At 43.4% G+C, this 44,444-nt stretch carries 32 protein-coding genes; 19 read left to right on the top strand and 13 right to left on the bottom strand.

Annotated features, from left to right (window positions below):
- Window positions 1-826: 826 nt before the first annotated feature.
- From N7974_RS14030 to N7974_RS14000, 6 genes are all read right to left on the bottom strand, one after another.
- Complete coding sequence (locus N7974_RS14030) at window positions 827-2,773, bottom strand: bifunctional metallophosphatase/5'-nucleotidase (RefSeq protein WP_262966221.1); 1,947 nt, start codon at window positions 2,771-2,773, stop codon at window positions 827-829.
- Between the two features lie 435 nt (window positions 2,774-3,208).
- On the bottom strand, window positions 3,209-3,880 hold the full coding sequence (locus N7974_RS14025; RefSeq protein ID WP_262966220.1) for a thiopurine S-methyltransferase: 672 nt from the start codon (window positions 3,878-3,880) through the stop codon (window positions 3,209-3,211).
- Between the two features lie 126 nt (window positions 3,881-4,006).
- Window positions 4,007-4,441 (bottom strand): phosphate-starvation-inducible protein PsiE, encoded by a 435-nt coding sequence (locus tag N7974_RS14020; RefSeq protein WP_262966219.1) that lies wholly within the window; start codon window positions 4,439-4,441, stop codon window positions 4,007-4,009.
- 63 nt (window positions 4,442-4,504) lie between these two features.
- Window positions 4,505-5,074, bottom strand: coding sequence for a cytochrome bd-I oxidase subunit CydX (gene cydX, locus N7974_RS14015; protein ID WP_394813121.1), 570 nt, complete (start codon window positions 5,072-5,074; stop codon window positions 4,505-4,507).
- 9 nt (window positions 5,075-5,083) lie between these two features.
- Window positions 5,084-6,223, bottom strand: coding sequence for a cytochrome d ubiquinol oxidase subunit II (gene cydB, locus N7974_RS14005; RefSeq protein ID WP_317451612.1), 1,140 nt, complete (start codon window positions 6,221-6,223; stop codon window positions 5,084-5,086).
- Window positions 6,220-7,782, bottom strand: a complete 1,563-nt coding sequence (locus N7974_RS14000; RefSeq protein WP_243217453.1) for a cytochrome ubiquinol oxidase subunit I — start codon at window positions 7,780-7,782, stop codon at window positions 6,220-6,222. The genes cydB and N7974_RS14000 overlap by 4 nt, the downstream gene beginning before the upstream one ends.
- 366 nt (window positions 7,783-8,148) lie before the next feature.
- Between N7974_RS14000 and N7974_RS13995 the strand changes: the two genes are divergently transcribed.
- The 5 genes from N7974_RS13995 (at window position 8,149) to N7974_RS13975 (ending at window position 15,576) form a co-directional block, all read left to right on the top strand.
- Window positions 8,149-9,429 (top strand): NAD(P)/FAD-dependent oxidoreductase, encoded by a 1,281-nt coding sequence (locus N7974_RS13995; protein ID WP_262966218.1) that lies wholly within the window; start codon window positions 8,149-8,151, stop codon window positions 9,427-9,429.
- A 1-nt stretch (window position 9,430) separates the two neighbouring features.
- The gene (locus N7974_RS13990; protein WP_243217455.1) at window positions 9,431-9,631 is read left to right on the top strand and encodes a YgaP family membrane protein; all 201 of its coding nucleotides are present in this window, start codon (window positions 9,431-9,433) and stop codon (window positions 9,629-9,631) included.
- A 161-nt stretch (window positions 9,632-9,792) separates the two neighbouring features.
- A complete protein-coding gene (locus tag N7974_RS13985; protein WP_262966217.1) occupies window positions 9,793-11,193 on the top strand; it encodes a TolC family protein in 1,401 nt (466 codons plus the stop codon).
- A gap of 49 nt (window positions 11,194-11,242) precedes the next feature.
- Entirely contained in the window at window positions 11,243-12,328 is a 1,086-nt protein-coding gene (locus tag N7974_RS13980; protein ID WP_262966216.1) for an efflux RND transporter periplasmic adaptor subunit, read from the top strand.
- The gene (locus N7974_RS13975) at window positions 12,328-15,576 is read left to right on the top strand and encodes an efflux RND transporter permease subunit (RefSeq protein ID WP_262966215.1); all 3,249 of its coding nucleotides are present in this window, start codon (window positions 12,328-12,330) and stop codon (window positions 15,574-15,576) included. Before N7974_RS13980 ends, N7974_RS13975 begins: the two co-directional genes overlap by 1 nt.
- Before the next feature lie 142 nt (window positions 15,577-15,718).
- Here N7974_RS13975 and N7974_RS13970 read toward each other — a convergent pair whose 3' ends face one another.
- The gene (locus tag N7974_RS13970; protein ID WP_262966214.1) at window positions 15,719-16,300 is read right to left on the bottom strand and encodes a hypothetical protein; all 582 of its coding nucleotides are present in this window, start codon (window positions 16,298-16,300) and stop codon (window positions 15,719-15,721) included.
- A 679-nt stretch (window positions 16,301-16,979) separates the two neighbouring features.
- On the opposite strand from N7974_RS13970, the gene N7974_RS13965 reads away from it, so the two are divergent.
- The 4 genes from N7974_RS13965 (at window position 16,980) to N7974_RS13950 (ending at window position 20,467) form a co-directional block, all read left to right on the top strand.
- A complete protein-coding gene (locus tag N7974_RS13965) occupies window positions 16,980-17,765 on the top strand; it encodes a DUF4405 domain-containing protein (protein WP_262966213.1) in 786 nt (261 codons plus the stop codon).
- Between the two features lie 198 nt (window positions 17,766-17,963).
- A complete protein-coding gene (locus N7974_RS13960) occupies window positions 17,964-19,370 on the top strand; it encodes a hypothetical protein (protein ID WP_262966212.1) in 1,407 nt (468 codons plus the stop codon).
- Between the two features lie 122 nt (window positions 19,371-19,492).
- A complete protein-coding gene (locus N7974_RS13955; RefSeq protein WP_262966211.1) occupies window positions 19,493-20,134 on the top strand; it encodes a 50S ribosomal protein L11 methyltransferase in 642 nt (213 codons plus the stop codon).
- 126 nt (window positions 20,135-20,260) lie between these two features.
- Window positions 20,261-20,467, top strand: coding sequence for a DUF1289 domain-containing protein (locus N7974_RS13950; protein WP_262966210.1), 207 nt, complete (start codon window positions 20,261-20,263; stop codon window positions 20,465-20,467).
- Window positions 20,468-20,715: 248 nt separating this feature from the next.
- On the opposite strand, the gene N7974_RS13945 is transcribed toward N7974_RS13950, so the two are convergent.
- On the bottom strand, window positions 20,716-21,645 hold the full coding sequence (locus N7974_RS13945) for a hypothetical protein (RefSeq protein WP_262966209.1): 930 nt from the start codon (window positions 21,643-21,645) through the stop codon (window positions 20,716-20,718).
- 324 nt (window positions 21,646-21,969) lie between these two features.
- Here N7974_RS13945 and N7974_RS13940 point away from each other — a divergent pair, with 324 nt between their 5' ends.
- From N7974_RS13940 to N7974_RS13895, 10 genes are all read left to right on the top strand, one after another.
- Window positions 21,970-25,194 carry a PAS domain S-box protein gene (locus tag N7974_RS13940; protein ID WP_262966208.1) on the top strand — a complete coding sequence of 1,075 codons (3,225 nt, stop codon included), beginning with the start codon at window positions 21,970-21,972 and terminating at the stop codon, window positions 25,192-25,194.
- 260 nt (window positions 25,195-25,454) lie between these two features.
- The gene (locus tag N7974_RS13935; protein WP_262966207.1) at window positions 25,455-26,150 is read left to right on the top strand and encodes an SDR family oxidoreductase; all 696 of its coding nucleotides are present in this window, start codon (window positions 25,455-25,457) and stop codon (window positions 26,148-26,150) included.
- A 273-nt stretch (window positions 26,151-26,423) separates the two neighbouring features.
- On the top strand, window positions 26,424-27,632 hold the full coding sequence (gene zigA, locus N7974_RS13930; protein ID WP_262966206.1) for a zinc metallochaperone GTPase ZigA: 1,209 nt from the start codon (window positions 26,424-26,426) through the stop codon (window positions 27,630-27,632).
- Complete coding sequence (locus N7974_RS13925; RefSeq protein WP_262966205.1) at window positions 27,619-27,858, top strand: hypothetical protein; 240 nt, start codon at window positions 27,619-27,621, stop codon at window positions 27,856-27,858. The genes zigA and N7974_RS13925 overlap by 14 nt, the downstream gene beginning before the upstream one ends.
- Before the next feature lies 1 nt (window position 27,859).
- Window positions 27,860-28,645 carry a ZIP family metal transporter gene (locus N7974_RS13920; protein ID WP_243221054.1) on the top strand — a complete coding sequence of 262 codons (786 nt, stop codon included), beginning with the start codon at window positions 27,860-27,862 and terminating at the stop codon, window positions 28,643-28,645.
- 8 nt (window positions 28,646-28,653) lie between these two features.
- The gene (locus tag N7974_RS13915) at window positions 28,654-29,322 is read left to right on the top strand and encodes a DUF1826 domain-containing protein (protein ID WP_262966204.1); all 669 of its coding nucleotides are present in this window, start codon (window positions 28,654-28,656) and stop codon (window positions 29,320-29,322) included.
- 54 nt (window positions 29,323-29,376) lie between these two features.
- A complete protein-coding gene (locus N7974_RS13910) occupies window positions 29,377-30,366 on the top strand; it encodes a CobW family GTP-binding protein (RefSeq protein ID WP_262966203.1) in 990 nt (329 codons plus the stop codon).
- A gap of 1 nt (window position 30,367) precedes the next feature.
- Window positions 30,368-32,047 (top strand): formylmethanofuran dehydrogenase subunit A, encoded by a 1,680-nt coding sequence (locus N7974_RS13905; protein WP_262966202.1) that lies wholly within the window; start codon window positions 30,368-30,370, stop codon window positions 32,045-32,047.
- A 32-nt stretch (window positions 32,048-32,079) separates the two neighbouring features.
- Window positions 32,080-33,060, top strand: a complete 981-nt coding sequence (locus tag N7974_RS13900; RefSeq protein ID WP_262966201.1) for a CobW family GTP-binding protein — start codon at window positions 32,080-32,082, stop codon at window positions 33,058-33,060.
- A 183-nt stretch (window positions 33,061-33,243) separates the two neighbouring features.
- Window positions 33,244-34,737 carry a nucleotidyltransferase family protein gene (locus tag N7974_RS13895; protein ID WP_243221060.1) on the top strand — a complete coding sequence of 498 codons (1,494 nt, stop codon included), beginning with the start codon at window positions 33,244-33,246 and terminating at the stop codon, window positions 34,735-34,737.
- A 437-nt stretch (window positions 34,738-35,174) separates the two neighbouring features.
- On the opposite strand, the gene N7974_RS13890 is transcribed toward N7974_RS13895, so the two are convergent.
- The 5 genes from N7974_RS13890 to nhaD all read right to left on the bottom strand — a co-directional run bounded on the left by N7974_RS13890 (window position 35,175) and on the right by nhaD (window position 44,164).
- Entirely contained in the window at window positions 35,175-37,835 is a 2,661-nt protein-coding gene (locus tag N7974_RS13890; protein WP_262966200.1) for a nitrate reductase, read from the bottom strand.
- 167 nt (window positions 37,836-38,002) lie between these two features.
- Window positions 38,003-39,226: an NAD(P)/FAD-dependent oxidoreductase gene (locus N7974_RS13885; protein ID WP_262966199.1), complete on the bottom strand. Its 1,224-nt coding sequence runs from the start codon at window positions 39,224-39,226 to the stop codon at window positions 38,003-38,005.
- A 1-nt stretch (window position 39,227) separates the two neighbouring features.
- Complete coding sequence (locus N7974_RS13880) at window positions 39,228-40,133, bottom strand: D-hexose-6-phosphate mutarotase (RefSeq protein ID WP_262966198.1); 906 nt, start codon at window positions 40,131-40,133, stop codon at window positions 39,228-39,230.
- A gap of 263 nt (window positions 40,134-40,396) precedes the next feature.
- Complete coding sequence (gene glgX / locus N7974_RS13875; protein WP_262966197.1) at window positions 40,397-42,484, bottom strand: glycogen debranching protein GlgX; 2,088 nt, start codon at window positions 42,482-42,484, stop codon at window positions 40,397-40,399.
- Between the two features lie 87 nt (window positions 42,485-42,571).
- Window positions 42,572-44,164 carry a sodium:proton antiporter NhaD gene (gene nhaD / locus N7974_RS13870; RefSeq protein WP_262966196.1) on the bottom strand — a complete coding sequence of 531 codons (1,593 nt, stop codon included), beginning with the start codon at window positions 44,162-44,164 and terminating at the stop codon, window positions 42,572-42,574.
- Window positions 44,165-44,444: the final 280 nt, after the last annotated feature.

Genomic DNA, 44,444 nt, shown 5'->3' with positions numbered 1-44,444 from the left:
ATAGGTTTGCACGGATACCATCCCTTAAAGGGATGGTATCTGTCAGCATAGAAATTATTTATCTGAAAATCTATATTTCTTTTTTTATCATCATTTCAGTTTTTGTGCACATGATTTCCACCCTGTTATTTTATGGGTTTTTTTGAACAATTTTAAAAAATGATACCGGTCTTCTTTTCAGCACCTTAAGTAAGCCTTCACTTGTTTTTAATAAGCGTGGGCATTTTTTCAATAAGGCCAAGCTATAGTTAAATAATAGAACAGTTGGTTATTTTTATGAAAGCGTACAGATGATAATATCTTGCCACTTCAACGGCTACTAATTACAAAATGACTGACGATGTGTCTTTTTAAAACAGTGATGCAGGTTTTTGTAACCACTATCGGTCGTGGTAATTCGTTGGTATTAAAAATGTACATTAAGTCGTTCTGATTTGCGCTTTTTGAAAATGCTAACTCAACCCTTTCTCTTTGGAGAAGAAGTCGTAAGGCTATTTATAGGTATTTATGCCCTTCGGGAGAGGAAGAAAAAAGTCGCAATTCTTGTCTACCATACTGAGTATAGTAGATTAAAAGATAATAAACAGGATCTAAAAAATCAGGCAAACTTAACGGCACGACAAAGACCGCTACGTTGAGCATCACGCGGCAGCCGATTATCAGGGTATAAGGAAGTGAATTTGGTATTTTCTGAGCTGGAGAATAAAATTCCGGACAGCCCTGGTCAACGTTGTCCTGAAGACTTCCGGATAAATAATTTCGATGCCGAATAGATACCATCTTTTTAAAGGATGACACCTATTCGGCCTTTGTGTGAGGGATTAATTTAGTTGGGTATTACGCCTTTTAACGGTTGAATCTCTGGATTACCAAAAGCCGGGCTTGCCAGTGGATAGAGTAGATTGATGCGGTGTCCTTGAGGATTCGCTGTCATTCCGGGTTGGGTTTTTAAGTAACGCACGACAATTTCGCTAACATCCAGCGGGTTACCTTTTTCGTCTTTCACAACATCAATAGCACTGCCGGGTGTTGCACAAGCTCCGCAGTTGTTAATCGTTTCGGGATCATCTGCATACCAGTAACCTGCGACGGAATACGGTACTGATGCCGTATGCGGCGCAATATATTTGCCGTCATCTTTTGGATCAATCATTTTCCCGTCGATCTTGATATTCGAGCCACTTGAGCCATAAGCTGCATAGACATCCAAATCAAAAGTCACGTTACTATAGCCAAACATCCAACCGCCTGTCCAAAGGCCGGGTATAGTAGAAAATGAGCCACGGGTAGAATTTTCAATCTGTCTTTTAAGCTGGCCACCATAGATGGGATAAACTTTGGCAATGCGGGCACCTATAGGTAAGTAATGGTAAATATCCGACATGGTTATCGGGCCGGGTGCAACATGAGTGCCGTAACGAAAACCGCGAATGGTCGCAAAATCCGAACCTGCAGCCCAACGCATGGCATCAACAATCAAATCGTGAGAGCTGCCCTCAATGACGCCCGGATTATCGGTTTTGCTATCGGTGAAATTTGAACGGTGTAAAGCGGTAGCGGTATAGCCTACAACTGTATCGACAGGGCGAAGCAGAGTACTGGTGTTGCCACCAATGGTTGCAGTCTGGCCGGTAACAAAAGTATTACTTACAAAAGGTGCTCGTACCTCGGCAACCTTACGTGCGACTGCTGCATCTTCCTTGATTTTGTCGGTAATGATGTGCGGTGTCCATTTCCAGGTTAATTTACCGTCACCTGGAAGTTTATGGCCTTTTTTGACTTTGAGATGAATCTCACCCAGCATGGTGCCGTCCTGACCTTCTTCTACCAATACAGTACCGGTTTTAAGTACAACCGGCTCGATGGTGCGCTCATGCATATCGGCATTTAAAATAAAATCAACGCCAGGATAGCGGGTAGCAAGATCAATGGTTCTGGCTAATTCAAGTTCCGATATCATGACAATGATGTCAACTTGCATAATATTACGCAATTCGTTGATATAGTAAGGCATTTCGTTTTCACCGTCGGTGTATACGAAGCCTTTGGTAACAGCCGGTCCGACTGCGCGAATGGCGCGTGCTGTTGTCATACCCAGAACGCCGACTTTTATGCCATTGATTGTTTTGATAATATAAGGCGGTAGTGGACGCTGGCCTGCCAACTGTGGATAAGGCGTAGTGGCATCAGTCGATGGAAAGTCTATATAGCCGGGTGCACCGAGCGTTTTGTGGTCGACACCCAGTGTCGGGCGATCTGATCTTCCCGGTTCATCAGAAACCTGATCGGGGCAAAGTGGTTTGGATATGCCGGCACAGACATAATAAAGATTGGCAGCGACTGTTTGGGTATTAAATAATGGTGATTTGCCGGACGTGCCAACGAATGTTTGCAGAAATCGTTCCGGCCCGTAAAGATAGTCCCAGTTACCCGGCTCATTAAAATCAGGTTTTAGCAGATTCATAACATCAATCAAGGCCTGGCCACGGGTAAACATGGCTTCGGCAGAGCCTTGCAGGGTATCGCCTGTATTGAAGTAGAGCGTCTGGCCGGGATTGGCTTTGCGGATATGGTTGATAACTGTCGCCATACGCGCAAGACCGCCTTCCATCCTGCCTGTGCTGTCACTACGTACATTGGGTCTGGGCACGAGATGGCCGTGGATATCGCCGGAATGAATGAGAGTGAGCTCCCCTTTTTCTGCAAAAGCCGCTCCGGAAAGTATCAATCCGGTAAGTATGATTAATTTTTTTAACACACCATTTCTACTCATTATGCACTCCTGACTTGTTAACAATAGCCAAGCACTTTGTTTTATCAGTGTAGCGGCAACCCAGGTCAGTGGCATTAAGTTTCTTAAGGTTCAGTATTTCGTTCATAATGGCATTTCCAAGTGTATTTATTATGTGAAAGTCAGGTTGTTGTAACTATCTCACGGCTACACAATACTCTTAGCTAAAACCATGCCAATAAACATTGGATTTTATAACTCATTGTTTTTGTTATTAAAAATATATTAATTCGATCCTGCTGTTTCATGTGTTGTTTCAGTGAAACAGTAATGGAAAATTTGATACGCTAATGAAACAAACGCCAGCCTGTTTCACCGACAATTCGGTCTGGATTTTTGTAATTAAGCGATAAAATTTGGAGAGATCTGTATTACCGTTTTTGTTGACTTAAGAAGTTTTGTGCTTAAGATTTGAATTTATTCAGCGTTTTTTTGGCGTGGTTTTAATAAGTAGATTTTCTCCTGCAAACGTTTCAGTCCTTGGGCTTGAAATTGGGGATATTTATCCAGTACATCTTCTTTGTAGAGTAGTATGATTTCATGGTCGTCCTGATAAAGGTCGCGAATCTCGTTTTCACTGACGGAAAAAGGCGGACCATTCATTTTTTTTTGTTCGTAGTCAAAGGTCACCAGTAAAGTTTTCACGTTATCCGGCAAAATACTTTTTAAATGTTGAACGTATTGTTGACGGAGTTCGACAGGCAAGGCAACCAGTGAAGCACGATCAAAAACACATCCTATGTCCCGAACCTGATCGCGATTAATATTGAAAAAATCACCTTGAAGAATGACCAAACCATCGGCTTCCCAACGGCAAAAGTTATCCTGCTGAACTATTTTTGGATTTAAACTGTTTTCAGTAAAAAAATCGCGTGCAGCGAGCGGGCTTATTTCGACTCCAAGAACTCGGTGTCCTTGTCCGCATAGCCATAACATATCGCGGGTTTTTCCGCATAATGGAACCAATACACGGCAATGTTTGGTAGCGTTTAAATGCTGCCAATACGACTTAAGATGACTATTTATTTCCTGTTGGTGAAAACCAATTTTATTTTTTTCCCAAATTTCAAGCCAGAATTCAGTATTCATAAGTATAGTTTGTTGTAGGTTTGTAAAAGGGCACAATCCAGCTACACGGATAAGGCCAAACCAGTTGAGATTGATCCGGCTTTATCTTTATTGTATTAGCTTGATGTGGCCTGATTTATTTGACGCCTATTTTTTGTCTTTAAGGTCGTTGTCTTCAGGGCAGCCATAATTTTTGGCGGTGTAAGACAAGATTAAAATGGCAATACTGAGCAGGGCAATGGCAACAGTGATGCTCAATAGTAGATAAAGATGAAAACTATCAGCCACTTTTTGTACATCAATAACCAAATGGCGTGATAATGCGGTAATGGCAATATAAATCAGAAACTGTACCGGTAGTCGACGGGTTTTAAAATAGGTACCGACCATCGCACCTAATTCAAGGTAAATAAATAATAACAGTATTTCTTCAAGGCTGGCATGTCCTGATTTCATCATCGCGATATAGTCATAAACAGCAGACCAGACTATCGTGGCACCTATGCCAAATAATGCGAGATAGTGAAAGCTATCGACCAGGATGTCGCCAATTTTATGAATAATAACCGTCTTATTGTGCATGGATTACCTTAGGCTTTAATCTGACTGGTTTTGTAAGATTGTCGGTAGCGGTTATGCCGGTTTTTACAGGCTGCTTTTTGCGGTTGCAATGTTGATTAATTTACTGACTTCATGGGCAGTATTATCTGACGCATTAGATAATGCAGAGAATTCAGCAACGCCGGTAGTTACTTCAACAGCCAGATCTTTGTGTGCTTTGATATGCTCCAGGATTTCATGCTTTACTTGTGTAGCAATTTCCTCAGCTTTTTTCAAGGGCGAACCCGGCATGGCAATAAGAAAATCCTGGTTATCCATTCTCGCGGCAATATCAACACCCAGTCTGATATTTTCTTTAAAGCAGTCGACGACGCTACGTAACAGAGCCTCCATTTCATAAGTCGGTATAGGGTTACCGGATTTAAAATCCTTTAAGCTGATAAAAAGAATGGAAAAAGGAAAGCCGTTGCGTTTGGAGTTATCGACTTTTTCCTGTAGACGGCCTAGCATGGTTTCTTTGGTAATTAATTGTGTTATCGGATCTAAATCAATATGTTCTTTATCCCAGGTTTCTTGGGCTTCCAGTCTAAGTACGTTGATAATGCCTAATGAGCAGGCCAGTAATAATCCAAGTATCCAGGTAAAATACCACATAATAATCTCCTAATAAGCGGTATGGTCGTTCTGATGAATGTGTTCTACCGTTATTTTGCCGCGCAACACACGGAACACCCAGGTGGTGTAAGTAATAACAACAGGCAAAAGAATCACCGTCACCCAGAACATGATTTTTAAGGTACCAAAGCTGGAACTGGCATCCCATATGGTTAAAGAGCTGTTGATGGCAGAACTTGACGGTATCAGAAAAGGAAACATGGACACGCCGGCGGTTAAAATAACGGCAGCCAAGGTTAATGAGCTGGTTATAAATGCCAAACCCGGACGCCCGATTGTTGATAGCGCCATCGTTAATGCTCCAGCACAAAATGCCAAGCCGGGAACCGCCCACAACAGCGGATAATGCGCATAGTTATCCAGCCATAAGCCCGTTTCTTTATTGACTATTTTTGCCAGCGGGTTAGACGGTGCGTTAGGTAAAACGTCACTGCTGATCTGGTAACCATCAATATTGGCAATCCAGATGCCCGCCAGAGCAAAAATGGCGAGTGTTATTATGGCAAAAATAGTGACTACTTTTTTACAACGACGATTAATATCGCCGGTGGTCTTTATTTGTAAAAATACTGCCCCGTGCATAACTATCATGGATAAGCTAACAAGGCCGGCCGCCAAGGCAAACGGGTTTAATAAGGCCCAGAATGAACCGGTGTAAAAAATACGCATATCGTTGTCAAAATAAAACGGTACACCTTTTAATAAATTGCCAAAGGCCACGCCAAAAATTAACGCAGGGACAAAGCCACCGACAAACAAGGCGATATCCCAGTTGTTGCGCCATTTTTGGCTGGGTAATTTACTCCGGTAATCAAAGCCTATCGGCCGCATAAATAACGCAAACAAGGTTAACAGCAAGGCAAAATAAAATCCTGAAAATGCCACGGAATAGGCTACGGGCCAGGCTGCAAATAAGGACGCGCCGGCAGTGACAAACCAAACCTGATTACCTTCCCAGGTAGCGCCGATAGAGTTAATAATCACACGGCGTTCGGTATCATTTTTACCTAAAAAAGGTAGCAAGATGGCGACGCCCAGGTCAAAGCCGCCGGTAATGGCAAAGCCGATCAATAAGGCACCTAAAAATCCCCACCAGATCAAGCGCATGGTTTCATAATCAAACATCATGGTGTGACTCCTGAAGCAATTTCAAAATGGTAACGGCCTTTATGCAGGCTGCTGGGGCCTAACTTGATAAATTTAAGCATCAAGAACATTTCGATGACCAAAAATACCGTATATAAGCCGATATAACCTGCCAGGCTGAGATATAAATCCAGTTCGGTTAAGGAGGATGCACTTAAAAAGGTTGGTAAAATTTCTGCAATCGTCCAGGGTTGTCGGCCAAACTCGGCGACAAACCAACCCATTTCGCAGGCAATCCAGGGTAATGGCATCATCAAAAGACTGGCACGTAATAACCAGGTTTGCCGGCATTTTCGAATGGAACTGGCAATAACGGCCATAACAAATATCACCAGCATAATAAAGCCGCAAACGACCATGATCCGAAAGGTCCAGAATAACGGTACGACTCTGGGCAGCGAATATTGTGCGGCCGACTCTATTTGTGCCTCAGTCGCATCAACGACCTTATCCGTATAACGTTTGAGTAACAAGCCATAGCCCAGGTCTTGTTTATAGCGGTCAAATTCTGCCAGGGTAATTGCATTCCGGTTACCGGCTCTTATTGTTTGCAACGCGGCGTAAGCTTTGATGCCCTCACGTACCCGTAAACGATTTTTTTCCAGAATTTCCGATAATCCGGTGATGGGTTCATCAATAGAGCGCGTACCGATCAGGCCAAGTACCCAGGGAATTTTTACCGCATAACGTGTTTCCATGGTTTCCTGATCAGGAATACCGATTACGGTAAATGCTGCCGGCGGTAGTTCGGTGTGCCATTCGGCTTCAATCGCAGCGAGTTTGGCTTTTTGTACCTCGCCATCGGTATAGCCACTTTCATCACCTAAAATAATGACTGACAATACGGCGGCCAGACCAAAACCTGCCGCAATGGTATAAGAGCGTTGTGCAAAAGCGGCATCACGACCTTTTAACATGTAATAAGCACTGATGCCGAGTACAAAAGCAGAGGCAGTTGTGTAACCTGCAGCAACGGTATGAACAAATTTAACCTGGGCAGACGGATTAAATAACAGCGAGCCAAAGCTGGAAAGTTCCATGCGCATGGTTTCATAATTAAAGTCGGCGCCGACCGGATTTTGCATCCAGCCATTAGCGACCAGAATCCATAATGCGGATAAATTAGAGCCTAAAGCCACCAGCCAGGTCACTGTCAAATGTTGGCCTTTACCGAGTTTATCCCAGCCAAAGAAAAACAGGCCGACAAAGGTCGATTCCAGAAAAAATGCCATCAAACCTTCAATGGCCAGCGGCGCACCAAAAACATCACCGACATAATGTGAAAAGTAGGACCAGTTCATGCCAAATTGAAATTCCATGGTCAAGCCGGTCGTCACACCCAGCGCAAAATTTATCCCGAATAATTTCCCCCAAAACTGAGTCATATCCTTGTAAATTTCTTTGCCGGTCATGACATAGGTTGATTCCATAATTGCCAGTAAAAACGATAAGCCCAAGGTCAAAGGAACAAATAAAAAATGGTATAAAGAGGTTACTGCAAATTGCCAGCGAGATAAATCAACGACGGCTTCTGAAATCATAAACTTCCCCTGTGAGTTGCCGTTCTGTAAGCCAGAACCTGAGATAAACAACAATAAATACAAAGTAAATCAACACGTTTTATGTGTAAATTAAATGTCTTGTTAAAAGCATACTTTTTGTCCGGGTTTACCCTGACTAATTAGTATTGTATGCTAGGGTTAATTTATGTTATTGTCTAGCAATATTAACAAATACTAATATATATTTTTGCTTTCCCGGTGCCTTTATCTGATCAAGTGCAGGTTAATGATTTTTTCGTTGTTCAGGGTATGTGCCGATTCACTTTAATGGGGATGTCAATTGGCAGCACGTCAATTGAAAAAATGTAACGCACGTAATAATAACTATTAATAAGGAGAATAATCATGGCTCGTATTGTAATTTTAGGTGCCGGTATTGGTGGCGTACCAATGGCTTATGAAATGAAGGAAACCGTAGGAAAAAAACACGATGTTATTGTAATTTCCGACTCACCTACTTTTCATTTTGTACCTTCAAATCCTTGGGTTCCACCACGATGGCGAACACCTGAAGACTTAAAGATTGAGTTGGCGCCGGTGATGAAAAAGAAAGGTATTGAATTTATTCAAAAAGCGGCAGCAAAAGTTGATCCGGTTAATAATCAGGTTCAGTTGGTTGATGGTTCAGCCGTTGCCTACGATTTTTTGATTATAGCGACAGGGCCGCGACTGGCCTTTGATGAAATTCCGGGCTTGGGGCCGGACGGCTTTACTTCATCCGTCTGTCATGTCGATCATGCCGCTGTGGCTGCAGAAGATTGGGACAGATTTATGGAAAATCCCGGACCCATTGTTATCGGTGCAGTGCAGGGCGCTTCCTGCTATGGTCCTGCGTATGAATACTTAATGATTCTTGAAACGGAATTACGTAATAAAAAAGTACGCGATAAAGTACCGATGACTTTTGTTACCTCAGAGCCTTATATCGGCCATTTAGGTTTAGGTGGCGTTGGCGATACCAAAGGTTTGATGGAAAGCGCTTTGCGTGAGAAGTCTATTAAATGGATAACGAATGCCAAGGTCGATAAAGTTGAATCCGGCATGATGTTTGTGACTGAAGTTGATGAAGACGGCAACGACAAGAAAAAACATGAGCTGCCTTTTAAGCATTCAATGATGCTGCCGGCATTTACCGGTGTTGATGCTGTGCGTCATGTCGGTGTTGAAGGACTGATCAATCCGCGCGGCTTTGTGTTGGTGGATGAGCATCAGCGTAACGCAACGTTTAAAAACATTTATTCCGTTGGCGTTTGTATTGCCATTCCGCCAATAGAAAAGACACCCGTGCCGGTCGGTGTGCCAAAAACCGGTTATATGATTGAATCAATGGTGACTACCACCGCACATAATATTGCTGATGAATTGGCCGGTAAAGAACCAACACATGTAGCGACTTGGAATGCTTTGTGTCTGGCTGACTTTGGTGACTCCGGGGTGGCTTTTCTGGCTATGCCCCAAATTCCTCCGCGTAACACAACCTGGTCGGCGGAAGGTAAATGGGTGCATCTGGCTAAAATCGGTTTCGAGAAGTACTTCATGCGTAAAATACGCAAAGGTATTAGTGAGCCTTATTATGAAAAGTTAATGCTCAAATTAATGGGCGTAGTACGCATAAAAGGTGAGTAAGATGAGTATTGATAGAATCGTGTTTGCTGTTGCCGGCAGTTTTATCCTGATCAGTTTGTTGCTGGCGCATTATCATTCTGATTTGTGGCTATGGTTTACGGCTTTTGTTGGCGCTAATTTGTTGCAATCAGCCTTTACGGGGTTTTGTCCGATGGCAATGCTGCTTAAAAAGTTGGGTGTCAAGCCGGGATGTGCTTTTTGATTACAGTGTTGGCAGACAGTCTTAAATAAAGTACTGTAAATTTTCACCACGAAGGCACGAAGAGCACGAAGAAAAATATAACTCTTCGTGGTGAAAAATGTTGGAAGACTTCCGTCTATTTCTTAACAGGTATTGTTAGACGTGACACTTACGTGAAGATTATGCTTAAAATAATAAAAAAGAGCTTGGCATTAAGTCTGTTACCGGTACTGTTGCTATCAGGCTCGTCGTCAGTCGTAGCTGATCCTGTTACTAAAAGTGCTGTCGATAAAGCAGTGCCGGAAAAATTAACCAGCCAATCTTATACGCTGGATCAGGCCATTGATTATGCAATCGCCAATAATCCTGACTTGCAAATCGCCATTGAACGCATCAATCAGGCTCAAGCCCAATTAGGTGTGGCACTGTCTGCATTCTATCCGCAAGTAACGGCCAGAGTGGGTTATGAAACATCCAACAATCCGGCTCAGGTCTTTTCGATGATTGTCTCGCAAAGAGATTTTGAACCCAATAACATCAATAATATTAATAATCCGGGTTACCGACAAAATTTTCGTCCTGAAATCATAGGAAAACTGTCGCTGTTCCGTGGTGGTCAGGATTATCAAAATAGTAAAGCGGCGGAGTTGGGCATAGACGCTGCCGAGTTTGAGCGCTCAACCGTTCATAACGCCTTGATTGAAGCGGTAACGGCTTCTTATTACGCTTATTTGGCCGCTATAGAAGCGCAAAAAGTCGCCCAGGATTCCATTTCCGCAATCACCAGTGAGCTAAATCAAACAAAACGACAGTACGAAGCCGGAACTGTCCTTAAATCAGATGTATTGTCACTGGAAGTAAAATTGGCTGAAGTAGAGGATGCCAAAATCAGGGCTACCAACGGTATTGAAATATCCAAAGCCGGTATCGCCAACTTGCTGGGCCTGTCCAGTTATCAAGCCTTTACGGTCGCACCGTCAGCTTCGCTGTTAACCAAACCCAAATTGACAGGATCGTTTAATGACTTGCTTGAACTTGCCATGACGCAGCGTCCTGAAGTAAAAGCTGCCGCCAAACAGGTAGAAATCAGTTTACGTAAGTTAAAAAGTGAGCAGGGCGCTTATTTACCCAAGGCTGATGCTTATGTCAGTTACGGGCAAAATAGCCAGTCGCCCGGATTTTCTAGTAACAAAGATAATGTTACTGCTGGCGTTACTGTCGAAATGGATTTGTTTTCAGGGTTTAGTACCCAACAACGGGTTAGTGCGGCAGAGCGAAAAGCCGCCGAAGTTAGGGAAATAGAAAGAAAAATCAGGCTGGGTATTGAGCAGGAAGTAAAAATTGCCTATCTGAAATTGGAGGAAGGTTTGGCGCGTTTGCGTGTTACCGAAGTCTCGGTACTCGCCGCCGACGAAGCCTTAAGACTGGTAAATGAAGAAAGACGTGCTGAAGTGGTTACGGTCACCCGTTATATCGAATCGGAAGTTGCCAGAAATAAAGCGCAATCGAATACTATCGCAGCGCATTACGATGCCCTGAGTGCAGAAGCGGCATTAAAAAAAGCGGTCGGCGACTGGAAATAACAGCGATTTTTCGTAGCCCCAATGATTTATCCAAAATACAGGAGTTCTCATGTCACAACCTGAACGCAAAAACCGTAACAAAATTATCGCTATTGCCATCGCCGTTTTAGCCTTGATTTTGTTGCTGCTTTACATGCAAGGGACTTTTGTCAGTAAAGTATCGCCCGGCTTAAGCCCACTGGTCAACGATGCAAATACGCCCAAAAGCGAAACTGCTGTGGTTGAAAAAAAACAGGTTGACGATATTCTTAACTGGCCTGGCACGGTAAGATCAAGAATCGTGGCTAATATTGCTGCCAAAATGACAGCTCGCATTATCGATATTAAGGTTCATGCCAGCGATAAAGTCAAAAAAGGCGAGGTAATTGCCATTCTGGATGAGCGTGAACTCAGAGCTCAGGAAAATATCGCCCTTGCCGCGCTTGCCGGTGCAACTGCGCAAGCCGGTCGTGCCAAAGCAGACGAACAACGTACCAAAAGCTTGTACGTTAAGGAGGCGGCAACCCGCGAAAATTTTGATGCCGTCGTCGCCCGTGCAAAAGAGGCGCAAGCGGCGGTCAGTCAGGCAACCAGTACGGTGAGTGAAATCAGAACCCATTTGGCGGATACGCTATTACTGGCACCATTTGACGGTACTGTCGTCAAGCGCCTTAAAGAACCCGGTGACATGGGCTTGCCCGGTGTGCCGGTGGTCACTTTGCAGATACCACAAGGCTTAAGGCTTGAAGCCGACGTACCCGGCACTTGTGCCGGACGTTATCGCACCGACATGGAGGTTAGGGTGCGCATTGATACCCTGGGCCAAACGGTTACGGCTCAAGTCGATGAGATCAGTCCTGATGTCGACTCGCAAACCCGCACTCAATTGATTAAAATTGCCTTGCCGGCAATGGCAGGTTTGCAAGCCGGATCTTTTGGTTGGCTGGAACAAGCTTGCGGCCAACATGAAGCCTTATTGATTCCTGCCAGTGCAGTGCAGCATATCGGTCAACTGGAAGTGGTTATGGTCTGGTCAGAAGGCCGGCAGCTTATGCGCCATATCAGAACAGCCAAAACTTTTGGCAACAGGATTGAAGTTATTTCCGGTTTACACGCCGGTGAAATCGTCATCGTTAATCCACAGCAGGTACCATAATGGACGAGCTGCAAAATCAAAAAACGAAACGTGGCTTGACGACCAAGATTGTCGAAATTTTTACCACCTCACAGTTATCCATTTTATTTCTGATTATTTCGCTGTTGGCTGGAGCTGCAGCACTGGTTCTTACACCACGTGAAGAAGATCCACAGATTGTCGTGCCGGTTATGGATGTGCTGATTGAATATCCGGGGGCTTCCAGCGAAGAAGTTGAAAAGCTGGTGTCGACACCGCTGGAGGTTTTGCTCAAACAAATTGAAGGTGTGGAATACGTCTATTCCATTTCCAAACCCGGTGCCGCGATGGTGACCGTGCGCTATTTTGTCGGCCAGGATTTTGAAGACAGTCTGGTTAAAACCTGGGATCGGCTTATGTCCAACCAGAACCTTATTCCACCAGGGGTTACGCACTGGAAAGTAAGTCCTGTAGAAATTGATAACGTGCCTATCGTATTACTGACACTTTCTGCACAGAATAATAATTATGATTCTATGGCGTTACGCCGTATTGCCGATGAGCTGATTATTTCTCTGAGAAGTGTGGGCGATGTGGGTAAAAGTTGGGTGGTTGGCGGCGAACAACGGCAAGTATCCATTTATGCCAACCCGGCCAGTCTGGCTGCGCATGGCGTAACGCTGATTGAAGTGACTCAGGCGCTGGCCAATGCCAATGTTAATTTACAAGCGGGTAGCTTTGAAAGTAATAACCGTGAAATTCTACTGGAAGCTGGCCCGCATTTTAGTTCATCACCAGAAGTCGGCGCGACCGTTATAAAAAGTGTTGCCGGACGTCCTGTTTATCTGCGGGATGTGGCGCGTATTGAAGATGGCCCGGCAGATGTCGACCATTACACGCGTATCGGCTTTGGCCCTGCTGTCGATGAAATGCCTACGATTGGCAAAGCTACCGGTAACCAGCCGCAAGTCGGGCAAGAACGGCCAATGGTCACTATTGCCGTTGCCAAACGTAAAGGCAGTAATGCCGTTCATGTTGCCGAAGCCGTTATTGCCAACGCAGAAAAAATGCACGGCACGCTGATTCCCGAAGATGTTTTGTTAACCGTTACCCGTGATTATGGCGAAACCGCTAACGATAAAGTGAACGAACTGGTTAAACATTTAAGCTTTGCCATCGTCATTATCGTGGTGTTACTGGCTTTTTCGTTGGGGCTGAAAGAGTCATTTATTGTGTCCATTGCCGTACCGATGACCTTGGCGCTGACTTTGTTACTGGATTATATTTCCGGTTACACCATTAATCGCGTTACTCTGTTTGCCTTGATTCTATCGTTGGGCTTATTGGTGGATGATCCGATAGTGGATGTTGAAAATATCCACAGGCACTATAAATTACGCAAAGAATCACCGCTGGAAGCGCTATTGACGGCGGTCGATGAAGTCAGGCCGCCGACTATTTTGGCGACTTTTACAGTGATTGTGTCATTTCTGCCGATGTTTTATATCACCGGCATGATGGGCCCCTATATGGCACCCATGGCTTTTAACGTGCCGATCGCCATGATTGTCTCGTTAATTGTGGCTTTTACTGTCACTCCTTGGGCCAGCTTCAAACTACTGCAAAGCGAATATCACAAGCATAGCGACGAAGCACCGGAAGTACTCGAAAAAACCTTTATCTATCGGACCTATCGCACGGCCCTGGGCCCGCTGCTAGCGACTCCGAGGCGTGCCAAATTATTTTTACTCATTGTGCTGATAGCCTTTGTAGGTTCAACCATGCTGGCTATTACTCGCGCCGTGCCGCTTAAATTATTGCCTTTTGATAATAAAAACGAATTGCAAATCATGATCGATATGCCGCGTGGCTCAACCCTGGAAAAAACCGATGAAGTTGCGCGTGCCTTGGGTAGTTATTTGGCGACAGTCAATGAAGTGACTGATTATCAAACCTATACCGGCCTTGCTGCACCGATGGATTTTAACGGCATGGTTCGCCATTATTATCTACGCAGTGGTGGTTATGTGGGTGAAGTCAGAATCAATTTATTAGCTAAAGATAAGCGCGAGCAACAGTCGCATGAAATCGCTTTACGCATTCGCTCTGACATAGAAAAAATCGGTAAGCAATACGGCGCCAACCTTAAAATTGTCGAAATTCCGCCAGGACCACCGGTGCTTTCCGGTCTGGTTGCTGAAATCTATGGCCCGCCTCAAGCGACTATTGACAGTTTGATAGCGGTATCCAAGCGCGTCAGAGCCGATATGGAAAAAACCGAAGGCGTGGTCGATGTGGATGATTTTTCAGAGGCGCCGCATGATAAAGTGCGTTTTCAGTTAAATCGGGAAAAAGCGGCCTTGTCGGGTGTTAGCGTTGCGCAAGTTGCAGAAACGCTGCGTATCGCTTCGGCGGGTCAAGCTGTGGGTATTGTACATGCAGACAGGGAGCGTCAGCCGTTGGAAATTCAGTTGCAATTACCGCGTGCGCTACGTTCGTCTATTGCCGATTTATTGGCATTACGCGTAAAAACAGATCAAGGTGAGCTGATACCCTTAAGTGAGCTAGGTACTGCCACTATGGAAAATGAAGATCAGCCCATTTATCACAAGAATCTGCAACGGGTCAGTTACGTCATTGCCGAAATGGCAGGACGCAGTCCGGTAGAAGCCGTTTTTGATCTCAATGATACGTTTGCAGAACGCCCCTTGCCGCCAGGTTATAGCGCCGAATTAGCAGGGGAGGGTGAATGGAAAATTACCGTTGATGTCTTTCGTGACCTTGGACTTGCTTTTGCCGCCGCGTTAGTGATGATTTATGTTTTATTGGTCGGGCAAACCGGATCATTGACCGTGCCGCTGGTTATGATGATCGCTATTCCCTTAACGGTGATTGGGATCATGCCGGGATTTTGGTTGCTTAACCAGTTTATGGCGACGCCTGTTGCAGGTTACCCCAATCCGATCTATTTTACCGCCACCGCCATGATAGGCATGATTGCCCTGGCGGGTATTGTTGTGCGCAACTCCATTATCCTGATCGACTTTATCGAACGCATCCGCGCCCGTGCCGATGTAACGCTTGCCGATGCCCTGATTGAAGCGGGTGCGATTCGCTTGCGGCCTATCTTTCTGACTGCGGGAGCAGCCATGTTCGGTGCCTTTGTAATTATTCTTGACCCGATATTTTCAGGACTGGCCTGGAGCTTTATTTTCGGTATTTTTGCTTCGACTTTGTTTTCATTGCTGGTAATTCCGGTGGTTTATTTTTTGATTAATAAGGAAAAATGAGCCGATTTGTAGCAACGCAGGCTGGGTTGCTTCTTTTCGCAACCCAACAAAATAGGTGCAGCGTAGATTGGTTTGAAACAGTATCAATCCAAGCTACGCTGCTTTAGTGCTTTAGTGCTTTAGTGCTTTAGTGCTTTAGTGCTTAAGCCTTTTTACGTAAAGCGGCTAAACCCAACAGGCCGGATACAAACAGCCAGATTGCGCCGGGCACTGGTACAGCAGCCACAGGTAAAGAGGTTACAGAAACACGGGCAAAGGTGGCTAGACCAGAGGTGTTATTGGCAAATTGTTCAAGCATTATGTGTGCGGCGGTTACGCCTGAGCCTAAGATTGCGGAATCAAAGGCGATACTGTAAGTGTGAAAGAGACCATCATTGACCAAATTGAATGGTGTTGAATAAGTGCTTGAGGTACCTGCTATCCAAGAAAGACTTCCTGGTAAACCGGTACTGATACCAAAATAACCGCCGCCATCAATACCTGCAGTGCCACGATAATCAAAATTAAAATAACCTTTCCCAAACGTATTGGTGGTAAAAATGTCACCTCCATAATTACCCGAACTAAAGCTCAAGTTGTTATCGCTGACGTAAGCGTAAGAGCTGCCTGGGTTGCGGGTCCACGCACTTAAATTGTCAAAGTTGTCGCTAAAATAAGTAACGTTGGCCATGGCTTGCGAGCAAAAACCAAGCGTAAATAATATAGCTAAAAAGAGTTTTTTCATTTTGTTCAGTCCTAAAGGTGAATATCTATGATGAGTTGTGATGAATCAATTAAGTAATATTTGTATACGATCTACTTAAGATCAGTCACGAAGCTGACCTTCTGTAGTTCAATTTAAGTGTAGTCTAAGACTTACTACATGGTACGAATTTACTGACAATTAAATGTAACAGATCGATGGGAGCAGCTTGGTCGGGCAACAGCTTTATCGTTACTCGACACTACGGCATTAGCTTAAGAACCAATGGCGTAAGTCTGAATCAGGTAAGTTCATTAAGTTAAGCAAAGTGAATATAAAAAAATGAAACGAGCGGCGAAGCCATTGCGAAAAGGTTTTTTAATTTAGCGAGCTATAAAGGGCATGGTTTCTGAAATTTACCCGTCCCGGCAGATACGTTAGATCGGTTAGCAAGATAAACATAAACTTATGCTGCAGTTTTGCTATGCTGGACACTGACTGCCGAATGGGTTTTATAGTTAATCTAGGCTTTTGGTGTGTTGAGCTGTTATCGTCGTTGACTACATCTTCAAATGCTTGAGGAGGTTTTCAGGCTGTTTTTTGATTAAATCAAAACTGTCCGAAATCTTGTTTTAACAAAATAAATAAGTTTTTTCTTGTTTCCGAGCTCTCAATTGGGAACGGTTAATTTACGTAACAAAAGCTAGAATCCATATTAATTATGAATCGTACATTTGCTAACATCATCATTGACATAATTGCGGCATTTCTACTTTTAGGTATGATTGCGACAGGTTACATACTGCGTTTTCCGTTACCACCAAGTAGTAATAAAACCTTGAGCTTGTGGGGTTATACCCGCCATCAATGGGGCGATGGCCATTTCTGGATCAGTCTGGGGCTTTTAATAATCCTTATTATTCATTTGGTTTTGCATTGGAACTGGATAGTTACCGTAATAGGTAAACGCTGTCATTTGTTACAAACTGCGCACCCTTCACTAATTCGCAGTGGAATATTAACAGGCAGTATAGTTATCTGTCTTATGACGATTTTTGCCTGGACTGCTGAAAATAGCGTTAAAGAAATAGCCGGCCCAATGCGAGGAAAACAATGGGGGCATAGGGGGAATACTGATCCAGTTAACGAATCTTTAACCACTTTGCCGATACAGAATAGTGTTGATCAACAAGCTGTGGGGTTATGGAAAGATGTCTACCCAATATTCGAGAACAATTGCCTGTCATGCCATGGTCCACAAAAACAGTTAGCCAATTTTCGTGTTGATCGCCGGGAAGATTTTTTCGGAAGTAATGGGCGATCACCTTTAATTTTACCGGGACAGAGCGCTGCAAGTCCGTTAATTGCTATTGTATCGGGGATAAGAAAGGACATGCCGATGGCGAATGTACATAAGCTTTCTGATCAAGATGTTCTGAAACTGAAAGCCTGGATAGATTCGGGAGCAGAGTGGACTGTAAAATCAGATGTTAATATATGGCATTGATTAATTCTCACTGTTTATAATAGCGTATCCCACCGATAGGATTCCTTTTAGGGATAGTATCTGTGGGAACTTATAGTAATATGAATCAGAAATTTAATGATTGAAAACTATATAGCCATATCCAAGAAATATTGGTTTGCCAAACAGGTGCTAATCTATTATTGTTTATGAGTAATGTCCTCAGGAACCGATATTTTTATGCGCACCAAGCTTCAATCTCACTATCCGGTTGCCTATCAATGGCTGCCAAAAACCGCTTTACTAATCATCCTGACCTTAAGTGCAAATGGTTGTAGTTTACTCAAAAGTACTCTGGAATTACCTGAAAGGGGTATACGCTCGCTATTTTCGCTGCATTACGATAACGCTGCGCCGGATCCCGTTGAACTGCAATCCCTGTTGCTTCGTTTTGCAGACGATTATATTGATGCACTCAGTATCGCTTTTAGCAAATTACAGGAAGCCGATGGACAACCCTCTCAACGGCGCAATATGCTGATGCGGCGCATCGCCACCACCAACGATGTGTTGGGTACCGCCACCGGTGCGAATGCTTACGCGAATCTTCTGGATATGGTTATCCTCGTCACCTTAAACAGGATGAATGTCGAGGACTATTGGATGCCCAAGCGCTTTGGTAACTCGGCGAAACCTTTGCTACTTGCATCGCAGGAAACCGAGAAGGAGATTTGGCGTATTGCCGCATTGACACTAGAACCCCTACAGATTAAGGAACTCCGCGTTGCCATAAAAGCTTGGCACGAGCAATATCCTGATGGGCGATCACCCAGTGATGTCGGTTCACTCGGTTTTGCGGCCGAAGTGGGGCAGATGAACCGCAGCGCTCAGCAAGGGATGACCAGTAGTGTTTTTAATCTGCTAGATATTGATCCATTAGCGGGGCTTGATCCCGCTACTCTGGAGCTGGCCAATACCCGTTTGTTTGCTGAACGCGGCTTATTTCTGGGGCGACACATGCCGACCCTGATTCGCTGGGAAACTGAATTATTGGTTATCCAGACCGTCGAAATGCCGCAGATGGAACAGCTGTTAGCCAACACAACACAACTGTCCCAATCGGCAGATCGCTTCAGTCAGACGGCAGAGCACCTACCCGAACTTATTAGCGCAGAGCGCGAACAAATCGTTCAAGCCTTGAATGCGCAGCAGCCTGGTCTTATCAGTCTTGCGGCACAAACAGAGAAAGCACTGGATGCCGGTAAATTAATGTCCACTGCGTCCACCGCCACCTTAAAGTCTTTTCAAGACGTATTGCGGCAAATTGATGCCAGTCCGTCAAACCCGAAAACCGAGCCTTTCCGCATCAACGATTACACAGCCGCAGCCGCACAGATCAACATTGCTGCACAAGATTTGGTGAAATTGTTACAAGCTTTTGACCAGATTCTGGCTCCCGGCAAGTTTGATGAACTATCAACCCGTTTGGATGCGCTGACCCGGAAAACACAAGTCAGCGGTAAAGAATTGGTGGACTATACGATTAAGCAAACTTTATTTTTGGGTTTGATACTGATTGGTTTAGCTTGCGGGATGGTATTAATTTCTTCCGTGGTTTTTTGGCAGTTGAGGAAAAAATTTGCCTGAGCCATTAGCTGATAGTGAAAATATCGGTTATTTTACGAAAGTGCTTTTAGATTTTAGTGATTAACTGCACACAGTCACCTGTTTTTAATAGAGAACGTCAAATTATTATGAATGATCAAGTTATGAGTATTGCAAAAAGAGAGCAGGAGTTATCTTATTATTTGGATAGGCAACCTTACCGTACGGAGTTGGATGGAATCTCCCTGACCATTGCAAAAAATGTATTTCCCTCCTGTTTTGGTATCACCAGTTCATTTTTTGGTAATTTTATACTCCAGCAAAAACCGGCAGCTACGGCACTGGATATGGGCTGTGGCAGTGGCTATTTTGCTTTTTTATTAAAAAAAATAGGTTGTGAGACCGTATTAGGAGTCGATTTTAATAGCGATGCCGTAAAGTGTGCGACTGAAAATTCCGGTCTTAATCCGTCACTAGCACCAATTGCTTTTATACATAGCGATTTGTTTAATGATGTGCTCTTAACAACATTCGATATTATCGTATTTAATTTCAATTATTATCCTTCCAACGGCGATTTTGGTTTAAATGACGATGGCGGCCGACAAATATTGCAACGTTTTTTTAGTCAGGTAAGTGCTTTTTGTGATTCCGAAACAAGAATTTATATTCCTTATTCAGAGTTTGTAGGGCTTGAGCATGATCCTAAAATGATTTGCCAGGATTTCGGTTTTACCTATGAAATAATGACGACTACAGTCAACGAGACTGGTGAACATTGTATTTATAAGATAATGAAACAATAAGGCTTTGCAGGATGTGAATCCTGCCGGGCAATGCAATATACTCCGCACGGTCACAACTCGATCATAAATTCCGTAAATATGACTGCGCGGAGTATATATATTCATAATTAACCAAGAGAACAACGCATGAAATTTAATCCCTGTATTGATAAATGTACTTCCGGAGGTAGTCATTGCCAAGGTTGTGGTCGTTCATTTGAAGAAATAGCCGGTACTAAAGAATTGGTGATGTCTATTGTCAGTTTTATACAAAGCCAAGGTTATGAGAATAGTGAGGAATTTATTAACAAGATTAGTAAAAGTGTACTTAAGAGATTGCAAAATCCGGTGTAAAGCTACCAAGCTAAAGGCGTTAATATAGAAAGATGAATGAATGAATGAATGAATGAATGAATGAATTAAGTACGTAGTAGGCCGTGCGGTGCGCGCCCTGGCTTTCAATGGGCGCACGGCACGCACTACAGAAAGTTATGTCACTTAATCAACTTTGGTCTCTATAACTTACGTTTCCCTTGTTTAAAATTATAACCAATAAAATCAGACACGTGCGACTTAAAAGTTGAATAAATTGTCAGGTTATATTATTTTTGCCTGAGGTTTTTCAGTATTTCTTCCAAAGGAACCAGGTTCATGGTCATTCTAAATAAAACGTCATTATTTTGTAACAGGCCATAACAATGATAAGTTCTTAGCATAATATTGGTCTGGTTTAAGGTGTTCTCACGCGATTCAGGGAGTTGCCTGACCAGAATATGCAGCTTGTCATTATTTTTAAGTTGATTTACAAAGCGCCGGTCTACTGAAATTTCATGGGACGTATAAACCATAGGGTTAAGTTTAAAGTCATGGTTTTCTAATTGCGCTTTTTCCAGTAGAGCACCTGAGGTAAGGCTACAAGGAAATATTTCCGGGTAGTGTGCGATATTGGCTAGTTCATCAAAATAATCGGATTGCTCGGCTAATGACCCGGATAAAAAGTTTTTGGCAGAACCGTTATTCATAAATTTTCGTTTAAGAAAATAGTCGGTATTCGGAATGCTTGTACGGTCGGGTATTTCGTTAAGATCAGGTAACTGGTTAAATTTCGTATCGGCCAAGAATAGCGGATATTGTGTTTCTTTTTTAAATCCCAGTAATACGGTTTTGTCATCAGACTTCATGGCAATACGGTTGCCCAGTGTCAGGCCGGGAATGGTTTTAATTAGGGTTTTTTTAATATCGAGATAAACAGGCGTTCGTGGCCTGACTGCGTTAACAAAGGTGATTTGATAATTACTAAAATGCAGATTGTTTTCGGCAATGATCCGGTTTTCATGATGCGCTTGCCGGTATAGGCGCATTTGATATTCAATAAGTGTGTTCAGTTGATAGCCCAGAACAATAGGACCTTTAAACGGATTATGAGTAACCTGTAACCATTTATGCTTGTCATGAAACAAATTAAAGTCATCAGTGGCGTTACGGGCCACTTCGATATGAATTTGGTCAAAGGTGAATGACTGATTTTTCATGTTTCTTTCATTGGGAATGGTGTTATTAATAGTCAGGTGTTCAGGGTCACCGATTAGCCTGCTGTTGTCAATAAATCGGCTAAATCTCTCAACTATTAATAGTTGTATTGCTCCATTGCTGTCGCTGTCAGAATAAAATGGCTATTTTGATTTGCAATAAACAGTCAGTAAGAGTGGATCAAATAGCTCGTTGTTGACTGTATGTTGAAAAATGTTGAAGAGTGGTGTATTTAATTAGGTCATGTTCTGTTAAATTTAATAGATTTAGTAAAAATACTGTGTGATGTTATGATGGGTATACCAATTTAATAATAAAAAAATTGAATGCCTAAGTCTGAGTCCACTAAGAATAGCGATCTGCTTTCTCCATTTTTACCAGAAGAGCAGGTATTGCCAACTACGGATATATTGCAATATTGCTTCGAGCAAATGCCTGATGGCGTCGCTTACTGCAAGATGATTTACCTGGACGGTAAGCCAACAGATTTTATTTATCTCTATACCAATCCTTCATTTCATAAGCAAACCGGCCTCGGTGCTGTAGTCGGTAAACTTGTCAGCGAGGTCATTCCAGGGCTTTTTGGGTCTAATCCGGAACTCTTTAAAATTTACGGTACTGTTGCCAATGGTGGTGATGCAGAAAGCTTCGAAATTTTTCTTAATGATCTACAACTATGGTTTTTGGTACAGGTTTTTAGTCCAAAGTCTGAGCATTTCGTTGCCACATTTAAAGTTATCAATCAACGCAAATCTGCCGAGCAATCATTAGTTGCAAGTGAAAAACTATACAAAGCTTTGCTGGAAGATCAAACGGAAACCATTTGTCGCTTTAAAGCCGATGGGACCATCCTTTATGTAAACGAAGCTTTTTGCAAATTTTTTGACCAATCAAGAGAATCCTTAATTGGTCGGACATGGTATCCACGGGTATTTTCCGAAGACCTGCCTTTAATCAATGACAAACTGAATTATCTTTCCCCTGACAATCTTGTTGTAGTTATTGAAAACCGTATTATTACATCAGGTGGCCTTTTGCGTTGGGGCCAGTTTACCAATCATGCTTTTTTTGATGATAATGGCGTCTTGTTGGAGATGCAAGTCGTCGGACATGACATCACCGAGAATAAGCAAATTCAGGCAGCTAATCTTGAACTGTACACCCGGCTTACGCAAATTTCCTCCCGGGTTCCTGGTGTCATTTATCAGTACAAATTACGTCCCGATGGAAGTTCTTGTTTTCCTTATGCTTGTGATGCCATTCAAGAGATTTATCGACTTACGCCGGAAGAGGTAAAAGAAGATGCAGCCAGTGTTTTTGCCTGTGTTCATCCTGAGGATTATGACGGTGTTGTTGAGTCAATCAGACAATCGGCAGTAACGCTTGAGCCTTGGCAGTATGAGTACCGCGTTCGGTTTTCTGATGAAACCGTTCGCTGGTTATATGGAAATGCTGTCCCCGATAGAGAGCCTGACGGATCGATTCTCTGGCATGGTTTTATTACTGACGTTACCGATCGCAAGCAAATAGAAATCGCTTTGCAAACGGAAAGTGAAAAAAACGCCGCATTATTACGTCATGCCAGTGATGGTATAACCATCATGGATATTGACGGTAAGCTGCTGGAAGCCAGCGATGCCTTTTGCAATATGCTGGGCTATAGCCATGAAGAAATGATGGGTATGCACGTTTCACAGTGGGATGCCGGTACTTGTGAAAGCGAACCCATGAACATAGTAAGAACCCAATTTGAACAGCCTGTTCGCTTTCAGTTTGAAACGCGCCATCGCCGTAAGGATGGCACGATCTACGATGCGGAAATCAGCGGTTATCCGATTGATCTTAATGGGCAACCGGTATTATTTAATTCCACACGCGACATCACTGAGCGCAAGCTGGCCCAGCAAGCCCTACAAAGGGAAAGCGAGAAAAATTCATTATTCCTGCGAAGTGCAAGTGATGGTTTTCATATTCTGGACACTAATGGCAACATTATTGAAGTAAGCAATACTTTTTGTGTCATGTTGGGCTATGAACGTGAAGAATTGATCGGTATGAATGTTTATCAGTGGGATGCCGCACTCACAAAAAATGAAGTCGCGGAAAGACTAAAACAACAATTCATAAGCTCTGCACGTTCGCAATTCGAGACACGTCATCGGCGTAAAGACGGCAGCATTTTTGATGTTGAAATCAGTGGTTTTACACTCGAGCTGAATCATGTTCCTTTAGTTTTCTATTCATCACGCGATATTACACAACGTAAATTTTTGGAAGCAGCACTCGCAACATCGACAAAAGAAATTCAGGATTTATATAATTATGCTCCCTGTGGCTATCACTCGCTTAATAGGGATGGAATTTTCATTCGTATTAATGATACTGAGTTGCAATGGCTTGGCTGTGAACGTGATGAGGTAATTGGTAAAATGAAATTTAGTGATTTTCTTAACGATGCCGGTAAAGCGCAGTTTTCGGAAATATACCCTCGTTTTGTAGAAGGTGGGCATATTGAAGATTTGGAATTTGATTTAATCTGTAAAAACGGCGATAGCCGTCAAATGATTATAAGCGCTGGTTCTATCAGGGATACCGAAGGTCGTTTTGTAATGAGTCGTACGGTTTTATACGATATTACCCAGCTCAAGAAAATTCAAACTGAACTAAGCCTGTTAACTATTGAGCAACAAGTAATGCTGGATAATGAATTGGTTGGCATTATGAAGTTGCGAAACAAACAGGCAATCTGGATAAATACGGCAATGGAACGTATTTTCGGGTATAACGCCGATGAATTGGATGGGCAGCCGAGTAGTATCTTATTTCTGGATGGCTTCTCATGCGAAATATTTGAAGCGGCTGCGAATGATACTTTCAATACACAGAGTACTTACCGAACTCAACTGGAAATGAAACGGAAAAACGGCGAGAGAATCTGGGTTGATATTAGTGGTGTGCAATTGTCTGATAATGGCGATCAGTCAATGTGGATGATATTAGACATTACCCCGATGAAGCAACATCAACAGGAAGTTGAACGAATGGCTTATCACGATATTTTAACCGGTTTGCCGAACCGATTGCTGGTTGGTGACCGATTGCAACAGGCGTTGGTTCAGGCAGAAAGGGCAAATCAGTCCGTCGCGGTTTGCTATCTTGATCTTGATGGCTTTAAGATCGTCAACGATCAATTTGGTCATGCTGCCGGAGATAAGCTGCTAATTGAAGTTGCACATCGCATGCAGGCATCAGTTCGAGCAAACGATACTATTGGTCGTTTTGGTGGCGATGAGTTTGTATTGTTACTGACTAATATTAAAAATATCGATGAATATGAGTTTGTATTACAAAGAGTTATCGATGCAATTAATATACCTGTTTCAATAGATGATGCTACTGAAGTCTCGGTAGGTGCCAGCATTGGTGTTACGCTATTTCCTTATGACCGCGATGATCCTGATAAATTATTGCGGCATGCAGATCAGGCGATGTACCAAGCTAAAAAATCAGGGCGTAATCGTGTTTGTCTGTACGAAACTATCAATCCATAAAGAGTCAGGACATTAACGTCGACCACCTATTGTCCGGTCTGTGTCAAAAGTTGAGTATTGCAAGGGAAGCATAATAACTGTTAGATGATCTGCTAAAATATTTTCCCAAGCTGATAATTTACCGACTTTAGACTGATGTTATTCTCGTTCGAGATCTTCTGTTGTATTTCGGCATTAACTTAAAATTTTTGCGATATAAGTGTATTTAGGGTAAAACCGTAATAGGTATTTTTGCCTGGGATATTTTTTGGGAGAAAAAAATGGCTACTGTATTAATTACCGGTGCAAATCGCGGCTTGGGACTTGAGTTTTGCAAACAATATGCCTCTGAAGGTTGGCGAGTATTAGCCTGTTGCAGAATGCCGGAAGCGGCATCCGAATTATTGAATCTTGCCGAACAGTCTCCTCATGTTTCCATATTTGCTTTGGATGTGGGAAATTTTGAGCAAATCGAACAATTGGCTGCACAACTTGATGATACGGCTATTGATGTGTTGATTAACAATGCCGGGGTTTATGGCGATAGCAATGAACGAGGCTTTGGACAGCTGGATTATGAAGCCTGGACTAAAACATTAGTCATCAACATACAGGCTCCAGTAAAAATGGCCGAAATATTTTTACCACACCTGCAACGTGGCGATAAAAAACTGCTGGTTGCGATCAGCAGTTTAATGGGTAGTATTGCCGATAATAGTAGTGGCGGTAGTATTATTTACCGTTCCAGTAAAGCGGGGCTTAATGCGGTAATGAAAACCTTGGCGATTGATCTTAAGGAGCAAGAAGTTGGTGTATTGATATTTCATCCGGGTTGGGTAAAAACCGATATGGGCGGCGAAAATGCTCCGCTTGAAGCCGTTGAGAGCGTTGCCGGAATGCGCCAAACCATCGCAGCATTTTTACCTGAACAGAGTGGCAGCTTTGTAAAATACGACGGAACTGCGCTGCCTTGGTAAGAAATGTATTCGGCAAGCAGGCCATAATATGGGTTGCTTGCCGGATAGAAGTTAAGGTTACAACTGTTTATCATTCACCCAGTTTACCACGAACTGTTTAACCTCAGACTGTCCCTGCTTAAGAGTTGCTGGCCGTTAAAAAAAATTCCTAAAACACAGTCGTTAACGCTTTATCTTTAGTCCTGAAAAGTAAGAAAGCAGTTGTTATTTGTTATGTTATATTATAACATCTCAGTCAATGCAATAACCTTTTCTAACTGCTAACACTACTCAATGACTTCAAAATTATTACCAGTAACTGTTCTTTCCGGTTTTTTAGGCGCCGGAAAAACCACCCTGCTTAATCACATTCTCTCTAATCGCGAGGGCTTGAAAATAGCCGTTATCGTTAACGATATGAGCGAAATTAACATTGATGCCGCACTGGTGAAAAATGAAGTGACTCTTAATCGTGCTGAAGAAAAACTGGTGGAAATGAGCAATGGCTGTATCTGTTGCACATTACGCGAGGATTTGTTGGTGGAAGTCGGTAAATTGGCTAAAGCGGGGCGTTTCGATTATTTGTTGATTGAATCAACCGGTATTGCAGAGCCCATGCCGATCGCTGAAACGTTTACTTTTCGGGATGACGACGGTGTCAGTTTATCAGATATTGCCAGACTCGATACCATGGTGACAGTGGTTGATGCCGTTAATTTCATGCGTGATTATCTGGAAGCGCAATCACTAAAAGACATTAATGCCGAGTTGGGCATTGATGATGAACGCAATATCGCTGATTTACTGGTTGAGCAGGTTGAGTTTAGTAACGTTATTTTAATTTCAAAAGCCGATTTGGTCTGTAGTGATGAGCTTGATAATTTAGTCGCCATTCTTAAATCCCTGAACCGGGATGCCGAGATCATTCCTATGGTTATGGGTAACGCCCCACTGCATAAAATATTGAATACGGGTCGTTTTGATTTTGAACAAGCAGAGCAGGCATCGGGTTGGCTGCAAGAAATGCGTGGCAGCCATAAGCCTGAGACTGAAGAATACGGCATAGCCAGTTTTATTTATGCCGCCCGCCGGCCATTTCATCCAGAGCGTTTTTATGATTATTTATATCGTAGTGATTGGGATAACGGCACCTTACTACGCTCCAAAGGCTTTTTTTGGCTGGCCTCTCGGCCGGAGTGGGTAGGTAATTGGTCACAAGCTGGCGGCACCATGCAACATGGCTGTGCCGGTCGCTGGTGGGCATCGGTGCCGGAGGCCGAATGGCCCGAAGAGATGGTTGCTGACATTCAAGCCAGTTGGCAAATGCCTTTTGGCGACTGTCGGCAGGAACTGGTTTTTATTGGCCAAAATATCGATGCCGAGCAAACACGTAGGGAACTGGATCAATGTTTATTGAGTGATACTGAATTATCTGTTGGTCAAGAAGAATGGAAAACCTACCGGGATAGTTTTCCGGAATGGCTTGCTGATGAGCAATCCTGATTACATTATTCATGCGACAGGCATAGTCTTGCTAATGGTTTTGGGTTTGTTATGGCAGCGGAGTGGCAGCAAATGTTTACAACGCATGGCATCCAATTTATTTGTTTTAGTATTGGGTATGTTATTAGTCGATGTGTTCGTGCATCTGTTACCCGATGCGCTTGCCGACTTTATTTACAGGACACACAAGCATGCTGTTTCAGGAAATTTTCGGATTGGCCAATAACATGAATCTTTCCTTTGAAGTAGTTGCGGGCGCTATTGGCGCAAGTTGTTTGGTTAGTCTTACCTCGATGAGTGGATTGTTTGCCTTATGGATTGAACCGGAGCGCCTTAAGCGTATTATTCCTTATCTGGTTGCCTTGGCGGTAGGTGTCTTGTTGGGTGATGCTTTTATTCATCTGATTCCCGATGCCGTTCAGCGTCAGGGTTCAATTTCTACAGTCTGTTTGACGGCATTGCTGGGTATGTTTTTATTCTTTGTACTGGAGAAACTGGTACGTTGGCGTCATGACCATAGGGTCAATTTATCTGATCAAAACATTGCTATTCGCCCGATTGCCAAGATGAATTTGATGGGTGATGCCGTGCATAATTTTGTCGATGGTATTTTAATAGGCGGCAGTTTTTTGGTGGATCCCGTGCTGGGTTTTACCACGACATTGGCGATTATTGCCCATGAAATTCCCCAAGAAATAGGCGATGTTGGAGCCTTGGTGTATGGCGGTTATTCTCCTGCTAAAGCAGTACTGTACAATTTTTATTGCTCGTTGAGCGTGGTAGTTGGTGCAGTTTTTGCCTTGTTATTCAGCCAGTTGGCTGAGTCGTCGCTGGTCTTTTTGTTGCCGATTGCTGCCGGAGGCTTTATCTATATTGCCGCTACCGACATGATACCGGCGTTGCATGAGCATTCTACGATACCCAATCTGATCGGACAAACCACTATTTTCGGCTTGGGGATTGGTTTTATGCAGTCAATCATTATTCTTGAAAACACGTTACTAAGTCAATGAGGCTCACCATGGTTGCCAATCCAAAATATGTTTTTATGCCCCGATACGTTCATGCCTTTCTTTCCTCTGAGATGGTTGATTTGTCGAATATTTACCAACCGGACATCAACATTTGTTTGGTTGAGCGAAACGTCGATCGTACGCTGGAGGCCTTTGTTAACAGGCTTTTATTGACTAAAAAAGAAGTCAGTGTTGTGGAGAATTTAGAATCGGCAACATTTGATTTTTTTAAGCTGATTCCCCATGTCGGGGATTTGCCGGGTTATCGTACGTTTTGTCGAGACGTTGCGCGACTGGCGATAATATTTAGTGACTTATTTGATTTAAAACGGGTTGGTTTACGTTTACGAACTATGGATCATCCAATGTGTCCACGCTTTCATGTGGATTCGGTTACTTGTCGGCTGGTTTGCACCTATGGCGGTGTGGGTACCGAATGGCTGGAAAGCGCTTATGTTGATCGCAGTAAATTAGGTAAAAGATCTGCCGGATTTACAGACGAGCAATCAGGACTTATTTTAGATCCTAATGCCCTTTATATCATGCCTGCCTATGCAGTGGGATTATTGAAAGGCAGTGCTTGGGAAGGTAATGAACAGCACGGCGCAGTCCACCGTTCGCCGCAGGTTAGTCAGGAATTGCCACGCCGGTTATTGTTAACGCTTGATTTTGGCTAGAAAACTCACGCGCGATGCGCACCAAATAATTTCTTATCACTTACAGGATTTTTAATGTTTGATCATAACCGCTCTACACCAGTCCCCGTCACGATTTTAACAGGTTTTTTAGGTGCAGGAAAAACGACTCTTCTAAATCGTATTCTGTCTGAGGAGCATGGTCACCGTATTGCCGTTATTGAAAATGAATTTGGCGAAGCCGGTATTGATAATGACTTGCTTATTCAGGGTAAGGAGCAAATCGTTGAAATGAACAATGGCTGTATTTGTTGCACTGTGCGCGGCGATTTGGTGCGTATTTTAGGCGAGTTGGCCGAAAAACGTGATCAAGGCTTACTGCATTTTGAGCGGGTCATTATAGAAACGACAGGCTTGGCAGATCCTGCTCCGGTTGCGCAAACGTTTTTTGTTGAAGAAGAGATTAATGCATATTATTTGCTGGATGCGATTATTACTGTCGTAGATGCCAAGCATGCCCTTAAACAACTTGACGACAATCATGAGGCAGAAGAACAGGTTGGCTTTGCTGATCGATTATTGATATCCAAGACCGACTTGATAACACCGACAGAAGTCATTGAGTTGGAAACAAGATTACGTGCAATCAATGCCAGAGCACCTATCGCGCAGGTTCATTTTGGTAAAACCGATATTAGTGAAATTCTTGATATACGTGGCTTTAATCTTAATGCCATTTTAGATATTGAACCCGATTTTCTGGACGATGTCAGCCATGAGCATGATGCGGGTATATCATCGTTTGTGTACCGTACCGACAAGCCCTTGGACGCTGTTAAGTATATGGCCTTTATGGATATTATGATGCGTAAATATGGCAACGATTTATTGCGTTATAAGGGCATCATACATATTGCCGGTTGTGAAAAAAAGCTGATATGCCAAGGTGTACACATGCTTATGACAGAAGATCTTGGGACTGCTTGGCCAAAGAATGAAGCACGCGAGTCGGTGCTGGTATTTATTGGTCGTAATTTGCCCAAGCAAGAAATACATGACGCTTTAGATAGCTGTAGAATTATTTAAAATGTTAACACGCTTAAAAGGCGGGCAGCTATTCGATCCCGCACAAGGTTTAAATGGCACCGTTCAAGATCTGTATTATCGTGATGGCGTGCTTATTGCAATGCCCGATTTGGGAGCTGTGATTGACGTGGACTATGATGTCTCCGGTAAAGTCGTTATGGCCGGAGCAATTGATATTCATAGTCACATTGCTGGCGGCAATGTTAATACGGCACGCTTGTTACTGCCCGAACAACACCGAAATAGTATGGCTCGCAAGCTTGGACACGCGTTCAGTACCGCGCGTTGGTCAACTACGGAAACCGGTTATCGCTATGCAAAAATGGGTTATACCACGGTCGTTGAACCGGCTGTACTACCCGCTAATGCCTTGGATGCACATTTACAAATGGCTGATATTCCCATAATTGATACTGCAGGCCTTGCGATACTCGGCAACGATGATTTTTTATTGCGACTGTTACGTGCCAAAGCCTCTCAAAACCAGATTAACGATTATGTTGCCTGGACATTACAGGCTACATGCTGTCTGGGTCTAAAAGTTATTAACGCCGGTGGCGCCAATGCTTTTAAATCGAATATGCGCAGTTTTGATCTGGATGATATAGTGCCGGATTACGGTGTCAGTTCGCGGCACATTTTGCAAACGCTGCAACGTGCCGCCTGCGATATACAGTTGCCACATCCGGTACATGTGCATTGTAATAATTTAGGGATTGCCGGTAATGTCGATACTGCGATAGCCACCATGGAAGCAGCACAGGGTTTGCCCATGCACTTGGCGCATATTCAATTTTATGGCTATGGGGCGGAAGGGGCACGAGGTTTTTCATCAGCAGCGGCAAAATTAATTGATGGCTTTAACAAGCATCTTAATATCACTATGGATGTCGGCCAGATTTTGTTTGGCCAGACAGTGACTATTTCGGGTGATGTCATTGCCCAATATAGTCGACGTAATGACGCTACACCCAATAAATGGGTTATGTGGGATGCTGAAGATGAGGGTAGTGGCGGCGTAGTACCTTATCGTTACAAGGAAAAAAGTTTTATTAATAGTCTGCAATGGCTGATTGGTTTGGAAGTTTTTTTGTTGGCCGAAGATCCCTGGCGTTTGTTCTTTACTACCGATCATCCCAACGGCGGGCCGTTTACGCGTTATCCACATTTAATCAGATTATTGATGGATTATGATTTTCGTCTTGAATGTATGGCCGGGTTAAATCAGGAAGCGGTTGCCATGAGCTTGCTAAAAGACTTGAAAAAAGAATTTACCCTCTATGAAATGGCTATTATGACCCGCACCGCAGCGGCACGTATGTTGGGATTACATGATCGTGGGCATTTAATGCCGGGTGGTATTGCTGATATTGCCGTATATTCTTTTAAAGATAATAAGGAAGAGATGTTTAGTGCTGCTGATCTGGTCTTTAAAAATGGGGAATTAGTGGTGAAAAATGGCATAGTACAGACACCGCGTAACGGTACCACACAAACCATACAGGTGCCTTTTGATGCTAAAATCAAACGTGATATACAAGCTTACTACGATCGATTTTATAATCTGAGTCTGGATAATTTTAAGGTGGATGCCATTAGTTTCAGACAAACTGATAGCGAGCGTTTTGTCAGGCATAATGCCGGAGAACCTTATTTTGCAGGTCAGGCATCTCCAAAATGATGTTCTCTAAATACCTTTAATCGCTCAATATCATGAATCATTACAACTTATCTTCATCCGTTAAAGCGCTTGAACGGATCCCCGTGTTTATTATCAGCGGCTTTCTGGGTAGCGGTAAAACTACGCTACTTAATCAGTTGCTAACTCATGTACCGAGGTCTGCGGTTATTATTAATGAGTTTGGCGCTACCCCGATTGACCAACAATTACTGCGGGAGCATAAAATACCATTGTCGACGTTGGCAGGTGGCTGTTTATGCTGCCAGGTTAAAGGCTCGTTAACGCCGCTGCTTAAAAATCTGCGCATGGCCTGGGATTCCGGGAATACACCTTTCGATCGGGTGATCATTGAAACCAGCGGTGTTGCCAATCCGGAACCGATTCTGGATATTTTGTTAAGAGAGCGTTGGCTGTCCAAGCGCTATAGTTTGCAGGGCGTTATTAGTACCGTTTCAGCGATCATGGCTGAAGAGCATTTTGACTACTTTCCTGAAGCACGAGCGCAGCTTGCCTGGGCAGATACCGTGGTAATGACCCAAACAGACTTGGCAAACGCTCAACAACTTGAACGAATAAGCACGCGACTTGATCAGTTGGCTCCTGCGGCGAACCGACTGGTTGTTGTTCAAGGCGATATTGCTCCTGACGTGTTACTTGATTTTCCAAAAAAATTCAGACAACTGCGAAATGATAAGTTATCTGATTTACCTGATCATGGCTTTAGCACTCTCTCTTTACAACTTGAACATCCGCTACCGTGGGAACGCGTACAAAAAGTATTGGACGACTTGATTACTCACTATCCCAGTCAGTTGGTGCGTGTTAAAGGCCTGATTTATACGCCGGAACAAAAAGAACCTTTGCTGGTACAAGCAACTTCGGGAAAAATTTATCCTCCCGCGAGACTGCCGATAAGAGCTTCTGATGACGGGATTGGCAGACTGGTTATTATTACTCGGGGCGAAGTCAGCGGTTTGGCAGAAGTGCTGATGGCAAAGTTACAGAGTATTTAAATAACTATCACTGTTCAGAAAACAGGCGTCTGTAAAGAATAGACGATCTATTAAATAAAAGATTATTAATCTCTAAAAAATACAGGTATAGCTACAAATTATATTTATTTTAAATATAATGAGTTAAAAGTAAATCTTATTACCTGCCTGTTGGTGATGTTTGGAGAGAGAGGATAATTAAATATGGAACCGAGATCGTCAAGTCAGGAGCTTCATCATGAGATTTTTGGTTCAATTCTGGATCGAGCCGAGATGACGCCCTATTTATTATTATCGGCTGATAATTATCAGACGGCGCTCAGGCAGGCGACCAAAATGATGAATAATCGCGGGTTTGATATTATTGGTAATGGTGAGCTTCAGGAAAGTGAGCAGAAGAGAGCCAAAGTTTATATTAACCGAACTTATAACTATTTTTTTAACTGGATGTTTGCTTTTGTCAAGCCGCAACTTGAAGGCCTTTTTGCCCTGGATTCCATCAACGCCGAACTCTACCGGGGCTGCCTACAAGCGATTGAGCAGGTAGAAGCTGTCCTTAATAATAAAGGCTTTCAGGACATAGTTCATGACGATCCGCGACACCTTTTTTTGCTGGCTTCTTCAAGAAAATATCCAGCGGTGTTTCATGGTTATCAGGGGGAAAACCGGGATGTTTCTCTGGAATGGCAGCAAACAGCCTGTTCCTTGTTAAAGATGGGTTACCTGATCAAGTCTATTGAAGAAGAAAGTCAGGATATTAATGATTATGCGCAATTAGGCTTTTTTCTGGAAACAGAACATCAAAGTCTTGATGATCTTTTTAATTATGACTGGGAAAATCCAAAGCATATTCCTGCCAGCGAATCGGCGCAAAATGCCTTTGTGAAAATATCCTCATTTTTTCATAAGCTAAAAGAATCTATAACGGTTGATGATGAACAAAACAGCTTTGTTTTTGATAGCGGTGATGGTGTTCGGGTTAATATCACTGAAATTAAAGCCAGATTAAAAAGTCCGGAAAGTATGGTGACCAAATTAGGTAAAGATTTGGAGGGAGAAGCTTATGATATCAGGGATATTCTGGCGATTACTTTTATACTGAAGGACAAGGATGATACGCTGAAACTGTTTCATGCCTTGCAAAAAAAAGGAGTCATTCTTCAGGAAAATACCAATTCTCAATCGATAACCCAAACACTGTTCGATGATCCGAAAAGCATGATAGAAGCGGTGCGACGATTAATGATTAGTCTTTCAAAAAGTGCGGGTTATGAAGAAAGTTCTACAGAACAGGATTTGCTCGCCAATGCAAAAACATTTTATGAGGCGCTGAGTATGAATGCAAAAAAAAACCAGCATTCCTCTTTAGGCCACCGGAAATTTCAATGCAAGATCAGTTTTTCATTACCGATCCATAGGGAAGCCGAAACTCATAAGATCATGATCCCCGGGACACCGATATATGCCCGAAGAAATCAGATTAATAAACAAACCCAGGAACATACTTTGGGTGTGGAGTTACGTATATCCGATGAAGAGAGCTGGCGTACCTCTGAGCAAAAAGGCGATTCGCATCATGATGCTTACAAATTCCGCCAGTTAATTTGGGTGATGAACAGGGTTTTAAAAAATGTTTTTCACCTGCCAAAAGAGAGTATTTCCCAGTTAAAAAAAGACCAGTCGATCCTTTTTTCTTAACACCTGTAGTCATTGATTAAGCCTGACTCCCAAGCTTCAGCTTGGGAGCCAGTGTATGTAATAATGAAAGACCTGAACCATTTTTCTGCTGTTGTATTTCTTGGTTGGTGAGGCTACGCTTATCCACCCTACAGTTTTAATATTTTTAGTATCAAAAAATGCTTTTCTTCGTGTCTCGGCAATTGCTCCTGCATTGCTCTATCTCCTGCATCCATGCAGTCGTCGGTAACTGCTCCTGCGTTGCTCTCGATCGCTGTTCCAGACGCGATTCTACCTTCCGCCATCCATGGCTACGTACCTCCGGCATAATCCACAGGGATGTGGTGAATGCAGAGTTTGCAGGAGCAAATATCTGTCCATGCAGTCGTTCGTGGTGAAATATTTTGCTTTTGTCTTTCGTACATTCTTCGTTGTGACAATATTTTAAGCTTTTGGATTTACAGTAACGCTTTAATTTCGGGTACGCAGGATCCGCAGTTAGTGCCTGCTTTAAGGCAAATCCCCACTTCCTGATGGGTTTTTAGGTTTTTTTCCTTGATTGCCGCTTGTATGGTTTTTTCGCCGACATTAAAGCAGGCGCAGACGATAGTACCGACATCAGGAATTCCGACGGGTGGTCTGCCGGTTAGTAATGCCATCCGTTCCGGTATTTCTAATTGGGTCTTTGCAAAGAGACTGGTTAACCAACTGCGTTCAGGAAGCGTGTTATCTGCAGCGATAAAAATGACAGTTTCCAATTGTTTATTGATAATTTGTGCTGACCGGTAATTACCCTTTGCCGAGTCTTGGTATTCCTGCCATTGGGGATTTTCGGCTGTCGCACTACAGAGATTTTTTTGGACACTGCTACGCCAGTCTTCAGGCAAGGTAACTCCCGCCAGTTCATAACGGTAAAACTGTTCACCCTTGATTTTGACCTGATATTCTGATTCGGTAATAGTCAGTTCTCGCCGGGATAAAATGAAGCCTTGCCAGACAGGTTGATAAGCCTTGATTCGAACCGGCGTGTGTTTACTTTCCGGTTGTTTGGAAACAGGGTCAACAACCGGATTGACTAATGCGCCCATACGTCCCTGACTGGCATATTGGTTCGTCCAGTGCATAGGCACAAACAAGTTGCCCTGTTGTTGGCTGTCGGTAACCTGCACACGGGCAATCATTGAGCCCCAACTGCTTTCGATAACGGCCAGGGTATTGGCTGGCAGGCCATAGTGTTGTGCATCGACAGGATTTACTTCGACAAAAGGCTCGGGCTTGTGTTGATTTAATTTGGCGGCGATAGCCGTACGGGTCATGGTATGCCATTGATCACGCAAGCGGCCGGTGTTTAATATCAGCGGGTAATTTTTATCCGGCAGATTAACCGGAAGTCTGGGTTCTATGGCAATAAACTGTGCCTTACCCGATAGGGTGAAAAATTGTCCATCATCAAAAAAACGCGCTTTTCCTTGTGGATAAGCTTGATTCACCGGCCATTGAATGGGTTGTAGAAGGTCATAATCCTGCTGGCTGATTTTTGCAAATGCGGATATATCAAAATCACGCAGGCCTTGGTCGGTATTATTTTCAAAACCTGAAAGTGCGGCGTGTTCACAAAAAATTTCGCTGGCATTCTGGTAATGGAAAGCTTTTTCAAAACCCATGCGCCTGGCAACTTGAGTGATAATCCACCAGTCGGGTTTGGCGCTGCCTGCCGGACTAAATAGTGCACGCTGGCGAGAAATACAGCGTTCGGAATTGGTGATGGTGCCGTCTTTTTCGCTCCAGCCTTGTGCCGGTAACAATACATGCGCCAACGCTGTAGTATCGGTATTGGCAATACAATCCGAAACGACTACAAAATCACAGCGTTGCAAGGCTTGTATGATTTTGTTGGCGTTAGGCATACTGACGACGGGATTGGTCCCCATGATCCACACGGCTTTTACTTTACCGTCGTAAATGGCATCAAACAAGTCGACAGCGGCAAGCCCGGGTTTCGTGGCAATAGTCTGCGTATCCCAAAATCTGGCTACACGATCTATATCGTCGGTATTGGAAAAGTCCATGTGCGCAGCCAGTTGATGAGCCAAACCACCGACTTCGCGGCCTCCCATCGCGTTGGGTTGGCCGGTTAGCGAGAAAGGCCCCATGCCGGGTTTGCCAATTCTGCCGGTAGCAAGATGGCAATTGATAATGGCATTGACTTTGTCAGTGCCCGATGACGATTGATTGATGCCTTGACTGTACAGGCTCATGACTTTTTCATGGCTGGCAAACCACTGATAGAAGTGGTTCAAGTCTTCTACCGCTAAGTTGCATTGCGCGGCAACTTGTTCGATAGAATGACTGCTGTTGGTGGCGGCATTAAGGGCTTTAGAAAAACCTTCGGTATGGGCGTCTATGTAGGTCTGATTTAGGATATTTTCCTGATGCAAGTAGTGTAGTAAGCCGTTAAACAAAATGCCGTCACTACCGCTGGCGACCGATAAATGCAGATCGGCAATGTCGCAAGTGGACGTGCGACGGGGATCAATCACCACGATTTTTAATGTGGGGTTGGCTTCTTTTGCCGCCCGTATACGTTGAAAACTGACCGGATGGCACCATGCCGCATTGGAGCCGATCAGAATAATCATTTCGGCCTGTTCATAATCATCATAGCAACCTGGTACGGTATCAGAGCCAAAAGCCCGTTTATGTCCAGCGACAGAAGAAGACATACACAAACGGCTATTGGTATCCATATTGCCGCTACCGATAAAGCCTTTCATCAGTTTGTTGGCGACATAATAGTCTTCAGTCAACAGTTGCCCCGATCCATAAATAGCTACCGCATCAGGACCATATTGTTCAATTATTTTGATAAAAGAGTTGGCAACCAGATCCAGCGCTTCAGTCCAACTAGTGTCACGACCATAGGCTTGGGGGTTTAATAATCGCCCTTTGAGTTCAACTGTTTCACCGAGTGCCGAGCCTTTTGAGCAAAGACGACCAAAATTGGCCGGATGTGATGGATCGCCACTGATAGTAACCTGATGGTTTTTATCGCTGACTAGTGCGCTAATGCCGCAGCCTACACCGCAGTAAGGGCAGGTGGTTTTTATGGTGTTCTTCATTAAAAATCTCGTGAGTGGGCAAGCAGCAGGTAAGTATCAACTCGGGCCATTTGCATAAATGAAGCGTGACCAGGTTTGCAATTCAGATCGGAACATTTTATGAGCAAGACTATTCGCTGCTTTTATGCGGCTTGAAGTTTATTTTCGTATTTTAGCAGCGTAATGCTTTAAGTCGATGCCAAGCAAGCTTTGCCAAAAATTAGCCGGTCTCTTATTTCAGCAACAGGCACTTCTTTTTCCAGTAACTCTTGATACCAACTGCCATCGGTTGTATCGCCATAAAGTACGGCGCCGATCAGCTTGTCGGCTTTGATAACCAGTTTTTTATAGATGCCTAAATCGACATCGGTGAAATGAATACTTTCGCAGTTTTCATCCCCCATGAAATTACCGACAGAAAATAAATTGATCCCTGTCACTTTGAGTTTGGTGGCAGTAGGCAAGGTGATATATTCAGCTACACCATGAGCGCTTAAATGGTTGGCACACACTTTTGCCTGTTCAAAAAGCGGCGCGACCAAGCCAAAGGTATCGCCCCGATGTTGGATACATTCACCTACCGCGTAAATGCTGGGGTCGTAACTTTGCAAGGTATCATTGACTACGATGCCGCGTTCGCAATAAATACCCGCTTCCTGAGCCAAAGTCATATTGGGGCGCACGCCTATGGCCATAATAAACAGATCACAGGCGAGTTCGCTGCCATCTTCAAAACGAACGGCGATAATGTGGCCATTTTTATCACCAATTAATTGCTGTGTTTTGGCGGCCATCTTAAACTTTAAGCGTCGTTGTTCCAGTTCCTTCTGGAGCATTTTACCGGCTTGAGGATCCATTTGCCGATTAAGCAAAACGGCATTATTATGAATAACAGTTACGTCCATACCTCTGAGAGCCAGTCCATTAGCGGCTTCCAGACCTAGTAAGCCCCCACCCAGTACGACGGCTTTTTTATGGCTTTTACTGTAAGTCAGCATTCTATTAACGTCGACAATATCACGAAAACTGATAACACCTTTCAGATCATTGCCGGAAATGGCAGGGATTACTGGCCTGGAGCCGGTAGCAATTAACAATCGGTCATAAGTAGCACTGGTTCCGTCCTGAGCATAGACTTTGCGGGTGATTCGATCGATACGTACCACGGATTTCTCGGAACCGGTATAAAGACAAATACCCTTGTCGGCATACCATTGACGATCATTAATAATAATGTCTTCAATGGTTTTTTCGCCGCAGAGCACCGAAGACAACATGATGCGATTATAGTTGCCGTAAGGTTCTGTACCAAACACAGTAATATCGTATTTTTCCGGCGCTGCCGATAACAGTTCTTCAACCGTTCTCATGCCAGCCATACCATTACCTATAACAACTAATCGCTGCTTCATGTCAGTCTCGTGTGATTTTAAAATTCGTTAGTAAGCTGTATTCGTTGCCCGGTAGAAGTTCTACAGTATCCGTATCTACATTGCCTGCTTCAAGGCAAATAAAATGTTGGTAATCATCAGGTTCCAGATCAGGGATTTTTGCAGATGTCGCTTCCCAGGGATTCCACACTACTGTTGTTTTATTACTGGTGGAGGTGATTTTAATCTGGCGATTAAAACTGGAGTCATTAATAAGCCATTCGTTTTGTGTTCCTGTGTAGATACGGTCAACTTCCTCTAAAAAAGTCACTGCACCTGATTGGTGCTTTTGTAAGCTATTATCCAGTTTGTCCAGATAGTGAGAATTTTCCAGCCCTAAAATCTGCACTTGATTGATATCACCTACTTGTAAATATGCGTGGAGTGCCTGGGTAATGGAAAATGTTTTGTTCCCGGTATTACGGGTTATCAATTTAAGCGTTAGGGTATCTCCGACTGAAATTTCAAGATCAAGAATAAATGGTTTTCGCCAATAGCTTTTACTTTCAATGGTTTCCTGAAATCGTAATGTTACCTTTGTTTCATTATCGGCTATTGCTGTCGTCGCTAAAACGGCCCACAGGCCATTGCGAACAAAGCCATGATCAGGTCGATCCCGATCTTTCGGGTCGGGTCCAAACCACGGCCAGCAAACGGGGATTCCACCTCTGATTGCTTTGCCTTCTTCGTAAGATGATTTTTGGCTGAGAAATAGCAGATCTTCGCATTCTGTTGCCGGTTGGAATGAAAGCACCTGAGCGGCATAGACAGAAATTAAAGCCGTCGCGCCGGGATTGCTGATCAGGATAAATGGTAGGCCACCGTTTCCCTTGACGAATGTGAGTTGGTCGGTAATTCCATAGTCGATGTTTAATTGGTCGATATCCATGTTATTTATTTTGAAGCTATTGCAGGATAATTAAGCAAATATTATACCAAGCTTAATATATTATGAGAGGATAGAAGGGGTTTGTTGGTTTTGTATTTAAAAATCAAAAGGGTAGCGGTTTTAATAGTAATGCCGATAATTAAGTAATCGCTAAAGTGGTTGGATAATTACTCATTGATGCGCCGCCTTTAATTTGTTCGCCCCAATTTTGGGCAAACAAATTCAAATATCAGCGGACGAATGCTATCGCCAGGTTATAAAGTTCAAAAGTTAACATTTTCTAACGCGACTACCGTTTTGCTATTGATTGAATAAAAGTTTTTACCCAATGGTTTTTGATTCTGCGGAGAAATAATATCTTGAGGCGATGGCAAGGAAGTATCTACAGCCAGGCACCATTTTTTCCCCTTAATTGTGGGCAGTTCTATGATAGCTATTTCATCTGACATATTCATGACAATATGCAGATCGGCTTCATGGTGGTCAATACCGGCCAAGGTGAAAGCCAGAATCCTGGCTTCCGGATTATTCCATAATGGCTTGTTAATTTCGGTGCCATGCCATGAAATATCAGCGATGTTTTTTCCTTCGATGACGTTACCTGTTAAAAACCGCCGACGCATGATAGAGGGATGTCTTTTACGCAGGGCTATCATGGCTTTAACAAAACGTAATATATCCACATTTTGGGTAACCATATTCCAGTCTATCCAGCTTAATTCGTTATCCTGGCAGTAACAATTATTATTGCCTTGTTGGGAATGTAATATTTCATCACCGGCAAGTAACATCGGCACGCCCTGGCTGAGAAGCAGAATAGCAAATACATTTTTTGCCTGCTTTCTACGCAATGCCACAATAGCCGCTTTATTGGTATTACCTTCAATGCCACAGTTGTAACTGATATTATTGCTACAGCCATCCCGGTTATTTTCGCCGTTTGCTTCGTTGTGTTTTTTGTTGTAACTGAACAAATCATGGAGAGTAAAGCCATCATGACAGGTTACAAAGTTTATGCTGTTTATCGGCAATCTACCCTGGGGTTCATACAAATCGCTACTGCCACAAATACGCGTTGCCAGTTCATTTAACAAGCCTTTATCACCACAGACAAATTGGCGGATGATATCCCGATATCGGCCATTCCATTCAGCCCAGCGATAGCCGGGGAAACTACCCACTTGGTAAAGCCCTGCCGCATCCCAGGCTTCGGCAATTAACTTGGTTTTTAGCAATTGTTCCGAAAGTTCGATACCCCAGAGCACCGGAGGATCTTGCAGGACTTCGCCACTTTCTCCGCGAGCCATCGCGCTGGCCAGATCGAAGCGAAAACCGTCGATATGCATTTCCCTGACCCAGTATTCAAGGCAACTGATGATAAAGCGTGCGACCAATGGATGGTTGGCATTTACCGTGTTACCGCAGCCGGTGTAGTCTCGTAGAATACTTTTGTCATACTGATCCAGATGATAAAAAGTCTTGCCGCCTATGCCTCTAAAATTAATAACCGGGCCATCTGCACCCGCTTCTGCAGTATGGTTAAAAACCACATCCATGATGACGCCCATGCCAGCTTTGTGCAGTGCTTTTACGAGATCTCTAAATTCCTGTGCGTGAGTACCCTGTTCAGGTGTTACGCAGTAACCCGGATGTGGACTGAAAAAACTGTGTGTGCTGTATCCCCAGTAATTTTTTAAGCCCAGCTTGGCGGTGTTGTCGGGCACATCTTGTTCATCAAAAGCCATGACAGGTAATAGCTCAACATGGGTAATACCTAAATCCTGAAGATAAGGGATTTTTTCAATCAGACCTGAAAAAGTGCCCGGATGGGTAACTTTTGATGAGGGATGTCGAGTAAAGCCACCGACATGTAGTTCATAAATAATAGATTTTTCACTTCTGATAGCCAGTGGCGTGTCACCTTCCCAGTCATACTTATCATCGATAACAACGCAACGCATGGAGGTGCGGCTGTTGTCGCCAGGTTGACAAGCGGCTTTACGACTCCAGCGTTTTTGACTGACTGCACGCGCCCAAGGATCAACCAGATGCTTGTTCTTTTCAAAACGAAAACCGGAGTCACGCGCATGGCCCGGTCCGTCCATGCGCCAGCTATACCAAGTACCTGCCGGTAATTTACTGACATAAACATGCCAGGAAAAGAAGGTTCGGTTGATTTCTTTTTTTAACGGTATGCTTTGAAAAGGTTCATCGCTATCGGAACTATCAAACAATAAGAGCTCTACTTCTTCAGCGTAACGACTAAAAATGGAGAAATTAACTCCTTTAAGAGTAAATTTTGAGCCTAATGGGTAGGTTTGCCCATGCCTTAATTTGTAGTGTTGCTGCATGTTATCATCTCTTATTTTGTAAAAATTAGGCAATCCACGTTACTTTTAAAATAAAAGATTGCTTTGTCCCCGATAAAAAAATATAAGCTAGAAATAGCGCCCATTAATAAGAAAGTGAGCAGCAATGCTACCAGCGTAACCCAAGGCGATAGCCGGAGCCCATTTTAAATGACTGGTAAAAGTATAAATACCTTTGGCTTGCCCCATCAATCCTACACCGGCAGCCGACCCGACAGCCAACAGGCTACCTCCCACACCTGCGGTTAACGTTACCAATAACCACTGACCTTGAGAAATATCCGGCGCCATGGTTAGTACGGACAGCATAATTGTGCCATTATCGACAAATGCCGAGGCAATACCTACCAGAATATTCGCTACGGTAGGATCAATGCTGCCATAAAGATGATGAGAGGCCATACCCAGATAACCGATGAAGCTTAAACCACCAACACCGACCATGACACCGTAAAAGAATAACAGGGTGTCCCATTCAAGATTAGCGACTTTTTGGAAAATATCAAAAGGTAACTCTTTTGCCAACTTTTGATTTGCTTCTGCTTGTGGATTATTCATATATTTCATGGGGGCGAAATAGTCAATTTTAACATCGGTTAAATCCACAGGAATTAATGTTGAATGGGAATCGCGGGTTTTTTGCAGATAATAACTGAAAAATTTTAAATAAGTTAATCCCAGCATCATGCCGGCTGCAGGTGGCAGGTTCAGGAAATTTTCAAAGCAAGCCGATGTTATAATGGTCAATACGAATAAAAAGATAATGACCCAGCCACCACGCTGCATAGTCTGAGCTTCCATTACCGCAGCGGGTCTTTCTTTCGGGATAAAGAAATGCATGATGCCGGCAGGTATGACGAAATTTACAATGGCCGGAATCAACAATGAAAAGAAGTCCGTAAAGGGTACTACACCTTTTTGCCATACCAATAACGTGGTGATATCGCCGAAGGGGCTAAATGACCCACCGGCATTAGAGGCGACTACGACATTGATACAGGATAAGGTAACAAAGCGTGGGCTATCCTTACCCATAGCCAAAATAACCGAACCCATCAATAATGCGGTAGTGAGGTTATTGCAGCCGGCTGAAATAAAGAACGACTGGAAGCCGGTAATCCAGAATAATTGCCGATAAGTAAAATTTTTGCTTAACAACCAGATCCGCAGGCTATCAAATACCCCTCGATCTTCCATGGCATTCAGATAAGTCATTGACACCATAATAAACAAAAAAAGCTCTGCATAACTTTCCAGAGAAGTGCGAAATGCCACGCCTGCCTGTTCGCTCATGCCACCGCTGGCATAAACAGCGGCAATAAATATCCAGATCAGACTTGCCGCAAATACCATCGGCTTTGATTTTTTTAACTCGGTCACTTCCTCTGTCATGGCCAGAATATAGGCCACAGCAAAAACAATCAAGGCAAGATAACCGGCCCAATGCTGAGTCAAATCAAGGGGTTTTGCCGGAATGGCAATTTCCGTAAGCTCAGCCGCCCATGACAGGGAAGGTAACAACAGAACTAAAAAAATAGCCAGTAATGGTTGTGTCTTGCCTTTAGTTTTACCCAAGGTTAAGTGTGTATTGTTTGCTGACAATGTGTCACTTAATAAAATCGAAGTCCGGGTAAAATGAGATAAAAATACGACAAGATTCATTTGCGACTCACAAAAATTTACAAGGTTAGTAAGAAGGAAATGGTTTCATACTAATTTAATATGAATATTGTATTAGATATGGCATGACGATGCTTAATAAATAAGGGATTAAGCGCACTATTGTTCATAGCCATGATGTTATGGTTATCTAACACTCGATGTTCAAGTTTTTAAACTCTTTACATTCTTATTTTTGGCAAATCATCCAGCAGCACGGTACTGTAGCGAAGCAGTCGGTTCCAGTCGGCCTAAATCTCTACCAACCATATGCTTGCCGGAA

The organism is Methylobacter psychrophilus, assembly GCF_025583945.1.
Taxonomy (GTDB): Bacteria; Pseudomonadota; Gammaproteobacteria; order Methylococcales; family Methylomonadaceae; genus Methylobacter_C; species Methylobacter_C psychrophilus.
The sequence above is the reverse complement of the archived record's forward strand: the minus strand, read 5'-3'. Positions and strand labels throughout refer to the sequence as shown.

Excerpts from the sequence above, each read along its gene's own strand:
- N7974_RS13890 (WP_262966200.1), bottom strand. The coding sequence starts at position 37,835 with ATGAAGAACACCATAAAAACCACCTGCCCTTACTGCGGTGTAGGCTGC.
- nhaD (WP_262966196.1), bottom strand. The coding sequence starts at position 44,164 with ATGAATCTTGTCGTATTTTTATCTCATTTTACCCGGACTTCGATTTTA.
- N7974_RS13965 (WP_262966213.1), top strand. The coding sequence starts at position 16,980 with ATGAATCGTACATTTGCTAACATCATCATTGACATAATTGCGGCATTT.
- N7974_RS13990 (WP_243217455.1), top strand. The coding sequence starts at position 9,431 with ATGAGTATTGATAGAATCGTGTTTGCTGTTGCCGGCAGTTTTATCCTG.
- N7974_RS13925 (WP_262966205.1), top strand. The coding sequence starts at position 27,619 with ATGAGCAATCCTGATTACATTATTCATGCGACAGGCATAGTCTTGCTA.
- N7974_RS13915 (WP_262966204.1), top strand. The coding sequence starts at position 28,654 with ATGGTTGCCAATCCAAAATATGTTTTTATGCCCCGATACGTTCATGCC.
- N7974_RS13940 (WP_262966208.1), top strand. The coding sequence starts at position 21,970 with ATGCCTAAGTCTGAGTCCACTAAGAATAGCGATCTGCTTTCTCCATTT.
- N7974_RS13895 (WP_243221060.1), top strand. The coding sequence starts at position 33,244 with ATGGAACCGAGATCGTCAAGTCAGGAGCTTCATCATGAGATTTTTGGT.
- zigA (WP_262966206.1), top strand. The coding sequence starts at position 26,424 with ATGACTTCAAAATTATTACCAGTAACTGTTCTTTCCGGTTTTTTAGGC.
- N7974_RS13975 (WP_262966215.1), top strand. The coding sequence starts at position 12,328 with ATGGACGAGCTGCAAAATCAAAAAACGAAACGTGGCTTGACGACCAAG.
- N7974_RS14020 (WP_262966219.1), bottom strand. The coding sequence starts at position 4,441 with ATGCACAATAAGACGGTTATTATTCATAAAATTGGCGACATCCTGGTC.
- N7974_RS13880 (WP_262966198.1), bottom strand. The coding sequence starts at position 40,133 with ATGGATATCGACCAATTAAACATCGACTATGGAATTACCGACCAACTC.
- N7974_RS13950 (WP_262966210.1), top strand. The coding sequence starts at position 20,261 with ATGAAATTTAATCCCTGTATTGATAAATGTACTTCCGGAGGTAGTCAT.
- N7974_RS14000 (WP_243217453.1), bottom strand. The coding sequence starts at position 7,782 with ATGATTTCAGAAGCCGTCGTTGATTTATCTCGCTGGCAATTTGCAGTA.
- N7974_RS14025 (WP_262966220.1), bottom strand. The coding sequence starts at position 3,880 with ATGAATACTGAATTCTGGCTTGAAATTTGGGAAAAAAATAAAATTGGT.
- N7974_RS13985 (WP_262966217.1), top strand. The coding sequence starts at position 9,793 with ATGCTTAAAATAATAAAAAAGAGCTTGGCATTAAGTCTGTTACCGGTA.
- N7974_RS13960 (WP_262966212.1), top strand. The coding sequence starts at position 17,964 with ATGCGCACCAAGCTTCAATCTCACTATCCGGTTGCCTATCAATGGCTG.
- N7974_RS14030 (WP_262966221.1), bottom strand. The coding sequence starts at position 2,773 with ATGAGTAGAAATGGTGTGTTAAAAAAATTAATCATACTTACCGGATTG.
- N7974_RS13970 (WP_262966214.1), bottom strand. The coding sequence starts at position 16,300 with ATGAAAAAACTCTTTTTAGCTATATTATTTACGCTTGGTTTTTGCTCG.
- N7974_RS13885 (WP_262966199.1), bottom strand. The coding sequence starts at position 39,226 with ATGAAGCAGCGATTAGTTGTTATAGGTAATGGTATGGCTGGCATGAGA.
- N7974_RS13935 (WP_262966207.1), top strand. The coding sequence starts at position 25,455 with ATGGCTACTGTATTAATTACCGGTGCAAATCGCGGCTTGGGACTTGAG.
- N7974_RS13955 (WP_262966211.1), top strand. The coding sequence starts at position 19,493 with ATGAGTATTGCAAAAAGAGAGCAGGAGTTATCTTATTATTTGGATAGG.
- cydB (WP_317451612.1), bottom strand. The coding sequence starts at position 6,223 with ATGATGTTTGATTATGAAACCATGCGCTTGATCTGGTGGGGATTTTTA.
- N7974_RS13945 (WP_262966209.1), bottom strand. The coding sequence starts at position 21,645 with ATGAAAAATCAGTCATTCACCTTTGACCAAATTCATATCGAAGTGGCC.
- N7974_RS13995 (WP_262966218.1), top strand. The coding sequence starts at position 8,149 with ATGGCTCGTATTGTAATTTTAGGTGCCGGTATTGGTGGCGTACCAATG.
- glgX (WP_262966197.1), bottom strand. The coding sequence starts at position 42,484 with ATGCAGCAACACTACAAATTAAGGCATGGGCAAACCTACCCATTAGGC.
- N7974_RS13900 (WP_262966201.1), top strand. The coding sequence starts at position 32,080 with ATGAATCATTACAACTTATCTTCATCCGTTAAAGCGCTTGAACGGATC.
- N7974_RS13920 (WP_243221054.1), top strand. The coding sequence starts at position 27,860 with ATGAATCTTTCCTTTGAAGTAGTTGCGGGCGCTATTGGCGCAAGTTGT.
- N7974_RS13905 (WP_262966202.1), top strand. The coding sequence starts at position 30,368 with ATGTTAACACGCTTAAAAGGCGGGCAGCTATTCGATCCCGCACAAGGT.
- cydX (WP_394813121.1), bottom strand. The coding sequence starts at position 5,074 with ATGTGGTATTTTACCTGGATACTTGGATTATTACTGGCCTGCTCATTA.
- N7974_RS13980 (WP_262966216.1), top strand. The coding sequence starts at position 11,243 with ATGTCACAACCTGAACGCAAAAACCGTAACAAAATTATCGCTATTGCC.
- N7974_RS13910 (WP_262966203.1), top strand. The coding sequence starts at position 29,377 with ATGTTTGATCATAACCGCTCTACACCAGTCCCCGTCACGATTTTAACA.